General features: G+C 72.9%; 51 protein-coding genes and 3 pseudogenes (1 of these 54 running past the window's edge). 37 read left to right on the top strand and 17 right to left on the bottom strand.

Translation table 11 applies throughout. From position 1 onward, the window contains the following. Window positions 1-446 carry the 3' portion of a dephospho-CoA kinase gene (gene coaE / locus ACF09K_RS22625; RefSeq protein WP_392246109.1) on the top strand. Its footprint begins 223 nt before the window's first position, so the window shows 446 of its 669 coding nt (coding positions 224-669); the start codon falls outside the window, past its left edge; the stop codon is at window positions 444-446. A 50-nt stretch (window positions 447-496) separates the two neighbouring features. Further along, window positions 497-877, top strand: a complete 381-nt coding sequence (locus ACF09K_RS22620) for a tetratricopeptide repeat protein (RefSeq protein ID WP_392246107.1) — start codon at window positions 497-499, stop codon at window positions 875-877. Between the two features lie 85 nt (window positions 878-962). On the opposite strand, the gene ACF09K_RS22615 is transcribed toward ACF09K_RS22620, so the two are convergent. After that, on the bottom strand, window positions 963-1229 hold the full coding sequence (locus ACF09K_RS22615; RefSeq protein WP_392246106.1) for a DUF6343 family protein: 267 nt from the start codon (window positions 1227-1229) through the stop codon (window positions 963-965). Between the two features lie 174 nt (window positions 1230-1403). Here ACF09K_RS22615 and ACF09K_RS22610 point away from each other — a divergent pair, with 174 nt between their 5' ends. The 7 genes from ACF09K_RS22610 to ACF09K_RS22580 all read left to right on the top strand — a co-directional run bounded on the left by ACF09K_RS22610 (window position 1404) and on the right by ACF09K_RS22580 (window position 7732). Next, window positions 1404-2081 (top strand): class I SAM-dependent methyltransferase, encoded by a 678-nt coding sequence (locus ACF09K_RS22610; RefSeq protein ID WP_392246104.1) that lies wholly within the window; start codon window positions 1404-1406, stop codon window positions 2079-2081. A gap of 89 nt (window positions 2082-2170) precedes the next feature. Continuing rightward, entirely contained in the window at window positions 2171-2629 is a 459-nt protein-coding gene (locus tag ACF09K_RS22605; protein ID WP_392246102.1) for a DoxX family protein, read from the top strand. Window positions 2630-2684: 55 nt separating this feature from the next. Next, complete coding sequence (locus tag ACF09K_RS22600; RefSeq protein ID WP_392246100.1) at window positions 2685-3395, top strand: uracil-DNA glycosylase; 711 nt, start codon at window positions 2685-2687, stop codon at window positions 3393-3395. 727 nt (window positions 3396-4122) lie between these two features. Further along, window positions 4123-4509, top strand: a complete 387-nt coding sequence (locus ACF09K_RS22595; protein WP_392246098.1) for a hypothetical protein — start codon at window positions 4123-4125, stop codon at window positions 4507-4509. Then, window positions 4509-5276, top strand: coding sequence for a nucleotidyltransferase family protein (locus ACF09K_RS22590; protein WP_392246096.1), 768 nt, complete (start codon window positions 4509-4511; stop codon window positions 5274-5276). The genes ACF09K_RS22595 and ACF09K_RS22590 overlap by 1 nt, the downstream gene beginning before the upstream one ends. Before the next feature lie 228 nt (window positions 5277-5504). Then, on the top strand, window positions 5505-7436 hold the full coding sequence (locus ACF09K_RS22585; RefSeq protein ID WP_392246094.1) for an FUSC family protein: 1932 nt from the start codon (window positions 5505-5507) through the stop codon (window positions 7434-7436). Between the two features lie 119 nt (window positions 7437-7555). After that, a complete protein-coding gene (locus tag ACF09K_RS22580; RefSeq protein ID WP_392246092.1) occupies window positions 7556-7732 on the top strand; it encodes a hypothetical protein in 177 nt (58 codons plus the stop codon). A gap of 137 nt (window positions 7733-7869) precedes the next feature. Here the strand turns inward: ACF09K_RS22580 and ACF09K_RS22575 are convergent, their stop codons facing one another. After that, the gene (locus tag ACF09K_RS22575; protein ID WP_392246090.1) at window positions 7870-8313 is read right to left on the bottom strand and encodes a hypothetical protein; all 444 of its coding nucleotides are present in this window, start codon (window positions 8311-8313) and stop codon (window positions 7870-7872) included. A gap of 527 nt (window positions 8314-8840) precedes the next feature. Next, window positions 8841-9584: pseudogene (locus ACF09K_RS22570) on the bottom strand (ATP-binding protein); the annotation flags it as partial. Between the two features lie 226 nt (window positions 9585-9810). On the opposite strand from ACF09K_RS22570, the gene ACF09K_RS22565 reads away from it, so the two are divergent. From ACF09K_RS22565 to ACF09K_RS22555, 3 genes are all read left to right on the top strand, one after another. Further along, window positions 9811-10671 (top strand): helix-turn-helix transcriptional regulator, encoded by an 861-nt coding sequence (locus tag ACF09K_RS22565; protein WP_392246088.1) that lies wholly within the window; start codon window positions 9811-9813, stop codon window positions 10669-10671. Then, a complete protein-coding gene (locus ACF09K_RS22560) occupies window positions 10672-10947 on the top strand; it encodes a DUF397 domain-containing protein (protein WP_363087323.1) in 276 nt (91 codons plus the stop codon). 102 nt (window positions 10948-11049) lie between these two features. Then, window positions 11050-11862, top strand: a complete 813-nt coding sequence (locus tag ACF09K_RS22555; protein ID WP_392246087.1) for an SAM-dependent methyltransferase — start codon at window positions 11050-11052, stop codon at window positions 11860-11862. 223 nt (window positions 11863-12085) lie between these two features. Here the strand turns inward: ACF09K_RS22555 and ACF09K_RS22550 are convergent, their stop codons facing one another. Further along, the gene (locus ACF09K_RS22550; RefSeq protein WP_392246085.1) at window positions 12086-13507 is read right to left on the bottom strand and encodes a PLP-dependent aminotransferase family protein; all 1422 of its coding nucleotides are present in this window, start codon (window positions 13505-13507) and stop codon (window positions 12086-12088) included. 47 nt (window positions 13508-13554) lie between these two features. On the opposite strand from ACF09K_RS22550, the gene ACF09K_RS22545 reads away from it, so the two are divergent. Continuing rightward, entirely contained in the window at window positions 13555-13800 is a 246-nt protein-coding gene (locus tag ACF09K_RS22545; protein WP_392246083.1) for a hypothetical protein, read from the top strand. A gap of 67 nt (window positions 13801-13867) precedes the next feature. Here the strand turns inward: ACF09K_RS22545 and ACF09K_RS22540 are convergent, their stop codons facing one another. After that, window positions 13868-15355 (bottom strand): glutamate synthase subunit beta, encoded by a 1488-nt coding sequence (locus ACF09K_RS22540; protein WP_392246082.1) that lies wholly within the window; start codon window positions 15353-15355, stop codon window positions 13868-13870. 525 nt (window positions 15356-15880) lie between these two features. Then, on the bottom strand, window positions 15881-16582 hold the full coding sequence (locus tag ACF09K_RS22535) for a DUF2293 domain-containing protein (protein ID WP_392246080.1): 702 nt from the start codon (window positions 16580-16582) through the stop codon (window positions 15881-15883). A 214-nt stretch (window positions 16583-16796) separates the two neighbouring features. On the opposite strand from ACF09K_RS22535, the gene ACF09K_RS22530 reads away from it, so the two are divergent. Both ACF09K_RS22530 and ACF09K_RS22525 read left to right on the top strand, forming a co-directional pair. After that, window positions 16797-17438 carry a uridine kinase gene (locus ACF09K_RS22530; RefSeq protein WP_392246078.1) on the top strand — a complete coding sequence of 214 codons (642 nt, stop codon included), beginning with the start codon at window positions 16797-16799 and terminating at the stop codon, window positions 17436-17438. Between the two features lie 233 nt (window positions 17439-17671). Then, complete coding sequence (locus ACF09K_RS22525; RefSeq protein ID WP_392246076.1) at window positions 17672-18106, top strand: CBS domain-containing protein; 435 nt, start codon at window positions 17672-17674, stop codon at window positions 18104-18106. Between the two features lie 23 nt (window positions 18107-18129). Here ACF09K_RS22525 and ACF09K_RS22520 read toward each other — a convergent pair whose 3' ends face one another. The 3 genes from ACF09K_RS22520 to ACF09K_RS22510 form a co-directional block, all read right to left on the bottom strand. Next, window positions 18130-19257, bottom strand: a complete 1128-nt coding sequence (locus ACF09K_RS22520) for a magnesium and cobalt transport protein CorA (protein ID WP_392246074.1) — start codon at window positions 19255-19257, stop codon at window positions 18130-18132. A gap of 492 nt (window positions 19258-19749) precedes the next feature. Then, entirely contained in the window at window positions 19750-20676 is a 927-nt protein-coding gene (locus tag ACF09K_RS22515; protein WP_392246072.1) for a carbohydrate kinase family protein, read from the bottom strand. A gap of 107 nt (window positions 20677-20783) precedes the next feature. Continuing rightward, complete coding sequence (locus ACF09K_RS22510; protein ID WP_392246434.1) at window positions 20784-21689, bottom strand: pseudouridine-5'-phosphate glycosidase; 906 nt, start codon at window positions 21687-21689, stop codon at window positions 20784-20786. Between the two features lie 102 nt (window positions 21690-21791). Here ACF09K_RS22510 and ACF09K_RS22505 point away from each other — a divergent pair, with 102 nt between their 5' ends. Further along, complete coding sequence (locus ACF09K_RS22505; RefSeq protein ID WP_392246070.1) at window positions 21792-22220, top strand: VOC family protein; 429 nt, start codon at window positions 21792-21794, stop codon at window positions 22218-22220. 57 nt (window positions 22221-22277) lie between these two features. Here ACF09K_RS22505 and ACF09K_RS22500 read toward each other — a convergent pair whose 3' ends face one another. Both ACF09K_RS22500 and ACF09K_RS22495 read right to left on the bottom strand, forming a co-directional pair. Next, window positions 22278-22832: a methylated-DNA--[protein]-cysteine S-methyltransferase gene (locus ACF09K_RS22500; RefSeq protein WP_392246068.1), complete on the bottom strand. Its 555-nt coding sequence runs from the start codon at window positions 22830-22832 to the stop codon at window positions 22278-22280. A gap of 63 nt (window positions 22833-22895) precedes the next feature. Then, on the bottom strand, window positions 22896-23765 hold the full coding sequence (locus tag ACF09K_RS22495) for a glycerophosphodiester phosphodiesterase (RefSeq protein ID WP_392246067.1): 870 nt from the start codon (window positions 23763-23765) through the stop codon (window positions 22896-22898). 275 nt (window positions 23766-24040) lie between these two features. Between ACF09K_RS22495 and ACF09K_RS22490 the strand changes: the two genes are divergently transcribed. From ACF09K_RS22490 to ACF09K_RS22465, 6 genes are all read left to right on the top strand, one after another. Further along, complete coding sequence (locus ACF09K_RS22490; RefSeq protein WP_392246065.1) at window positions 24041-24901, top strand: MHYT domain-containing protein; 861 nt, start codon at window positions 24041-24043, stop codon at window positions 24899-24901. Between the two features lie 40 nt (window positions 24902-24941). Beyond that, window positions 24942-27089, top strand: coding sequence for an excinuclease ABC subunit UvrB (gene uvrB / locus ACF09K_RS22485; RefSeq protein ID WP_392246064.1), 2148 nt, complete (start codon window positions 24942-24944; stop codon window positions 27087-27089). A 167-nt stretch (window positions 27090-27256) separates the two neighbouring features. Beyond that, window positions 27257-27835 carry a TerD family protein gene (locus ACF09K_RS22480; protein WP_392246063.1) on the top strand — a complete coding sequence of 193 codons (579 nt, stop codon included), beginning with the start codon at window positions 27257-27259 and terminating at the stop codon, window positions 27833-27835. 54 nt (window positions 27836-27889) lie between these two features. Next, the gene (locus ACF09K_RS22475; RefSeq protein ID WP_392246061.1) at window positions 27890-29914 is read left to right on the top strand and encodes a TerD family protein; all 2025 of its coding nucleotides are present in this window, start codon (window positions 27890-27892) and stop codon (window positions 29912-29914) included. Window positions 29915-30202: 288 nt separating this feature from the next. Beyond that, window positions 30203-31201: a TerC family protein gene (locus tag ACF09K_RS22470; protein ID WP_392246060.1), complete on the top strand. Its 999-nt coding sequence runs from the start codon at window positions 30203-30205 to the stop codon at window positions 31199-31201. Window positions 31202-31338: 137 nt separating this feature from the next. Then, window positions 31339-32439 (top strand): calcium:proton antiporter, encoded by a 1101-nt coding sequence (locus tag ACF09K_RS22465; protein ID WP_392246058.1) that lies wholly within the window; start codon window positions 31339-31341, stop codon window positions 32437-32439. Here ACF09K_RS22465 and ACF09K_RS22460 read toward each other — a convergent pair. After that, window positions 32429-32707: pseudogene (locus tag ACF09K_RS22460) on the bottom strand (MFS transporter); the annotation flags it as partial. The gene ACF09K_RS22465 and the pseudogene ACF09K_RS22460 sit on opposite strands and share 11 nt — an antisense overlap. 139 nt (window positions 32708-32846) lie before the next feature. Next, complete coding sequence (locus tag ACF09K_RS22455; RefSeq protein WP_392246056.1) at window positions 32847-33893, bottom strand: S66 peptidase family protein; 1047 nt, start codon at window positions 33891-33893, stop codon at window positions 32847-32849. A gap of 101 nt (window positions 33894-33994) precedes the next feature. Between ACF09K_RS22455 and aroQ the strand changes: the two genes are divergently transcribed. Both aroQ and ACF09K_RS22445 read left to right on the top strand, forming a co-directional pair. Next, on the top strand, window positions 33995-34468 hold the full coding sequence (gene aroQ / locus ACF09K_RS22450) for a type II 3-dehydroquinate dehydratase (RefSeq protein ID WP_392246054.1): 474 nt from the start codon (window positions 33995-33997) through the stop codon (window positions 34466-34468). A 204-nt stretch (window positions 34469-34672) separates the two neighbouring features. After that, on the top strand, window positions 34673-34984 hold the full coding sequence (locus ACF09K_RS22445) for a hypothetical protein (protein ID WP_392246052.1): 312 nt from the start codon (window positions 34673-34675) through the stop codon (window positions 34982-34984). A 269-nt stretch (window positions 34985-35253) separates the two neighbouring features. Here ACF09K_RS22445 and ACF09K_RS22440 read toward each other — a convergent pair whose 3' ends face one another. Both ACF09K_RS22440 and ACF09K_RS22435 read right to left on the bottom strand, forming a co-directional pair. Beyond that, on the bottom strand, window positions 35254-35907 hold the full coding sequence (locus ACF09K_RS22440) for an MBL fold metallo-hydrolase (RefSeq protein WP_392246051.1): 654 nt from the start codon (window positions 35905-35907) through the stop codon (window positions 35254-35256). 9 nt (window positions 35908-35916) lie between these two features. Further along, window positions 35917-36615 (bottom strand): maleylpyruvate isomerase family mycothiol-dependent enzyme, encoded by a 699-nt coding sequence (locus ACF09K_RS22435; protein WP_392246049.1) that lies wholly within the window; start codon window positions 36613-36615, stop codon window positions 35917-35919. A 223-nt stretch (window positions 36616-36838) separates the two neighbouring features. On the opposite strand from ACF09K_RS22435, the gene uvrA reads away from it, so the two are divergent. Continuing rightward, window positions 36839-39856 carry an excinuclease ABC subunit UvrA gene (gene uvrA / locus ACF09K_RS22430; RefSeq protein ID WP_392246047.1) on the top strand — a complete coding sequence of 1006 codons (3018 nt, stop codon included), beginning with the start codon at window positions 36839-36841 and terminating at the stop codon, window positions 39854-39856. A 67-nt stretch (window positions 39857-39923) separates the two neighbouring features. On the opposite strand, the gene ACF09K_RS22425 is transcribed toward uvrA, so the two are convergent. Next, window positions 39924-40835 (bottom strand): carbohydrate kinase, encoded by a 912-nt coding sequence (locus tag ACF09K_RS22425; protein WP_392246045.1) that lies wholly within the window; start codon window positions 40833-40835, stop codon window positions 39924-39926. Between the two features lie 407 nt (window positions 40836-41242). On the opposite strand from ACF09K_RS22425, the gene ACF09K_RS22420 reads away from it, so the two are divergent. Further along, window positions 41243-41668, top strand: coding sequence for a Rieske (2Fe-2S) protein (locus ACF09K_RS22420; protein WP_392246043.1), 426 nt, complete (start codon window positions 41243-41245; stop codon window positions 41666-41668). Window positions 41669-41728: 60 nt separating this feature from the next. On the opposite strand, the gene ACF09K_RS22415 is transcribed toward ACF09K_RS22420, so the two are convergent. After that, window positions 41729-42757, bottom strand: a complete 1029-nt coding sequence (locus ACF09K_RS22415; RefSeq protein WP_392246042.1) for a hypothetical protein — start codon at window positions 42755-42757, stop codon at window positions 41729-41731. A 297-nt stretch (window positions 42758-43054) separates the two neighbouring features. Here ACF09K_RS22415 and uvrC point away from each other — a divergent pair, with 297 nt between their 5' ends. The 11 genes and pseudogenes from uvrC to ACF09K_RS22360 all read left to right on the top strand — a co-directional run. Further along, window positions 43055-45199, top strand: coding sequence for an excinuclease ABC subunit UvrC (gene uvrC, locus ACF09K_RS22410; RefSeq protein ID WP_392246040.1), 2145 nt, complete (start codon window positions 43055-43057; stop codon window positions 45197-45199). Then, window positions 45196-46344, top strand: coding sequence for an RNase adapter RapZ (gene rapZ, locus ACF09K_RS22405; protein WP_392246038.1), 1149 nt, complete (start codon window positions 45196-45198; stop codon window positions 46342-46344). The genes uvrC and rapZ overlap by 4 nt, the downstream gene beginning before the upstream one ends. Then, a complete protein-coding gene (gene yvcK / locus ACF09K_RS22400) occupies window positions 46341-47408 on the top strand; it encodes a uridine diphosphate-N-acetylglucosamine-binding protein YvcK (RefSeq protein WP_392246036.1) in 1068 nt (355 codons plus the stop codon). Before rapZ ends, yvcK begins: the two co-directional genes overlap by 4 nt. After that, window positions 47399-48388, top strand: coding sequence for a DNA-binding protein WhiA (gene whiA / locus ACF09K_RS22395; RefSeq protein WP_392246035.1), 990 nt, complete (start codon window positions 47399-47401; stop codon window positions 48386-48388). Before yvcK ends, whiA begins: the two co-directional genes overlap by 10 nt. A 603-nt stretch (window positions 48389-48991) precedes the next feature. Next, window positions 48992-51958 (top strand): M14 family zinc carboxypeptidase, encoded by a 2967-nt coding sequence (locus ACF09K_RS22390; protein ID WP_392246033.1) that lies wholly within the window; start codon window positions 48992-48994, stop codon window positions 51956-51958. Between the two features lie 229 nt (window positions 51959-52187). After that, entirely contained in the window at window positions 52188-53198 is a 1011-nt protein-coding gene (gene gap / locus ACF09K_RS22385) for a type I glyceraldehyde-3-phosphate dehydrogenase (protein WP_392246032.1), read from the top strand. 132 nt (window positions 53199-53330) lie between these two features. After that, window positions 53331-54542, top strand: coding sequence for a phosphoglycerate kinase (locus tag ACF09K_RS22380; protein ID WP_392246030.1), 1212 nt, complete (start codon window positions 53331-53333; stop codon window positions 54540-54542). 6 nt (window positions 54543-54548) lie between these two features. Next, window positions 54549-55325 carry a triose-phosphate isomerase gene (gene tpiA, locus ACF09K_RS22375; protein WP_392246028.1) on the top strand — a complete coding sequence of 259 codons (777 nt, stop codon included), beginning with the start codon at window positions 54549-54551 and terminating at the stop codon, window positions 55323-55325. 111 nt (window positions 55326-55436) lie between these two features. Continuing rightward, entirely contained in the window at window positions 55437-55667 is a 231-nt protein-coding gene (gene secG / locus ACF09K_RS22370; protein WP_356569274.1) for a preprotein translocase subunit SecG, read from the top strand. A gap of 209 nt (window positions 55668-55876) precedes the next feature. Continuing rightward, a complete protein-coding gene (locus ACF09K_RS22365) occupies window positions 55877-56212 on the top strand; it encodes an RNA polymerase-binding protein RbpA (protein ID WP_356569151.1) in 336 nt (111 codons plus the stop codon). A gap of 329 nt (window positions 56213-56541) precedes the next feature. Further along, a pseudogene (locus tag ACF09K_RS22360) lies at window positions 56542-56849 on the top strand (glucose-6-phosphate isomerase); the annotation flags it as partial.

Below are 56849 nucleotides of genomic sequence, written 5' to 3'. Positions count from 1 at the left end.
CCGACCCCGACAAGCTCGCCGCGCTCAACGCGATCGTGCACCCGCTGGTCGGCGCCCGGTCCCGCGAGCTGGAGACCGCCGCGCCCGAGGACGCCGTCGTCGTCCACGACGTCCCCCTCCTCACCGAGAACGGGCTCGCCCCCCTCTACGACGTGGTCGTGGTCGTCGACGCCGACCCCGCCACCCAGCTCGACCGGCTCGTGCGGCTGCGCGGAATGACCGAGGCCGACGCCCGCGCGCGGATGGCGGCGCAGGCGACCCGCGAGCAGCGCCGGGGCATCGCCGACATCGTCGTGGACAACGACGTCCCCCTGCCCGACCTGGAGCGACGCGTGAAGGACGTGTGGGCCGACCTGGTCCGCCGGGCGCGGACGACGGCGCGGGACGACGAAGGGTCCGGCGGGCGGTCCGGTGAGCGGCCCGAGGAAGGGCGCCCCGCGGAATAGCGGCCCGCGCGGCGCGCGTTGAGCGCCATGAGTGAGGGAAGGAATTTTCCGTGCCCGAAACCAGCGGTTCGACCGGACGTACTCCGGAGACGCACGTCATCGACTTCCGCGCCGCCGAGCAGCTGCTCGCCGCACGGGATCCGCGGGGCGCGGTGAAACTGCTCGACGGTGTCATCGCCGCGTACCCCGAGAACACCGCCGCCCGGCTGCTGCGCGCGCGGGCCTTCTTCGCCGCCGCGCAGCTGCGACCCGCCGAGCTGGAGTTCACGATCGTCCTGGAGCGCGAGCCGGACAACGCGTTCGCCCACTTCGCGCTCGCCCGCACCTACGAGCGGCAGGGCCGCGCCGACCAGGCGAAGAGGCACTTCCGCCTGGCTGCCGCCCTGGACCCGAACCCGCAGTACCTGAAGGCTGCACGGTTCGATTCCTAGGCCTTCCGTCCGGATCTGACGGATCGGGCGGATCGGCTGGATCGGGCCGGGCGGGATCGGAAGCGGATCCCGGGCGGTCGCCGCCTCAGGGACGACGCCGCTCCGGCGGCAAGTACGGCGGGACGTCCCGGCCCGGCTGGAAGTGGGCCCCCTCGCGCAGATGCCTGGCGATCACCGACATGTCGACGGTGATCACGAGCCACAGCACCCCGCAGACGGCCGCCCACCCGGGGCGCCCCACGAGCGCGAACGCGACCGTCCCGAAGGCCGCCCAGAGCAGCCCCCACACACTCAGCCACAGCCGCATCCTCAGCGCACTGCGCGCTGTCACCGGCTCACTGCCCGTACGCATCGGGTCATCACTCCTTCCTGCAACGTACTCCCGGGGCCGGACGTTCTCCAGGGGAGCGTGTCCACCGCCGGCCGCACCCTCGTCGAAAAGACTGCCTTCACTCGAACGAATGAACTCGGGAGGCGGCGGAACGGCCTTGCGGGCGTGGGCCGTTGGGAGGGCATGAGGCGTGAGATGCGAGAAGGACACGAGGGGACGGGCCCCGGTGCCATCACCCCGGACGGCTGCGCGGTCGAGCTCTACAGCCGCCTCCCGGTGGGCGAGGAACCCGACATCGTCACCGCCGCCGTACCCGCGGGCGCGCACGTCCTGGAGCTGGGCTGCGGCGTCGGCCGCATGACCCACCCGCTCCTGGATCGCGGCTTCACGGTCACGGCGGTGGACGAGTCCGCCGAGATGCTCGACCGCGTCCGGGGCGCCCGCACCGTCCGCAGCCCCATCGAGGATCTGGACCTGCGCGAGACCTTCGACGTGGTGATGCTCGCGTCGTTCCTCGTCCACGCCGGGGACGAGGAGGTCCGGCGCGGCATACTGCGCACCTGCGCCCGGCACGTGGCGCGGGACGGATGCGTGCTGATCCAGCGGGAGGGCGAGGGCTACCACACCGACCTTCCCAGGGAGCGGGTCCATCCGGGCGGCTTCACCACACGGATCCTGTCGTCGGAACCCGTCGGGGACGGCGTCAACTCGGTGCGCGCGGAGTACGTTTTCCCGGACGCGACATGGACCCAGACGTTCCGTGCCCGGCCCCTGACCCGGGAGGAGTTCGAGGAGGCACTGGCGGAGGCGGGACTGGAAGTGGACCGGTATCTGACGGAGGACCGGGTCTGGGTGCGGGCGGTGAAGCGATGAGGCCGGGCGCGGAGCGATGAGTTCACGGCGGGGGAGGGGTCTTCCCCTCCGACAGCACCACGGACCACTTCCCCCAGGAGAAGACCCCCATGTCCGAGACCACGGCACCGCTCCCCTCCACCGCTTCCGTCCCCGCCGCCCCGCTCGAGCCGATGACCCCCGGACGCAGGCGCGCCCGCATCGCGCTGCGCGGACTGGAGGTGCTGCTCGCTCTCTTCTACGGGATCGCCAGCGCACTGCCGAAACTGATCGCCCACCCGTCGGCGGCCGAGGGCTTCGACAAGCTGGGCTGGGGCAGCACCGGCATGTACGCCATCGGCGTCCTCGAACTGGCCGGCGCGATCGCCCTGCTGGTCCCGGTGCTCCGGTCGGTGGCCGCGGTCTGCCTGGGAGCGCTCATGGTGGGCGCGTTCATCGTGACGATCGTGGCCATGGACGGGCAGAACGCGGCGACACCCCTCGTCCTGCTCGTCCCACTGGCCCTGATCGCCCGGGCCCGGCGCGACTCCGCGCGGGACCTGCTGCGGCTGGTGCGGCGCACGCGGTGACCGCGACCGGCCCGTCCGGTCCCGTGCTCCGGCGACCCCGCCCTACCGTGGACCCATGGACCCGCACGAACCACTGGACCCCGGCCCCCTTCCCGCCCTGGACCGGCGGATCGCGGGATGCCGGGCCTGCCCCAGGCTCGTCGAGTGGCGGGAGGAGGTGGCTCGCACGAAGCGGGCGGCCTTCGCCGACTGGACCTACTGGGGACGGCCGGTGCCGGGGTTCGGTCCGGCCGACGCGCGACTGCTGATCGTGGGACTGGCTCCGGCCGCGCACGGAGGGAACCGCACGGGCCGGATGTTCACGGGCGACCGTTCCGGGGACGTGCTGTACCAGGCGCTGTACGACGTGGGGCTCGCTTCGCAGCCGACCTCCGTGTCCGCCGACGACGGACTCGCCCTCCACGGCGTGCGGATCACCTCCCCGGTGCACTGCGCGCCGCCCGCCAACAAGCCGACCCCGCGGGAGCGGGACACCTGCCGGCCGTGGCTGGTCCAGGAACTGCGGCTGCTGCGGCCGACGGTGCGGGCGGCCGTCGTGCTGGGGGCGTTCGGCTGGCAGGCCGCGCTGCCCGCGTTCGCCGAGGCGGGGTGGGCCGTGCCCCGGCCCCGGCCGGCCTTCGCGCACGGGGCGCGGGTACCGCTCGACGGCCTGGACCTCTTCGGCTGCTTCCACGTCAGCCAGCGCAACACCTTCACCGGGCGTCTCACCCCGGAGATGCTGCGGGAGGTACTGCGCACGGCGGCGACGGCGGCGGGACTGAACTGACGGCCCGGCGCCACCGGCCTGCTCCTGCCGGTCCGGCCGGTCGGCCGCTGTCGGTCCAGCCGGGTCTGCCCGCCTCTGCCCGCCTCTGCCCCTCCGACTCGGCCCGGCCCGTTCCGACCCGGCCCGGCAGGCCCGGCGTTGTCGGCCCCGGTCTGCCCGCCGCTGTCGGCAGGACGGGATCCGGTGGGTCGGACTCTGCCGGTCTGTCCCTGGCGGTCTGTCCCTGCCGCTCCGCCACTGGCGGTCCGGCCCCCGGCCGGTCGCACCCCGCCGGTCTGCTCAGGGCGGCTCTGTCGGCTTCGCCGGACCGTTCTCGTCCCTGCCGTCCCTGCCGTCCCTGCCGTCCCTGCCGTCCCTGCCGTCCCTGCCGTCCCTGCCGGTCCCTGCCGGACGCGCTGGGGCGCGGTCGGTTGGCGGTGTCCCGAGGGCTTCGGTGATGTCCCGATGCCCTCGGGACGCGGGACAGCCTGCCGTACGGCGGTCGGCTGTCCCGCTCGCGGTGGCCGGCCACACCCGGGCGGAGGGCGCCGACGTGCTCGTTCCGGGCCGCGCCCCGGGTGACGGCCGCCACCGCCGATGATCACCCTTGCCGTCGATAACCGCTGGACGGGCGTGGGCCGCGGACGCCAGCCTTGCTTCCATGCGCACCAGGCACCTGGGCCGTTTCACGGCGGCCGACTTCTAGCGGGCCGCGCCGGAAGTCCCGGCGGGTCCGCGGAGGTCCGCCATGTCCCGCACCGTCCACCACATCCGTCTCCGACACCGCAACCACCACCCTGCCACCGGATCGCCCGGCTGGACCGGACTGCGCTCCGGGCACCGCCTCGTCCAACTCCGCGTCACCTTCGCGGAGTCGGCCCGCGCGCGGCGCGAGGGACGCCGCCCGCGTCCCGTCCCCGTCCCTCGCGCCTTCACCGCCCACACCTATCCGCGCTCCCTGAACGCGGGGGTCGACGGTCCGTACGAGTCGCGGGCCCGAGCCGCACTGGCCGTCTTCCGCACGACCGCCCGCAACCGCCTGCGAGCCGCCCCGCCCGGCGCCCTCCTCGATGTCGCCGAGGACCTGGACCACCCGCCGACCCGCCACCGCCACCGGAACATCTGGGACTTCTGATGGACGCCGCCTTCCTCCGCGCCACCACCGACCGCCTGGCCGCCCTCCCCGGGGTCCGCGCCGTCGCCCTCGGCGGCTCCCGGGCCCAGGGCACCCACCGCCCCGACAGCGACTGGGACCTGGCCGTCTACTACCGGGGCGCCTTCGACCCGGCCGACCTGCGCGCCGTCGGCTGGGAGGGCGAGGTGTCGGAGATCGGCGGCTGGGGCGGCGGCGTCTTCAACGGCGGCGCCTGGCTCACCGTCGACGGACGGCGCGTCGACGTCCACTACCGCGACCTGGACGTCGTCGCCCACGAACTGGCGGAGGCGCAACAGGGGCGGTTCCGTGTGGAACCCCTGCTGTTCCACCTGGCGGGCATCCCGAGCTACCTGGTCGTCGCCGAGCTGGCGATCAACCGGGTGCTGCACGGGGAGCTGCCGCGCCCGGCCGCGTACCCCGAAAGACTCCGCCGGACGGCGCGCGACCGCTGGTACGGCACCGCGAGCGCCACCCTCGCCTACGCGGCCGCCCACCACGCGGCGCGGGACCGGCGCACGGAGGCCGCGGGTGCCCTGGCCGTCGCCGCCGCGCAGGCCGGCCACGCGGTGCTCGCCGCGCGCGGGGAGTGGGTGACGAACGAGAAGCGGCTGCTGGAGCGCGCCGGGCTCAGGGACGTCGACGCGCTTGTCGCGCGGATCGCCCGGGGCGGCGTCCCGGAGGCGCTCGAACGGGCCCGCGCGCTGTTCGAGGAGACGGTGGCGGCGGCCGGGTCCACGCGCGGATGAGGGGAACGGCCGGCGAGGAGCCGGCCCCCGGCGGACGCCCGAGCGGTCGCGCTCACGAGGAACCCGGGATCCGGCCCGGGCGTCACCTTTCCGAAACGCCGCCGTTCCACCTTCTCCTCGATCGACGCGTACCGTGGAGACGCACCCCGAGCACCAGCACCAGCCCCAGTACCAGCCCCGGCCACCGTCGCCCGAAGGCACATCCCGCCCTCGCCCGAACGGAGCCCCGTGTCCCCGCGTTCCGCCGTCGCCGTGCGCACACCCACCGCCCTGCCGCCCTGGCTCGCGCACGTCCTGCGCGCCCAGCGCGGGCCCGTCCCGTGGAGCGCGGTCGTACGCGGCGCGCTCGCCGCCGGGCCGTTGCTGCTCGTCGCCGTCCTCGCCGGGCACACCTCCCTCGGAGTCGTCGCCGCCATCGCCGCCATGCTCGCCGGGATCAACGACCGTCCCGGCGGCCGGCGCGCCGCCGTCCGGCGGCTCGGGGCGCCCGCGCTCGCCGGAGCGGCCGGACTCCTCGTCGGGACCTACGCCGGCGACCACGCCGGCCCGGTCGCGCTGACGCTCCTCCTCACCGCTCTGGGCCTCCTGGCCGGCGGCGCGAGCGCCATCGGGCCCGTCGCCTCCGCGGGCGGCACCCAACTGCTCGTCGCCGCGGCGGTCGGCGCCGGGATGCCGCTGCCCGACAGCGGCGGGGCGCGGGCCCTCGCCTTCCTCGCCGGCGCGGGATGGCTGATCGCGTTGCGGCTCGCCCTGCCCACGCCGGGCGCGTTGGCCGGGGACTTCCGCTTCGACGGCGAGCGGGCGGCCGTGGCCGGCGTGTACGAAGCCGTCGCCGCCCTCCTCGACGCCGCCGGCACCGAGCACGCCACCGCCCGCCGTGCCGCCCTCACCGCCGCTCTCGACCACGCCCAGGACGCCCTCGCCGGGCCCCGGCTGCGCCGCTGCGCCAGTTCCGCGGCCGAACGCCGGCTGCACGCCCAGTACGCCGCCGCCCTGCCGCTCGCCGAGGCCGCCACCGCCCTCGCCTGGGCCGGCGCCCCCCTCGCCGACCGGGCCGCCGAGGGACCCCGGCGCCTCGCCGCGGCCGTACGGGGGAGCGCGGCCACCGGGCCGTTGCCCGCGCCCGCCCGGTCCGCGCCCGCGCTGCGGGCCCTCGACGACGCCCTGCTCCGCGCCGCGGACGCCTTCGACCGGGGCGCCGGGTCGGATCTGCACACGCGCCGGCGCGGCGCCCGGGACCTGCTGCGGACCGCGTTCGGGGCCGGCGGGCGGGAGTACGGGCTGCGGGTCGCCCTCTGCTTCGGCGCCAGCGCGGCCATCGCCCAGGCGCTGTACCACTCGCGCTGGTACGGGCAGCACACGCACTGGTACTGGCTGCCCGCCACCGCGGTCTTCCTCGTCAAGCCCGACCTCGGGCCGCTGGTCTCCCGCGTGCTGTGCCGAGCCGCCGGGACGGTCCTGGGGGCGCTGCTCTTCGCCGGGTTCGCCGCGGTGCTGCCGCGTCCGGAGGGGCTGGTCGCCCTGGTCGCCGTGTGCGGGGCGCTGATCCCCGTCGCCACGCGCCACTTCGCCGCCCAGACCGCCGTCGTCACCGTCCTCGTCCTGTCGCTCGTCATGGTCGGCGGGGAGCCCCAGGCCTCCGTCGGACGCATCGGTGAGACGCTGCTGGCCTGCGCGCTCGTGCTCGTCGTCGGACACCTGCCGATGCCGGGGGAGCGCGGCGGGCACGTGCGCGCCCGGCTCGCGTCCGCCGCGGGGGCCGCGCACGCCTACCTCGTTCATGTACTGGACGGCCCGGACGGTCCGGACGGCTCCGGCGACCGGGCCACCCGCTGGACCCTGCGCCGCGAGGCCTACCGGGCGCTCGCCGAGGCCCGCGCCGCCATCGCCCGTTCGGCCGCCGAACTGCCCGCGCTCGCCCGGCACACCGAGGGCACCGACGAGGTGGCCGCCCTCCTCGAACGGCTCGTCGACACGACCACCGCCGCCGCCGTCCACCTCGACGACACCGGACGGCTCGACCGCCGCCACGGCGACCGGCTCACCGGACTCCTCGCGGAACTGGCCGCCCACCGGGAGAGGGTCGGACTCCCGGCCCACGTCACGACATGTGCGAGTTCCGACGCGCAGGGTAGCCGACGCGTTCAGAAGGTGACCTGACCCTCACACTCCGCGTTGAACGTGTGTCAACTGCGTCTCAGTAGCGTCACCGACCGAGGCGTTCCCTCTCCGAAGAGCGTTAACTCCTACAGGTACAACGCTTATCGGAGGTGTGCGAGATGGTGAACGGGCGAACGGTGCTCGAACGCTTTCCCGCGGGCGGGCCGCGTGGATCGTGGCCCGCGGAGGAGTTCGCGCAGGCGCGGCGCATGGAGGGACTGGCCGCAGAGGTGGTCATGGACCTCGCGACCGACACGTTCCTGGTGGTCGTCCGGGGCGGCGAGGCCACCGACTGACGCCGCGGCCGGCCCGCTTCCGCGGCGGGCACCGGGCCCGTCGGCCGGCGCACCGATCTCCTCGAAGACCTCCGGCCCGGTCCGTGCGTCGAGCAGGGCTGTGCTCAGGGCGGTGTGTCCGTGCGCCCGGACGTGCGTCACGCGCTGATCGGCCGCGACCAGGTGGGCGGTGTGTCCGTGAGGCGGCACAGCGTCAGATAGAGGGGGATGGGCGGGGTGTACGGCAGCGTGCCGTCCGGCCGGTGGATGAGGCCGGGGGCCTGCCGGGAGTCCGGCACGAGCGCGCCCGTGGCGTACCGCGCGGGGGCGGGCCAGTCCAGGGCGTAGTCGGAGTCCGACGGGACCAGCCACCACCAGTGCGCCTCGTCGGCGTACACGCAGCCCACACGCGGGAGGCGGGGCATCACCAGCGGGCCCAGCCGCGCCGGGACGGCCACGGCGTCGCAGCCCAGCGGGGCCGTCATCCCCTCCGGAACCGCGAGCCGGAGCGGAGCCCGCGGGACGACACCGCCGGGGCCGCGCCCCAGACGGACGAGCGTGTCCAGGCTGAGCACCCCGATCCGGCCGGGGGCCGCGTTCACGCCGTGTCCCGGCCGCGCGGAGGGAAGCCCGCAGGATCCGCGCCGGGGTGCGGGCGCCGGACGGGAGCCCCGCTCGTCCGGTCGAGCGCGTGGTCGGTCGCGTGGTCGGTGCGGTCGGCCGGCCGGGGCGGCTCGCCGGCCCCGGGGCCGCGGTGCCACTGCGGCGCGACGCGGGGCGGAGTGCTGTCGGACGGGTGCGGGAGCCGGCCGAGAGGGCCGCCCGACCGGAGGTCGGCCCGGCCCTCGACCGCGGGGGCGTGAGGGGGCCGGTGCGTGTGGCCGGGGACGCGGGCTTCCGTGCGGCCTTCCGCGGGGTGTGTCCTGTGCGCCTGCTCGATGGGTTCGGAGTCGCCGTGCGCCTCGTGTCCGTGCCGGACGTCACCGTGCCGGACCTCACCGTGCGCCGGGTGCCCGTGCCGGACGTCTCCGCGCCGGAGGTCGCCGTGCCGGGTGTCTGGGCGGCGCGCGTCTTCGAGCAGGGCGTCTTCGAGCAGCGCGTCGGCGTGCCGTGCGTCTGCGTGATCGTCGTGCTCGGCGGGGGCCTCGCCCTCGTCGTCCGAGCCGCCGGCCGGGTCCGGCTTCGGGCGGGCGCCCCAGCCGAGGTCGGCGCGCGGCGCGGGCACCGGGCCGGTGTCGGAGGGGCCGACGGCGTCACGGACGGCGTGCTCGACGTGCTCGGCGCGCTCGGGGGAAGCGGGTCCTCCCGCGTCCTCGGAGGCGGCCCGCCGGGCCAGGTCCGCCCAGACCAGCAGTCCGGGACCGTGTTCCCTGGCGCCCCAGGAGTGACAGAGGGCGTCGACGAGGAACAGGCCCCGTCCGTGTTCCTCCTCGGGACGCTGCGGCGAGGGATGCGGCTCACCCGGCGCGCAGCCCTCGTCGCGCACGGCTATGCGCACCAGGTCGTCACCGTCGTACAGCTCGCAGACGACCACGCCGCTCGCGGTGTGCACGATGGCGTTGGTGACCAGCTCGGATATGACCAGGGCAGCCGTGTCGCAGGTGTCCTCGCACACCGACCAGCCGGTCAGCCGGGCCCGCACCAGGCGTCTGGCCCGTGCCGGGGAACCCGGATGCGCGGCCAGTTCGAATCGGAACCGGCGCTGGGCAGCGGCCTGGTCGAGGCCCGCTCCCTCCCCCACTCTCGAATGCGCTCGACCGGGGGAACCCGCATCGGCACCGAGACCCTGGGGGTGGCCTGCGGCGGCGTCTGTTCCTAAGGGCGCGGACGGAATCACGCTTGCCACTATCGCCCCGCCGTGAACACTTGGCAAGTGTCACTCTGAAAAATGCAGAGTGCTGTGTGACGCGGTGAAGGGCCGTGGCACACTGCTCGCAACAGCATGTCGAGCGGCGCCAGTTGGGATCACGGAGATCCGTATTTTCGTACGTGTCTTCCTCTGAGGTCTTCGCGTGGCGCCGCAGGGCTGTTGGGAAGTTCTCGTGACCGCCCGGCCGGGCCAAGTGGGCCCTCGGCCGGGCTCTTCGTGGAGGTGGAGCGTGAGCGAACCGCGGTCCGCGCCGACGGTGGGGCAGGTCGTCCTCGGCCGGCGCCTGCTGGACCTGCGGGAACGCGCAGGCCTCAAACGCGAGGAGGCCGCCCGCATCCTCCGGGTCGCGCCCGCCACGGTCCGCCGCATGGAGATGGCCGAGGTCTCCCTCAAGATCCCCTACCTCCAGTTGCTGCTGAAGGCGTACGGCGTCACCGACGCGGAGGCCGAGGGCTTCGTCCAGCTCGCCGAGGAGGCCAACCGGCCCGGCTGGTGGCAGCGCTTCCACGACGTGCTGCCCGGCTGGTTCTCGATGCACGTCAGCCTCGAGGGCGCGGCCGCCCTGATCCGCCAGTACGAACCGCACTTCGTCCCCGGTCTGCTGCAGACCGAGGACTACGCGCGCGGAGTGCTGAGGTCCGGAGCCATCGGCCAGACCCGGCCGGAGGACATCGAGCGCCACGTCGACCTGCGCATGCAGCGCCAGGGGCTCCTCACGCGTGAGGACGCGCCCCGGCTGTGGGTCGTCATGGACGAGACCGTGCTGCGCCGCCCGGTGGGCGGCCCGGAGGTGATGCGCGCGCAGATCGACAAACTGCTCGACGCCACGAAGCTGCCCAACGTGACGCTGCAGGTCGCCCCGTTCTCCTCGGGGCCGCACCCCGGCACGTACGGGCCCTTCGTGCTGTTCCGATTCGCCATGCCCGAACTTCCGGACATGGTCTACAGCGAGTACCTGACAGGCGCCGTCTACCTGGACGCGCGCACCGAGGTGGCGACCCACCTCGAGGTCATGGACCGCATGGCGGCGCAGTCCGCTACGGCACATCGCACGAAGGAGATCCTCCGGGATCTCCGCAAGGAGCTGTGAATGGAACGCATCAAGTCCCCCACCAGGCCGCGTGGCCGCGCTCAGCGGATCTACAACGGCATGCCCGCGAGGGAACTGGGCAGCGAGGGCTGGCACAAGCCGTGGAGCGGCGGCAACGGAGGCAACTGCCTGGAGGCCATGAAGCTCGCCGACGGCCGGATCGCCGTCCGCCAGTCCACCGACCCCGACGGTCCTGCGCTGATCTACACCTCCGACGAGATGACGGCCTTCATCCAGGGAGCGAAGGCGGGAGAGGCGGACTTCCTGCTGTCCTGAACCAGCCCGCCCGTTCCTTCTCCCCTGTGCACACTTTGCTCAACTTCCTTATCTTGGTACTGACTTGATCATTATTCGTGTCGCATGCTCATGGAGTTCCTCATGACCGGGCAGGACCCCGCCGGCGCCGTCGAGATCGACACCGGCAAACCGCACCCCGCGCGGATGTACGACTGGTACCTCGGCGGCAAGGACAACTACCCCGTGGACGAGGAGATGGGCCGCCAGATGCTGGCCCTCGACCCCCGCGTCCCGGTGATGGCCCGGGTCAACCGGGCGTTCATGCACCGCGCCACGCGCTGGCTCGCGGGTCACGGCGTCCGGCAGTTCCTGGACATCGGCACGGGCATCCCGACCGAGCCGAACCTCCACCAGGTCGCCCAGCAGGTCGCGCCCGACGCCGCCGTCGTCTACTGCGACAACGACCCGATCGTCCTGGCCCACGCGGCAGCCCTGCTGCGCAGCACCCCCGAGGGCGTCACCGAGTACCTCCAGGCGGACGTCCGGAACCCGGCCACCATCATCGAGGGCGCCAGGAAGATCCTGGACTTCGAGCAGCCCGTGGCGCTGTCCCTCATCGCGCTGCTGCACTTCGTCTCCGACGAGGACGGGGCCCACGAGCTGGTCGACCGGCTGCTCGCCGAAGTCCCCTCGGGCAGCTACCTGATGATGACCCACGCCACCGCGGACTTCACCCCGGAGGAGTCGGCGGCGGCCACGGCGAAGCTGAAGGCGGCCGGCGTCACGCTGGCACTGCGCTCGCGCGACGAGTTCGCCCGCTTCTTCGACGGACTGGAACTGGTCGAACCCGGTGTCGCGGTGGTGCCCGAGTGGCACCCCGAACTCGGCGAGCCGGTGCCGGGCCAGGAGGACGGCGTCATTCCCGGCTACGGCGCGGTGGCACGCAAGCCGTAGGCGTCCGGGGTGCCGGCGCTGCCCGGGTACCGGGTTGTTGGGGCCTTGGGGCCTTGGGGCCTTGGGGCCTTGGGGCCTTGGGGCCGTGGGGCTTCAGGGCCTCGGGGCGGCGACGGGGTGTCCGTGGGGGCGGTGGCCGGCGTCCGGGGCGCGGTGTCCGGCGCCCCATCGGGGTGGGGCACGGCAGCCGGGGCGCGAGATACGGGCCCCGGGGAGCGGAAGCTCAGGGCAGCACGCCGAGCAGTGCGTCCAGCGCCGCCCCGTAGGCGTGTTCGGAGGGCGTGGCGTATCCCACGACCAGTCCGTCGTGGGCCGCCATGTCCGTCTCCGGGTGCCGGAAGCCGGCCAGGCCGTCCAGCGCGACGCCCCGCCGGACGGCCGCCTCGACCGTGGCCCGCTCGGTGCCCGGCGGCAGCCGCAGCACCGCGTGCAGTCCGGCCGCGACCCCGGTGACGCCGACCCGCGGCGCGTGCGCGGCGAGCGCCGCGACCAGCCGGTCCCGGCGGCCCCGGTACCGCTGTCGCATACGCCGCACATGGCGGTCGTAGGCGCCGGAGACGACGAGGTCGGCCAGGCCCAGCTGGTCCGGCACGCTCGCCCAGGCCTCCCGGTCGCCCTTGGCCGCGAGGACGTCGCCGACGTACCGCTCCGGCAGCACCATCCAGCCCAGCCGCAGGGCCGGTGACAGGCTCTTGCTGACCGAGCCGAGGTGGATCACGCGCTCGGGGTCCAGGCCCTGGAGCGCGCCGACGGGCTTGCGGTCGTAGCGGAACTCGCCGTCGTAGTCGTCCTCCAGCACCACGGTGCCCCGCGCGCGTGCCCAGTCGATCACGGCGGCCCGGCGGCTCGCGTGCAGCGGACCGCCGGTCGGGAACTGGTGGGCGGGCGTGAGGAGCACACCCCGCTCGCGTCCCAGCAGGTCGACGCGCGCCCCGTCCCCGTCGAGCGGGAGCGGCACCGTCCGCACGCCCGCCGCGGCCAGCAGCTCCCGGTGGAACCGCAGCCCGTACGCCTCCACCGCCAGCGGGCCGCGCAGCACCCCGCCACCGTTCCCGCCCTGGCCGAACAGCAGCCGCAGGGCGTGCGCGAAGCCGGAGCAGATCACGATGCGGTCGGGCTCGGTGCGCACGCCGCGCGCGCGTGCCAGGTACTCGGTGAGCGCCTCGCGCAACTCGCGGCGCCCGGCCGGGTCGCCGGGCCCGAACACCTCGTTGGGCGCCCGTTGGAGCGCCCGTCGGTAGGAAGCCAGCCAGGCCGCACGCGGGAACGCCGACGCGTCCGGGGTGCCCTGGCGCAGGTCGTGCCGCGGACCACGCGCGCGTGGAGGTGCCGCACCGGGCCTCCGCTCGGCGTGGCGCAAGGGCTCCGCGCGGTCGGCGACCCGCGTACCGGATCCCTGCCGAGCCGTCAGCCAGCCCTCCGCCACCAGTTCGGCGTAGGCGTCGGCCACCGTGTTGCGTGCGACCCCGAGGTCGGCGGCGAGGGAACGGTAGGGCGGCAGCCGGGTGCCCGGAGGGAGCCGTCCGCCGCGCACGGCCTCGCGCAGCGCCCGGATCAGCGCGGCCCGCCGTCCGCCCGGACCGGACAGCTCCAGATGCAGGTCGGCACCGATCCGCTCAGCGGAACTGACCCACGATTCCTCCATGGGAACGCACCCTACAGAGGGTCTTTCCGGGGCATGGACCGATCTGCATGACGACGAACGCGACGCACACGGCCGACGCCGCGCACACCGCCGTCGCGACGGACACGGCCCACGTGGCGAGCACGGCCCACGTGGCGAGCACGGGGAACGCGGTGAGTGGGACGCACGCGGTGAGTGGGACGGACACGACCGGCACGAGCCGTCTGGACTTCGTGAGGTCCGCCCGCAAGGCGTTCCGCGCGCTCGTCGGCACCGGCCGCGCACCCCGCCGGCCTGCTGGTCCCCGCGCGTGACTCCCGCCCGCCCACCGGGCCTTCGCGCGCATCCCCCGCACGCTCAGCGGTCGTTCGCGCGTGCCCCCTACACGCTCATCGGCCGGTCGTACGGGCCGATCGGTGCCGGCAGCCGTGATCTTCCCGTCAGATGGCGGTCGACGGCCGCGGCGACCGCCCGCCCCTCCGCGATCGCCCACACGATCAGCGACTGCCCGCGCGCGGCGTCCCCGGCGGCGAACACACCGGGCACGTTCGTCGCGAAACCCGCGTCCCGCGCGACCGTGCCGCGCGGCTCCAGCGCCAGCCCCAGCTGCTCGGTGAGCCCGTCGTCCCGGTCGGGACCGGAGAAGCCGAGGGCGAGCAGGACGAGGTCGGCGGGGAGCGTCCGCGCGGTGCCCTCCACCGGCCGCCGCTCGGCGTCGACCTCGACGAGGTGCAGCGCCCGGACGTGCCCGCTCCCGTCGCCGGTGAAGCGGAGCGTGGACGCCGCGAACAGGCGCGCGTCCGCGTCCGCCGCCGGCGCGACGCCGAGGTCGCGCGCCTCCTCGTGCGCGGCGGACAGCCGGTAGATCTTCGGGTACGTCGGCCAGGGATCGGTGTCCTCGTCGCGTTCCGCGCCCGGCCGGGCGTAGATGTCCAGCTGCGTCACGGACGCGGCCCCCTCCCGGATCGCCGTGCCCAGGCAGTCGGCGCCCGTGTCGCCGCCGCCGACGATGACGACGTGCTTGCCGACGGCGGACATCGGGGACCGTTCCAGGTCGCCCTCGCACACCCGGTTGGCCAGCGGCAGGTACTCCATCGCCTGCTGGATGCCGGTCAACTCCCTTCCGGGTGCGTGCAGTTCCCGCCACTCGGTCGCTCCGGTGGCGATCACCACGGCGTCGTGACGCGTCCGCAGGTCGTCGGCCATGACATCCCGCCCGACCGTGGTCGACGTACGGAACTTCGTGCCCTCCGCCCGCATCTGCTCGATCCGGCGGTCCAGCTGCCGCTTCTCCATCTTGAACTCGGGGATGCCGTACCGCATCAGTCCGCCGATCCGGTCGTCCTTCTCGTAGACGGCGACCGTGTGCCCGGTCCGCGTCAGCTGCTGGGCGGCGGCCAGCCCGGTCGGCCCGGAGCCGATCACCGCCACCGTCAGCCCGGACAGCCGGTCCGGCGGCCGGGGCGGGGTGAGCCCGTCCGCCCAGGCCCGGTCCGCGATGGCGGCCTCGACGTTCTTGATGGTGACGGCGGGCTGGTTGATGGCGAGCACACAACCCGCCTCGCACGGAGCGGGACACAACCGCCCGGTGAACTCCGGGAAGTTGTTCGTCGCGTGCAGCCGGTCGCTCGCCGCCCGCCAGTCCTCGCGGGAGACCAGGTCGTTCCATTCGGGGATCAGATTGCCGAGCGGGCAGGCGTCGTGGCAGAACGGGACGCCGCAGTCCATGCAGCGGTCGGCCTGTGCGCTGATGAGGGGGAGCAGTGCCCCGGGGACGTACACCTCGTCCCAGTCGCGGACCCGTTCCCCGACCGGCCGGCGCGGCCAGTCCTGGCGGGGGGTGGTCAGGAATCCCTTGGGATCGGCCATGGCCGTCTTCCTTGCGTGCGCTTGCGACGGGGCCGTGCCGCACCGTCGGGCGGCACGTGCGGCACTCCTGCAGCCACGATACGTCCGCTCCACGCCCCGCGCAGGACGCCAGACGACGCCTGCCACGGGCGGGCCCGGCCGCCCGGCCGACGCCTGCCACGGGCGAGCCGGCCGTCGGCTCGGCACCGGCACGCGGACGGACGCGGCGGCGCCCGAGGCGACCGCGCGGACGTGATGCCAGGCCGCCCCCCACACGTACGCCGACCTGACCGCCGTCATGTCGATCACTCCCCCAGCTGCGGCGCCCCGTGCCTGCGGCAGTGCGGCCGGGCCTCTCCCCACGAAGGCCGAGAACCCGGAGAAGACCCTCGCCACCAGCCCGGTTCCACGAGCCCGTCTGTCCGCCTGCCCGTCTGCCCGTCTGTCCGCCTGCCCGCCTGTCCGTCTGTCCGCCTGCCGGCGTGTTCGGCTGCGGCGTGTGGACACGGGAGTGTTCGGCCGCGGACCTGTTCGGTGCCGCCCGCCTCAGCGGCCTGCGGCACCGGCCCCCTCCCACCCCCACTGCCGCAGGACCGCCACCGCGCCCGCCGTGATCCGCTGCCGCGCCTCCCGCCGCGGCACCCCGCTCATCAGCAGTTCGTCGTACGGGGTGTCCAGGTGCCGTACGGACGCCGCGACCGCCGACACGACCGCGCCCTCGGACAACCGCCGCCCGGCGGCACTGCGTCCCACCCGCCCGCTGCCCCGCTCCGACGCGTGCGCGGCGATCGCGCGGGCCCGGTCCCGCGGGCAGCGGGGGAACAGCCGCAGGACCTCCTCCGCGAACGCCTCCGCGAACTGCTCGTCCTGCGCCGCCCGCCGACGGGCGTCCCGCACCCGGCGCCGTCCACGCGCCTCGGCGTCCGCCAGGCAGCGCGCCTCCGCCCGCACCAGCCCCGCCTCCTCGACGAGGACGCCCTGCCGCTCGTAGCGGCCCCTACGGCGGTTGAACCGCACGACGACCACGGAGAGCGGGCTCTCCTCCCGCGCCCTGCGCGTGAGCGCCGTGTCGCCGCGCGGCAGGAAGACGAGATGCCCCAGGTCCGCGCAACCGAGGCAGCGCGGCGCGCCGTCCTCGACGACGAGCAGCGGCAGCGGTCCTCGCCGGCATCCGGCACAGTGCCGCCGACGCGAAGGCTGGACCGCGACAAGCCCGCTACCGGGCAGTGGAGTCGGGGGAACCCGCATACCTGCTGCATTCCCCCTCCCGGGCCCACCCCATCCCGCACGCCACGCCGAGCCGGAACGCGCCCCGACCCTCCCGCGCGGCGTGAGCACGAGCACCCGGGTACGGCGGGGCGTCACCGCCGCGGACGCGTCCGGACCACCTCCACCAGGCCCCTCCTCCCCGTGGCCGGCCCGTGGAGCGACATGGTCGTCCCGAACCGGTATCTGTCGCATCATGGGCCGTGTGCGACTCGAAGCGATCACGTGGGAACGCCTCGGCGACCTCCTCGCCGACCGCCTGCTCGACCTGAAGCCGGAGGACGGCAGCCCCTGGCCGCGCATCGCCTTCGACGGCGCCCCGGCGGCCCGCCCCGGAGACCTCGCCGAACGCGTCGCCGAAGCGCTGCGGATACGCGGACGCCCCTCCCGCGTGATCGGCACCCAGGGCTTCCTGCGACCGGCCTCCGTCCGCCTGGAGTACGGCCACCACGACGCCGACGCCTACCACGACGGCTGGTTCGACACCGGCGCCCTGTGGCGCGAGGTGTTCGGCCCCCTCGAACCCGGCGGTGACGGACGGATCCTGCCCGACCTGTGGGATCCGGTCACCGACCGCGCCACCCGCAGCCCCTACGTCCCCCTCCCGCGGGACGGATTCCTGTTGCTGCACGGCCCCCTCCTGCTGCGCCACTGGTTCCCCTTCGACCTGACCGTCCACGTCCTCCTCTCCCCGCCCGCGCTGCGCCGCCGTACCGCCGAGGCCGACCGGTGGACGCTGCCCGCCTTCGACCGCTACGACCGGGAGACCGACCCGGCGGCCACGGCGGACGTCCTGGTCCGCGCGGACGACCCGCGACGCCCGGCCTGGAGCGGCTGATCCGCGGACGCCCGGCCTGGGGCGGCTGATCCGCGGACGCCCGGCCTGGGGCGGCTGATCCGCGGACGCCCGGCCTGGGGCGGCCGATCCGCGGACGCCCGCCCGCCGCCTCCCGCCGGACATGCGGACGGTGAACGGCCCGGAGAGAATGGGACGCCGGGACACGAGAGCGCAGGACGCCGGGACAGCGGCACACCGCGTCGCGCCGGCCGTCCCGCACCGGGAGGCACACCATGACCACCGCCGGACAGATCATGCACCGGGGCGCCCAGTGGATCCCCGCCCACGAGACCCTCGAACGCGCCGCCCAGCTGATGCGCGACCTCAACGTCGGAGCCCTCCCCGTCAGCGACGAGAACGAGCGGCTCTGCGGCATCCTCACCGACCGCGACATCGTCGTCGGCTGCGTCGCCATGGGGCACGACCCCGCCGAGGTCACCGCCGGTGAGATGGCCAAGGGGACCCCGCGCTGGGTCGATGCCGGCGCCGATGTCAGCGAGGTGCTCCAGGAGATGCAGGGGCACCAGATCAAGCGGCTGCCGGTGATCGAGAACAAGCGCCTGGTGGGCATGATCAGTGAGGCCGATCTCGCCCGGCACCTGACCGACGACCAGATGGCGTCCTGGGCCGAGAGCGTCTACGCCAGGACCGGCACCGCCCCCTCCTGATCAGGCCGCCGCGAACCGCTCCCTCAGAGCCAGCCGTTGCGGCGGAAGCCGCGGTACAACGCCAGGCAGACGGCGGTTATCAGCCCGAGGGCCATGCCGTAGCCGTACTTCCAGTGCAGCTCCGGCATGTGGTCGAAGTTCATGCCGTAGACCCCGCAGATCATGGTCGGTACGGCGACGATCGCGGCCCACGCGGTGATCTTCCGCATGTCCTCGTTCTGCGCGACGGTGACCTGGGCGAGGTGCGCCTGGAGGATCGAGTTGAGCAGTTCGTCGAAGGCCGCGATCTGTTCCGTGGCCCGCAGCAGATGGTCGGAGACGTCCCGGAAGTAGGCCTGTATCTCGGGGTCGACCACCCGCATCGGCCGGCCCGCCAGATCCTGGAGCGGCCGGCTCAGCGGCACCACCGCCCGCTTCAGCTCCAGCAGTTCCCGCTTGAGCTGGTAGATGCGCCCGGGGTCGGTCCGCGCCCCGTTCTCCGCGAAGACGTCCGTCTCGACCTGGTCGATGTCCATCTGCGCGGCGTCGATGACGTTGAGGTACTCGTCGACCACGTGGTCCGCGACCGCGTGCAGCACCGCTGACGGTCCCTTGGCGAGCTGGCCGGGATCGCACTCCAGCCCCTCGCGCAACGGGCCCAGCGAGCCGTGCCGGCCGTGGCGCACGGTGATGACGAAGTCCCGGCCGACGAACACCATGATCTCGCCGGTGTCGACCACCTCGCTCGTCGCCGTGAGCTGCTCGTGCTCGACGTAGCAGACCGTCTTGAACACCGCGAACAGCGTCTCGCCGTACCGCTCCACCTTCGGGCGCTGATGGGCTTCGACCGCGTCCTCGACCGCCAGCGGATGGAGGTCGAAGAGGTCGGCGATGCCCGCGAACTCCGCGTTCGTCGGCTCGTGGAGACCGAGCCAGACGAATCCGTGCCCGCTCCTGCGCATCCGCTCCACGGTGTCGACCAGGTCGCCGCCGGCCGGGACGCGCGCGCCCTCGCGGTAGGTCACGCAGTTCACCACAGAGGAACCCAGCGGCGACCGCGCGGGATGGCTCAGATCGACCCGAGGCCGCCGGCGGGCCAGGCGCGCCACCCTGCGCAGGCCGCCCACCCCGCCCAGGCCAGTGACCTTCCGCAGATTCCCGGCCATGGTCATCCCGACCTCCTTCTCGGATCCCCCTGCGTGATCTCACGCCGTGGCGCGCCAGTCTGCCAGGCCCGCGCAGAACCCGGGCAAGCCTGTGGAAAGGGGATGTTCCGCTTGGTTCCCGCCTGTGGACGACCCGGAAAGGGTTCCGCCCCGGAGACGGCTTCCCCTCCTCTTCCGCACCATGTCGGGGCGCCTGCGCTCCCGTGTCCCGGTCCCGCCGCCCGCCCCGGTCGGCCGGACCGGGACGACGGGGACGATCGCGGCATGACGCGAGCCGACCGCCGCCACCTCCCCGACAACCGGCGGACCGAGGCGGGGGAGCGCTTCGACGCCCTCGCCACCCTCTTCGACCCGACGGCGTTCCGGCACCTCGATGACCTGGGCGTGAGCCCCGGCCGGCGCTGCCGGGAGGCCGGCGCGGGCGGCACCCCGGTGGTGTCCCGGCCGGCGAGGAGGGCCGGCCCCACGGGCAGGATCCTCACCACCGACGTCGACGTCTCACGACGGGCCCCGCCCGGCCGACCGCCCCGGTCTGCCACCCACCCGCTCCACCGCCAGCGCGCCCGCACCGCACCCCTCGACCGCGGCCTCCGCGGGCTCCGCACCCCCGAGCAGGGCGGCGAGGAAAGCGCCGGTGAAGGCGTCGCCGGCGCCCGTCGTGTCGCGCGGGGTCGCCGGGACGGCGCGGACCCGGGCGACGACGGCACCGCCCCGGGCCACCACGGCTCCGTCCGCCCCCTGCTTGGCCACCACCAGCGGCACACGCCGACTGAGTTCGGCGGCCGCGTCCGCCCCGTCGGCCGCTCCGGTCAGCAGACGGGCCTCGTCCCGGCTGGGCAACAGCACGTCCACGCCCCGCACCAGGGCCAGGAACCGGTCGGCGCCCAGTTCCGCCAGGAATCCCGCCGACGCCGGATCCAGGCTCACCGGCACCCCGCGCGCGCGTGCCGACACCAGTGCCGTCCGCACCAGTGCCCGCCCCGACGCGGAGAACAGCAGGTAGCCCGACAGGTGCAGCCGGGCGACCCCGTCGAGCAGCGTGCCCGACCAGTCGTCCGGTCCGAGCCGCAGGGAGGCGCCGCTGTCGGTGAGGAACGTCCGCTCGGCCGCGGCCCCGGTGTCGACCAGGCAGACCACCGTCCCCGTCGGTGCCTCGGGATCGACGACGAGCAGGGGCCGTACCCCGCACGCGACCAGCTCACGTTCGTGCCAGGCCGCCGCCTCCGCACCCACCCGGCCGAGCAGCCGTACGTCCGCACAGCCCCCGTGCGCCGCCCAGCACGCCACGTTGGCGCCCGCGCCGCCCGGCAGCGTCCGGACCACCGCGGCCGTGTCCGTCCCCGGCGCCAGCGGTCCCCGGTGGCGCGCGACGACGTCCGTGACGACGTCCCCGACCACCAGCAGCGCCCCGCCCCCTCGCCGCACGCCCGCGGGAGCGGCGCCCGGCTCCGGGCCCCCGGAGCCGGGATCCGCCCCGCCAGAACGCGGGTTCGGGCCCCCGGAGCCGGGATCCGCCCCGTCCGGACCGCCGGTCACGCCCCGGCCCACGCCACGGCGATCCGCCCCGCCAGCCGCACGTTGCCGCGCACCGCGGCCAGGTTGGCGCTCAGAGAGGCGCCGTCGGTGCGGCGGACCAGGTGGTCGAGCAGGAACGGCGTGACGGCCTGGCCCGTGACCCCCTCCGCCGCACACGCCCTGAGCGCCTCCGCGAGCACGCGCGCGTGCAGCGCGGGATCCAGCTGTTCCTCCTCCGGAACCGGGTTCGCGACGATCAGCGCCGACTCCGGCAGCCCGAGGGCGACCTGAGCCCGCATCACGTCCGCCACCTGAGCGGGACTCTCCAGCGTCCAGTCCACCGGAGACCCCGAGTCGGACAGGTAGAAGCCGGGGAAGCGGTCGGTGCCGTACCCGGCGACGGCGACCCCCAGCGTCTCCAGCCGCTGGAGCGTCGCCGGCACGTCCAGGATCGACTTCACCCCCGCGCACACCACCGTGATCCGGGTGCGCGCCAGCAAACCCAGATCGGCCGACTCGTCCTGGGTGGCCGTCCATCCCCGGTGCACCCCGCCGAGTCCGCCCGTCGCGAACACCCGCACCCCGGCCAACGCCGCGAGCAGCGCCGTCGCCGACACCGTGGTCGCCCCGCTCGCCCCCGAGGCGACCGCGAGCGGCAGGTCGCGGTGGCCCAGCTTGCGGATGCCGTCCTCGTCGGCGACCCGCTCCAACTGCTCCTCGTCGAGGCCGACACGGGGCCGCCCGTCCAGCACGGCGATCGTCGCCGGTACGGCGCCCTCCGCACGCACCGCCGCCTCCAGCTCCCGCGCCACCTGAAGGTTGCGCGGCCGGGGCAGCCCGTGAGCGATGATCGTGGACTCCAGCGCCACCACGGGGCGACGCGCCTCGACCGCCTCCCGCACCTCTTCCGACACCACCAGCACCACGTGCCCGCCTCCTGTCCGTCGGTCCTCCCTCATCCCTGGCGGGCGATACGCCCGGCCAAACCCTTGCGGCCCGTGGGGGACGACACCAGCCTGGAAGGCATGACCGACAACCCGCCCCGCCTCGACCACGTCGTCCTGTGGGTGCGCGACCCGCTCGCCGCGGCCGACTTCTACGAGAACGTCGTCGGCCTGGCCCCCGTCCGGCTCGCCGCGTTCGCCGCGGGGGAGGAGCCCTTCCCCTCCGTCCGTGTCGACGACGGGAGCCTCCTCGACCTGATGCCGCTGACCATGGTGAAGGGCATGACGATGCTTCCCGGGGCGGCCGACAGCGCCGGACACCCCGTGAACCACATCTGCCTCGCCCTGTCCCGCACCGCCTTCGACGCCCTCCGCACCCGCCTGGCCGAGCACGCCGTCCCCGTCTCGGACGTCTCGCACGGCTCGTTCGGCGCCCGGGGCGCGGCCACGCGCAGCCTCTACTTCCGCGACCCGGACGGCAACGTCGTCGAGATCCGGCACTACGACTGACGCGGACGCCACCGGGCACGCGCCGCCCGCCCGGACGCCGCCGCCTGCCCGAGCCGCTCAGAACAGCGGCTCGGGCAGAACCCCCTCCAGGGCGAGCAACGTGCGCTTGGCCTCCAGACCGCCGCCGAAACCGCCGATCCCGCCGTCGCTCTCCACCACCCGGTGGCAGGGCACCACGACCGGCAGCGGATTGGCGCCCATCGCCATCCCCACCGCCTGCGCCCCGCCGGGCCGGCCCACCCGTTCGGCCAGGTCGCCGTAGCCGACGACCGCGCCGTACGGGACGCCGGAGGCCAGCTCGCGCAGGACCTGTCGGTTGAAGCCGGAGATCAGCGACCAGTCCAGGGGGAGCGCGAAGTCCCGGCGCTCCCCGGCGAAGTAGGCGCCGACCTGGCGTATCGCCTCGGACAGCAACGGCGATCCGGGCGACTCGACCGGTTCCGCGCCCAGCCGGTGCGCGAGGCGGCGGAGCGCCTTCTCGCGCACCGGCCCGTCGGCGTGGAACACGACGTTGACCAGGCCCTCGCGGGTCGCGGCCAGCAGCAGCGGACCGATGCCGGTGTCGACGACGGTCCACACGACCTGCTGCTCGTACTGCCCGTGGCTGTCCATGCACCCACCGTACGACCTCCCACCGACAACGCCCCCGGCCCGACGCCCGACCGGTCCCGGAGGTCAGCTCCCGTACAGTGCCCGCGCGACCACGTCCGGCCTGTCGGTGATGATGCCGTCGACGCCGTACCCGGCGACCGTCCGGGCCGCCGCGGCGTCGTCGACGGTCCACACGAAGATCCTCAACGGGCTGCCGTGCGGTCCCCCGACCGCGTGCACGGCGGCGACGTACTCCGCCGAGAGGGACACGTACGAGGGATTGATCAGGTCGGTGAAGACCGCGCAGCCGGGCAGGTCCCGCACCGCCGGCCTGCCCAGCAGACCGGTCGTCACCGACGGCGCGAGGTCGTGGACGGCCCGCAGACTGCCGGTGTCGAAGCTCTGCACGACCAGCCGGCCGAGATGCTCCCGGTCCAGCCACCCCTCGTCGGCGAGCACCTTGAGGGTGTCCTGTTCGATCCCCGGGTACAGCGCGGGGTTCTTCAGCTCCAGCAGCAGTTTCTGGCCGTGACGCTCGACACGGCGGACGTACTCCCGGAGCGTCGGTACGCGCGCGCCCGCGTAGGCGGGGCCGAACCAGCCGCCCGCGTCGAGCCGTGCGACCTCGGCCGCGGTGAAGTCCCGCACCTTCCACGGGGCCCGCCCGGGAAAGACCTCCTCGACGTCGGTGGTCCGCTCGAGACTGTCGTCGTGGATCACCACCAGTTCGCCGTCCCTGGTGCGCTGGACGTCGTTCTCCACCCAGCGGACGCCCAGGTCGGCGGCCGCGTCGACGGCCGCCAGGGTGTTCTCGGGAGCCTGGGCGGAAGCGCCCCTGTGGGCGATCACCGCGGGCCGTCCGACGATCCCCGCCCGGGCGTCGTGGACAGGGAGCAGGAGGGCGACGAAACCCACCAGGGCGGTGGTCGCCGCGGCGACTGCGCGCGCGTGCATGCGTACTCCTCGCGTCGGCCGATCACGTACGGCACCACTGTGACAGCGAAGAGTCAACGGCGGACGCGCGCGGGAGGACCCGGAGGACGAAGGCTGACGGCCGGGACGCACACCGGTGCCGCACATTGCGGCAAGGCCGTGTTTCTTTGCCGGAAAATCGTTCGACCATTCCGGTGGCAGTCATACTGCTCTGCGTCAACCCTGATCGCTCGCGCGATCCCGGGTACACGGCGCGCTCCAGGCATTCCAGCAACAGGGCGGAAGGGCAACCGCGCATGCACGGCACGGCCGACGGATTCAGCTACGGACTCGTGACACCGCTGGTGGCCTACCTCATGGCCTGCCTCGGCGGTGCCCTCGGCCTGCGCTGCACGACCAGAGCCATGCTCGTCGCCCACTCCTGGCGCCCCGGATGGCTCGCCCTCGGCGCGACCGCGATCGGCTCCGGCATATGGACCATGCACTTCATCGCCATGACGGGCTTCACGGTCGCCGGCGCCCCGATCCGCTACGACAGGCCGATGACCTACGCCAGCCTCGGCGTCGCCGTCGTCATGGTGGGCGTCGGGATCTTCATCGTCGGCTACCGGGGCGCGTCCGGCACCGCCCTGTTCACCGGAGGCACCCTCACGGGCCTCGGGATCGCCTCGATGCACTACCTGGGCATGGCCGGCATGCGGTTCGACGGCAAGTTCGAGTACGACACCTTCACCGTGGGCGTCTCCGTGGCCGTCGCGATGATCGCCGCCACCGCCGCGCTGTGGGCCGCCGGGCAGGTCAGGGGCCTTTTGTGGAGCGTCGGCGCGAGCCTCGTCATGGGCCTCGCCGTGACCGGCATGCACTACACGGGCATGGCCGCCCTCAGCGTCCACCTGCACGCCACGGGATCGCCGTCCGCGGGCGACCCGCCCGCCGGTCTCCTCGCGCCGATGCTGATCGGCCCCCTCGCCTTCCTCTGCCTCGCCGGCATGGTGGTGCTGTTCGACCCCCGCATGATGACGGGCAGGCCCGGCCGGGCCCCCGCCGGGCACGGGCACAGGCCCGGCGTCCCGGCCCACCCGCACCCCGCCCCCCGGGCCCGGCTCCGCACCCGTCGGCAGGTCCCCCACGAGCGCCGGACCCCGCAGAACCGCTGATCGGACCGCATTGTCGGTGGTGGGCCGTACGGTGGATGACATGCGGCCCGTTTCCAGCATCGAACGCACGGTGGCGCCTTTCGAGGTCGTCAGCTCCTACCAGCCCAGCGGTGACCAGCCGGCGGCCATCGCCGAGCTGGCCAAGCGCATCGAGGCCGGTGAGAAGGACGTCGTCCTCCTGGGCGCGACCGGCACCGGCAAGTCCGCGACCACCGCGTGGATGATCGAGAAGCTCCAGCGCCCCACGCTCGTGATGGCGCCGAACAAGACGCTGGCCGCACAGCTGGCCAACGAGTTCCGCGAGCTGCTGCCGAACAACGCGGTGGAGTACTTCGTCTCGTACTACGACTACTACCAGCCCGAGGCGTACGTCCCGCAGTCGGACACCTACATCGAGAAGGACTCCTCGATCAACGAGGAGGTCGAGCGGCTGCGCCACTCCGCGACCAACTCGCTGCTCACCCGCCGGGACGTCGTCGTGGTCGCCTCGGTCTCCTGCATCTACGGCCTCGGCACCCCCCAGGAGTACGTGGACCGCATGGTCCCGCTGAAGGTCGGCGCCGAGATCGACCGCGACCAGCTGCTGCGCCGCTTCGTCGACATCCAGTACACGCGCAACGACATGGCCTTCACCCGCGGCACCTTCCGGGTCCGCGGCGACACCATCGAGATCTTCCCGGTCTACGAGGAACTGGCCGTCCGCATCGAGATGTTCGGCGACGAGATCGAGGCCCTGTCGACCCTCCACCCGCTCACCGGCGAGATCATCAGCGACGACGAGCAGCTGTACGTCTTCCCCGCCACCCACTACGTGGCCGGCCCGGAGCGCCTGGAGCGCGCCGTCAACGACATCGAGAAGGAACTGGGCGAGCGCCTCGCCGAACTCGAGAAGCAGGGCAAGCTCCTCGAGGCCCAGCGCCTGCGCATGCGCACCACGTACGACATCGAGATGCTCCGCCAGATCGGCAGCTGCTCGGGCGTGGAGAACTACTCGATGCACTTCGACGGGCGCCGGCCGGGCTCCCCGCCGAACACCCTGCTCGACTACTTCCCCGACGACTTCCTCCTCGTCATCGACGAGTCCCACGTCACCGTCCCGCAGATCGGCGCCATGTACGAGGGCGACGCCTCCCGCAAGCGCACCCTCGTCGACCACGGCTTCCGGCTCCCCTCCGCCCTCGACAACCGCCCGCTGAAGTGGGAGGAGTTCCAGGAGCGCATCGGGCAGACCGTCTACCTGTCGGCGACGCCCGGCAAGTACGAACTCTCGCGCGGGGACGGCGTCGTCGAGCAGATCATCCGTCCCACCGGCCTCATCGACCCCGAGATCGTCGTCAAGCCCACCGAGGGCCAGATCGACGACCTGGTGCACGAGATCCGCACGCGCGTCGAGAAGGACGAGCGGGTCCTGGTCACCACCCTCACCAAGAAGATGGCCGAGGACCTCACCGACTACTTCCTCGAGCTGGGCATCCAGGTCCGCTACCTGCACAGCGACGTCGACACCCTGCGCCGCATCGAGCTGCTGCGCGAACTGCGGTCCGGCGAGTTCGACGTGCTGGTGGGCATCAACCTCCTGCGTGAGGGCCTCGACCTGCCCGAGGTGTCCCTGGTGGCGATCCTCGACGCCGACAAGGAGGGCTTCCTGCGCTCCGGCACCTCACTGATCCAGACCGTCGGCCGCGCCGCGCGCAACGTCTCCGGCCAGGTCCACATGTACGCGGACAAGGTCACCCCGGGCATGGAGCGGGCCATCGAGGAGACCAACCGCCGCCGGGAGAAGCAGATCGCCTACAACACGGCGCACGGGATCGACCCGCAGCCGCTGCGCAAGAAGATCAACGACATCGTCGCGCAGATCGCGCGCGAGGAGGTCGACACCGAGCAGCTGCTGGGCTCCGGCTACCGCGCGAAGAAGGACGGCGGCGGCACCAAGGCGCCGGTGCCCTCCCTCGGCGGCAAGGCGGCCAAGGGCGCGAAGTCCGCCGGGCCCGCGAAGGGCAAGGCCAAGAAGACGGTCCCCACGGACCGCCCCGCCGCCGAACTCGCCGACCAGATCGAGGAGATGACGGCGCGCATGCGGGCGGCCGCCGCGGACCTCCAGTTCGAGGTCGCGGCCCGACTGCGCGACGAGGTCTCCGAGATGAAGAAGGAACTGCGGCAGATGAAGGAGGCGGGCATCGCCTGACGTGCCGCGCGGGGCCCGGCCGCCGTACGCGCCGTGTCGCAAGGCCGTGTTGCAAGAACGACACAAAGTGCGGTCCTGGGTACGGCACTGTCGGTGCCCTTGCGTAGGGTTTTCGTCAACCGCGGGGATCGCGGCAACAGGGGACAGTCCGAGAGGGGAATCAGCGCGTGACCGTCAACATGACCAAGGGTCAGGCCATCAGTCTGCAGAAGACCGACGGAGGCAGCCTGACCGCGGTGCGCATGGGTCTCGGCTGGCAGGCTGCCCCCCGGCGCGGCCTGTTCGGCTCCCGCACCCGGGAGATCGACCTCGACGCCTCCGCGGTCCTCTTCGCGGACAGGCAGCCGGTCGACGTCGTCTTCTTCCGCCACCTGGTGAGCGACGACGGCTCGGTCCGGCACACCGGTGACAACCTCGTCGGCGGCGTCGGCCAGGGCGGCGACGACGAGGCGATCCTCGTCGACCTGTCCCGCGTCCCGGTCCACATCGACCAGATCGTCTTCACGGTGAACTCCTTCACCGGCCAGACCTTCCAGGAGGTGCAGAACGCGTTCTGCCGCCTGGTCGACGAGACCAACGGCCAGGAGCTGGCGCGCTACACGCTCGCGGGCGGCGGCGCCTACACCGCCCAGATCATGGCCAAGGTGCACCGGGTGGGCGCGGGCTGGAACATGACCGCCCTCGGCACCCCGGCCAACGGCCGCACCTTCCAGGACCTGATGCCGGCCATCCTGCCCGCGCTGTAACCGGGCCGGACGGCGCACGACGACACGACACGCGACGCAGGGGGACCACAGGCGATGACGGCCGAGCTGGTGCGGGGCCAGAACCACCCGCTTCTGGAAGTCCGCCTCGAGATCCGGGTCTCGGCGGGCGCCCCCGTCGTGGCGGCGGCCACCCTCTGCGACGAGAGCGGCAGGATCCACGGCGTGGAGTGGGTCGCCCACCCGGGCGCGCCCGCCCTCCCCGGTCTCGAGGTCTCCCGGCAGGCGGCCGCCGACCACCGCCTTGCGGTGGACCTGGACGCCGTCGCGGAGAGCGTGCACCGCGTCAGCGTCCTGCTCGCCCTGCCCACCGGGGTGGGGGGCCCGGCCGTCTTCGGCTCCCTCGCCGCCCCCGTCGTCGCCGTCACCGGCCTCGACGGTTCCGAGGTGGCCTGCTTCACCCTCACCGGCCTCGGCCCCGAGTCGGCCGTCGTCGCCCTGGAGCTGTACCGGCGCCAGGGCGCCTGGAAGGTCCGGGCGGTCGGCCAGGGGTACGCGGGCGGCCTCGCCGCCCTCCTCGCCGACCAGGGCCTGGCGCAGGCCCGGCAGCTCGCGTCCGACATCGACGAGGCCGTGGCCCGGGGGTCGGTCCGCTCGGTGCCGGCCCCACCGCCGCGCACGGCCGACGCCGACCGCTCCCGGCAGGCGGCCGCCTCCGCCCTCGGCCCCGACCAGGGGGGATCCCCGTACGGCGGGCAGAGCCCCCAGGGCGCCGCCGGACCGTACGCGGGTTCCCAGCCGGCGCAAGGCGCGGCGGATGCCGTGGCGGGACATCCGGCGGGGCCCGCGGACCCCGCGGCCGCCACCCGGCCGGGCACCCCCGTGGCGTCCGGCACCGGCGGCCCCGTCGACTACAGCCACCCGCGGCGCCGCACCACCGCCCCGCCGCCTCCGCCCGTCGCGCCCCCGGCCGAGCCCGGCAGGCCCGCGCGGCCGGTCGCCGGCGACGCCACCGGCTGGTCCATGGAGGAGCGGCTGTACAACCAGGTCTGGGGCATGTTCGAGGACCTGGCCCGCACCACGGCCGCGTACCGCAGCGCCGTCGACTTCGCCGACACGCGCAGGGAGAGGGAACTCGACGAGGTCCTCTCCGACCCGCGCAGCCGGATCGGCGGCCGGGGCGACGCCGCCCGCGAGACCGCTCGCGCCAAGCACGCACAGCTCGTCGACCAGGCCCGGCAGGCGCTGGATCGCGATCTCGCCCAGCTCGTGGCCGAGTCCGAGGTCGTCGAGCCGGCGCTGCCGCCGGCCTTCGCGCGCTGGGACAACCCCGTCTGGCACGCCTATCGCGTTCCGATGGAAATGCCCATGGCGCTGCGCCTGGGCGACCTCCACCTTCCCGAGAGCGACCGGCTGCGCATCCCCATGCTCATCCGCCTTCCGCTGGAGCGCGGTCTGTGGATGGACAGCGGGCGGACGGGCTCGCCCGACGGCTCGTTCCTCGACTCCCACGAGCTGCGCCGTCTCGCGCTGGACTCGGCCGTGGCGCACACGGTCCGGCTGCTGGCGGTCCATCCGGCCGGCGAGTTCACGGTGCACGTCGTCGACCCGGGTGGTTCGGGCGCGCCGGCGCTCGCCCCGCTGGTGCGGAGCGGAGTGCTGGCGGCGCCGCCGGCCGTGGGCGCGGCCGGGGTGACGGACGTGCTCACCCGGCTCACGCAGCACGTCGACCTGGTGCAGATGGCGGTGCGCGGCGGTGCGGCCGACTCGCTCCCGCCCGGTTTCGACACCGCCCAGCAGCTCCTGGTCGTCAACGACTTCCCGCACGGCTTCGACGACCGTGCCGTGACCCAGCTCCGTTACCTCGCGGACGAGGGCCCGTCCGTCGGCGTCCACCTGATGATGGTCGCCGACCGCGAGGACGCCGCCGGTTACGGTCCGTTGCTGGATCCGCTGTGGCGCGGGCTGATGCGGCTGACCCCGGTGCCCGACGACCACCTCGCCGATCCCTGGGTCGGTCACGCCTGGACGTACGAGCCGGCCCTCGTGCCGCCCGGCAGCCAGGTTCTCCAGCAGGTCCTGACGCAGGTCGCCGCGGCCCGCCGGACGTGGCGGGACTGATCGCTCCCACCACTTCACCAAGCGACCGCAAAGTGGCCTTGACCAGCGAATTTGATCTTTATTTTGCCCATCCCTTTACCTTTCCTTGGTGATTGGGTACTGTTTTTCGTACGGAGGGGAGTACTCCCTGCCAACTGCGGCGTACCCGTCAATACGGATCAGAGCTGATCCCGGGGCGCCGGCCCGTGTGGCCCCGTGCGCACGCCCTGCGCCGGGACCCGGGGTGGAAGAGACCTCCGGCAGCGCGACGACGCTGATCACCTGCCGTTACGTACTGCCGGAGGCGCAGTGGATGTTTCCCTGACCCTGTGGGTCCTGACCATCGTGGGCCTGAGTGCCCTCATCGCGATCGACTTCTTCATCGGCCGTAAGCCGCATGACGTGTCGATCAAGGAAGCCGGTATCTGGACCGTCGTCTGGGTCGCCCTGGCCGCACTGTTCGGGCTCGGCCTGCTCGTCTTCGGCGGGGGACAGCCCGCCGGAGAGTTCTTCGCGGGCTTCATCACCGAGAAGTCGCTCAGTGTCGACAACCTCTTCGTCTTCGTCCTGATCATGGCGAAGTTCGCCGTCCCCTCGCAGTACCAGCAGCGGGTCCTGCTCGTCGGCGTGCTCATCGCCCTGGTCCTGCGGGCGATCTTCATCGCCGCGGGTGCCGCGATCCTCGCCAGCTTCTCCTGGGTGTTCTACCTCTTCGGCGCCTTCCTGATCTGGACGGCCTGGAAGCTCATCCAGGAGGCCCGGGCCGACCAGGAGGACGAGGAGTTCGAGGAGAACAAGCTGCTCAAGGCCGCCGAGCGCAGGTTCGGTGTCGCCGACCGGTACCACGGCACCAAGCTGTGGATCGAGCAGAACGGCAAGCGGGTCATGACCCCGATGCTGGTCGTGATGCTCGCGATCGGCACGACCGACGTGCTGTTCGCCCTCGACTCGATCCCCGCGATCTTCGGCCTGACGCAGGACCCGTACATCGTGTTCACGGCCAACGCGTTCGCGCTGATGGGTCTGAGGCAGCTGTACTTCCTCATCGGCGGCCTGCTGCGCAAGCTCGTCCACCTCAGCTACGGCCTGTCGATCATCCTCGGCTTCATCGGCGTCAAGCTGGTACTGCACGCGCTGCACGAGTCCGGGGTCCACGTCCCCGAGATCAGCATCCCGGTCTCGCTCGGCGTCATCTGCTCCGTCCTCATCGTCACCACGATCACCAGCCTGCGGGCCTCCAGGAAGCAGGCGGCGGCCGAGGAAGCGCAGACCGGGGGCGGCGCCCCGAAGGACAGCATCGACGTCTGACCACGGACGACGAGGGAACCCTCACCGGGAGCGGTGTGCGGCGATTCGCCGGGCACCGCTCCCGGTGCTCCTCCCGACCGTTCCCGGCATCTCCCGGACGGAATGCGGGGCCCGTACCGCTCTGCGACGATCGCTGCATGACCGCTCGGCTCAGGTCGCTCACGACCCGCTGGACCTCCCTCGTGCCGGCGCTCGCCGTCGTCCTGCTGGTCCTGACCTGGGGTCGTGACCTCGCCCCCGTGGTCGTCGCCCTGATCACGGTCGTCCTCGCCGGAGCGGTCCTGGCGGCCGTGCACCATGCCGAGGTCGTCGCGCACCGCGTCGGTGAACCGTTCGGCTCCCTGGTACTCGCGGTCGCCGTGACGATCATCGAGGTCGCGCTCATCGTCACGCTGATGGCGGACGGCGGCGACAAGAGCTCCACCCTCGCGAGGGACACGGTCTTCGCGGCCGTGATGATCACCTGCAACGGCATCGTCGGCCTGTGCCTCCTCGTCGCCTCCCTACGGCACGGCACGGCGATCTTCAACCCCGAGGGCACCGGCGCGGCCCTGGCGACCGTCGCCACCCTGGCCACCCTCAGCCTGGTCCTGCCGACCTTCACCACCAGCAAGCCGGGTCCGGAGTTCTCCAGCGTCCAGCTCACCTTCGCCGCCCTGTCCTCGCTGACCCTGTACGGCCTGTTCGTGACGACCCAGACCGTCCGGCACCGTGACTACTTCCTCCCGGTCACCCGGCAGGGCGGCGTGATCACCGGGGACGACCACGCCGCCGCGCCCTCGTCGCGGACCGCGCTGATCAGCCTGAGCCTGCTCGGCCTGGCCCTCGTCGGCGTGGTCGGCCTGGCCAAAGGCGTCTCGCCCACGATCGAGGACGGCGTGGAGGCCGCCGGGTTCCCTCACGCCGTCGTCGGTGTGATCATCGCGCTGCTCGTCCTGCTCCCCGAGACCATCGCCGCACTGCGCTCCGCCCGCCGCGACCGGGTGCAGACCAGCCTCAACCTCGCGCTCGGCTCCGCGATGGCCAGCATCGGCCTGACGATCCCGGCGGTCGCCCTGGCCTCGATCTGGCTCTCCGGTCCGCTCGTCCTCGGCCTCGGACCCACCCACATGGTGCTGCTCGCACTGACCGTCGTCGTCAGCTCCCTGACGGTCGTTCCGGGAAGGGCCACACCGCTGCAGGGCGGCGTGCACCTGGTGCTGTTCGCGGCGTACCTGGAGCTGGCCGTCAATCCCTAGGGGCGCTCGTCCGGACCGGCGTCGGTCCGGTCTCCGGCAGCAGGGCGAAGCAGCCGAGGCCGGACAGGGCGATGCCCGTCAGGTACGCGCCCGCGCCCCAGGGGGCGCGCCCCGAGTGCTGCGCGAGCGCCGTGGCCACGGGGGGCGTGAGCGCGCCCCGGGAACTCCGCGGGAACTCCGCCGAGGCTCCGCCGAGACCGCAGCCGTCCGCCGCGCCCGTACGGCGGATCCGCGGCTCGTACGGCTCCGGCAGGCAGACGGTGACGAGCCACGGCAGGAAAGGCGCCTTCGCGGTACTGGCGGCGCTTGCGGTGTTCACGGTGCTTACGTCGTGCACGCCGCGTCGACCACCCCTCGTGACCGAAGGGGTACGGGGCGCACGAGGTCGCAACCGTGTCGCGCGGGGCTCAGTAGGTGACGGTGATGCGCCGTTCGGGGCCGTCGACGCGGATCGCCCCTCCGTAGGGGAGGACGAGCTGCGGGTCCGTGTGGCCGAAGTCCACGTCGAAGACGGCGAGGGCGTCGGGCGCGTACGTCTCCAGCGCGCTCAGTACCGCTTCGCGCTGCTCCGCGGCGTAACGGGCCGCCGCCTCGGGGCCGTTGGGGCGTTCGAAGGACCAAGTCTTTGCGCGGCCCATCAGGAGCGCGGAGAACCGCCGGAGGAGGCCGCGCTCACCCATGCCGCGCAGGATCCGGAAGACCTCCGTGGCGCTGGGGAGTTCCTCGGAGGTCTCCAGGAACAGCACGCCGCCGTCGTAGACCGACAGGTCGTGGGAGATCTCGCGGTCGGCCGTCAGGAGCCAGGAGAGGATCTCCAGATTGCCGCCCCAGCCGCGGCCCTCGACGACGCGGTCGGCGTTGCGCCAGATCCAGCCGGTGCCCGGCCGGGTCTCCGGCAGTGAAGCGAAGGTCGCCGGGTCGGCCCAGTCGCGGTCGACGTCGTTCCAGCGCTCGGCCGGCCGCAGTTCGTAGGCGCCCGAGGTGAACAGGGCCGCCCGCAGGGAGTCCGCGGTCAGCGGATCCATGGCCACCGGCCGCCCGAGCTGTACCATCACGCTCGCGCCGTGGTAGCCGACGATCCCGGTGTTGTACAGGAAGGCCAGGAGGTTGGTGTTGTCGCTCGTGCCGAAGAACGGCTTCGGGCCGGCCCGGATCAACTCGCGGTCCAGCAGCGGCAGGACGGTGATCTGGTCGTCACCGCCGATCGACGCGATGACCGCCTTGATGCCGGGATCGGCGAAAGCGGCGTGGATGTCGTCGGCCCGCTCCCGCGCCGTCGCGCCCGTCGTGCGGGTCGTCGGGTACTCGACCGGTTCGAGGCCGAACTCCTCGCGCAGCCGTTCCAGGCCCAGTTCGAAGGGGACCGGGAAGAGTCCGGGCAGGCCGGCGGCCGGGGAGAGGACGGCCACGCGGTCACCGGGGGAGGGCTTCGGCGGGTACGACGGTGTGGTCATGCCGGTGAGACTAGGGCTTCCCGCCCCGCTGTTTCACCGTGATAAACCGGGTCCGAGCAGCGGCCCGACGGGCCGCCCCCGCCGAACGGACCGGAGGAACCGTGCCCCGCACCCTGGCCAGCGCCCCCATCATGATTCTCAACGGCCCCAACCTGAACCTCCTGGGGCAGCGCCAGCCCGAGATCTACGGCTCCGACACGCTCGCCGACGTCGAGGCGCTGTGCGTGAAGGCGGCGGCGGCGCACGGCGGCACGGTGGACTTCCGGCAGTCCAACCACGAGGGCGAGCTGGTGGACTGGATCCACGAGGCGCGGCGGGACCACTGCGGCGTCGTGATCAACCCCGGCGCCTACTCGCACACGTCGATCGCGATCCTCGACGCGCTCAACACCTGTGACGGACTGCCGGTTCTGGAGGTCCACATCTCCAACATCCACCGGCGGGAGTCCTTCCGGCACCACTCGTACGTCTCGCTGCGCGCCGACGGCGTCATCGCGGGCTGCGGAGTGCAGGGCTACGTGTTCGCCGTGGAGCGCGTCGCCGCCCTGGTGGGGGCGGGGCGGGTGAGCACGTGAAAACCGGCGGTGCGTCGACCCGGCCGCGCGTGAACCCCCGCTCCTGTCCGGCGCCCCTCGCGGGCGTCCGGTCTTCAGGGGGCGAGGCGCCGTACTCCTCGGTCGCGCACGCCCTCCCGCACCGACGGGGGCAAGTTGCGTGACCCATATGGGGCATTAGTGTGGAAATTAGTCTCCCGCACTCTATGTACCCAAGGGGTAGCCATGACCACCAGGCATTGGAAGCGTTCGGTCATCGCCTGCTCGGCCCTCGTCCTCGGCTTCGCACCCGTGGGCATACAGCAGGCTTCGGCGGCCGCGCCCGCCGAGACCCACGCCGGCGCGCCCGCGGCCGTCAACAGCCCACGCGACTACCGGCAGGGCTACAGGGACGGGTTCCGGGACGGCTATCAGGATGCCAGGGACGACTGTCGGCGGGGCGGGGGGTATCGCAGTTTCAGCAGCAACGACTACACCCGTGGTTACGCCGACGGCTACAGCGCCGGGTTCGCCCGGGCCGAGAACCGGTACTGCTGAGCCGCACCGGCTCGGCGAGCGATCCTGTCGTGGAGTCAGGGAGGCCGTCTTCCGGGGCACTTCGGAGCTTCCGGAGGCGGCCTCCCTGACTTGTTCCACCCTCGGGCGGCGATCTCCGGTGCGGGCACTGTCCGGTCGTCGGGCCCGGCGGTCGTCTCGACCGGCGCCGGGCCCGTCACGGGAAGCCGGCTCCGTACCCTGCGGCAGCCGCGGTGCGGGAAACGGCGTGCGGCAGGCTCCTCACCGGTCGTCCCGCACGGATCGACGGATCACCAGCCCCGGGATCGCCACTCCGCCAGCCGTGGCCTCTCGGACCCGAGCGTCGTGTCGTTCCCGTGCCCCGGATAGATCCACGTCTCGTCGGGCAGCGGGCCGAAGATCTTCTCTTCCAGGCCGTCCATCAGGCTCGTGAAATCCGCCGTGTTCGTCGTCCTTCCGGGACCGCCCGGGAAGAGGCAGTCGCCCGTGAACACGTGCGGATGCCCGTGCGGGTCGTCGTACACGAGGACGATCGAGCCCGGTGTGTGTCCGACGAGGTGACGTGCGGTGAGGCGCACCTCGCCCACCCGGACGACGTCGCCGTCGTCGAGCGGGACGTCGGTCGGCACCGGGATGCCCTCGGCGTCCTCCCGGCCGGCGTACGTACGCGCGCGCGTGGCCGCGACGACCTCGGCGAGCGCCTGCCAGTGGTCTCCGTGACGGTGCGTGGTGACGACGGAGGCGATGCCGTCGTCACCGATCGTGCCGAGCAGCGTCCCGGCTTCGGCGGCCGCGTCGATCAGCAGCTGCTCGTCCGTGGCCCGGCAGCGCAGCAGATAGGCGTTGTTGTTCATCGGGCCGACCGCGACCTTGGTGATCATCAGGTCCTTCAGCTCGTGCACGTCCGCCGAGCCGCCGACCCGCACCTCTCCGCTGTACGTCATGGCGCCAGCCTATAGCGGGGGGAGGGCCGGGAGCGGGCCGCCGCCGACCGTGAGCGCGGAGCCGTCGCGGCGTCCCGAGAGCCAGCCGAGCAGGTCCGCGGCCGGGCCCCCGACCTCAACGGGCCCGCCGGGCCCGCCGGGCGCGCCGCCGCCCGTGGTCCAGGTCCCGCCGCCGTCGCCGCTCAGGCGCGTCGGCGGTACGTCCCCGTGGCCGCGGAAGCGGTCCGCGAGGAAGTCGATCTCCCGCGTGACGAATTCCGCCGGCAGATCCTCCAGCTCGTAGCCGATCCCGAGGTCCACGTGGTGCAGCTCCACCTCCGCCCAGCGCCGGAAGGGCACCCTCGCCGCCGAGTCGGTGACGCCGTTGCGCAGCTCGACCGTGCGCGACCAGTCCGCGGGGACGGCGGCGGCCTCCTGGAAGCGGGCGGCGCTCTCCCGGACGTCCGCGAGCTGGACGTCCAGGGGGCGCGGGGCGTCCCGCTCGATGTCGGCGTCCCGCACGGTGGCGTCGACGTACATGGGGCGGCCCTGGAAGACGTTCACCAGGGCGTCGGCGTTGCGGGCGAGGTGGGCGAGGACGTGGCCGCGGCTCCAGCCGGGCAGGCGTGACGACTGCGTCACGGACGCGTCGTCCAGCTCGGCGACCGCGGTGAGCAGCCGGTCCGTCGCGTCCCGTACGGACGCCAGGTCATGAGCGTGATCAATCATGGTGCTGACCTTAGCTTCGTCACTCCTTCGGGTGAAGGAAATCGACGGCCGCCCTGAAATCGAATGTGTGTGCCATAAGATTGTGGGCGGCGTCGGGCATGCTGGATGGCAGGGGATTGTTGTCGACCCGGGAATCCGACCGGCGTTGTCAGTGGCTCCCCCTAGTCTGAGAAGGACGGGGGCCCCGCCCCTGTCACTTCTCTCAAGAAAGGTGCGGACCGGCGTGGCCGACCGTCTCATCGTCCGTGGCGCGCGCGAGCACAACCTCAAGAATGTCTCGCTCGACCTGCCACGCGACTCGCTCATCGTCTTCACGGGCCTGTCGGGGTCGGGCAAGTCCTCGCTGGCCTTCGACACGATCTTCGCCGAGGGGCAGCGGCGCTACGTCGAGTCCCTCTCCTCCTACGCCCGGCAGTTCCTCGGCCAGATGGACAAGCCGGACGTCGACTTCATCGAGGGCCTCTCCCCGGCCGTCTCGATCGACCAGAAGTCGACCTCGCGCAACCCGCGCTCCACGGTCGGCACCATCACCGAGGTCTACGACTACCTCCGCCTGCTCTTCGCGCGCATCGGCAAGCCGCACTGTCCCGAGTGCGGCCGCCCCATCTCGCGCCAGTCGCCGCAGGCCATCGTCGACAAGGTGCTGGAGCTGCCCGAGGGCAGCCGCTTCCAGGTGCTGTCGCCGCTGGTCCGCGAGCGCAAGGGCGAGTTCGTCGACCTGTTCGCCGAGCTCCAGACCAAGGGCTACAGCCGCGCGCGGGTGGACGGCGAGACCGTCCAGCTCTCCCACCCGCCCACGCTGAAGAAGCAGGAGAAGCACACCATCGAGGTGGTCATCGACCGCCTCACGGTGAAGGAGTCCGCCAAGCGCCGCCTCACCGACTCCGTCGAGACCGCCCTCGGTCTGTCCGGCGGCATGGTCGTGCTCGACTTCGTCGACCTGCCCGAGGACGACCCCGAGCGCGAGCGCATGTACTCCGAGCACCTGTACTGCGCGTACGACGACCTGTCCTTCGAGGAACTGGAGCCCCGCTCCTTCTCCTTCAACTCGCCCTTCGGCGCCTGCCCCGACTGCTCCGGCATCGGCACGCGCATGGAGGTCGACCCCGAGCTGATCGTCCCCGACGAGGACAAGTCCCTCGACGAGGGCGCCATCCACCCCTGGTCCCACGGGCACACCAAGGAATACTTCGGCCGTCTGGTCGGCGCCCTCGCGGACGCCCTGGGATTCCGGACCGACCTCCCCTTCGCCGGTCTGCCCCAGCGCGCCAGGAAGGCCCTCCTGCACGGCCACAAGACGCAGATCGAGGTCCGCTACCGCAACCGGTACGGCCGCGAGCGCGTGTACACGACGCCGTTCGAGGGCGCCGTCCCGTTCGTGAAGCGCCGGCACAGCGAGGCCGAGAGCGACGCCAGCCGCGAGCGCTTCGAGGGCTACATGCGCGAGGTGCCCTGCCCGACCTGCGAGGGCACCCGCCTCAAGCCGATCGTCCTCGCGGTCACGGTCATGGGGAAGTCCATCGCCGAGGTCTCCGCCATGTCGATCAGCGACTGCGCGGACTTCCTGGGCGAGCTGAAGCTCGACGCGCGCGACAAGAAGATCGCCGAGCGCGTCCTGAAGGAGGTCAACGAGCGCCTGCGGTTCCTGGTCGACGTCGGCCTGGACTACCTCTCGCTCAACCGTGCCGCCGGCACGCTCTCCGGCGGCGAGGCCCAGCGCATCCGCCTGGCCACCCAGATCGGCTCCGGCCTCGTCGGCGTGCTGTACGTCCTCGACGAGCCGTCCATCGGCCTGCACCAGCGCGACAACCACCGGCTGATCGAGACCCTCGTCCGGCTGCGCGACATGGGCAACACGCTCATCGTCGTCGAGCACGACGAGGACACCATCAAGATCGCCGACTGGATCGTCGACATCGGCCCCGGCGCCGGCGAGCACGGCGGCAAGGTCGTGCACAGCGGTTCCCTGAAGGAACTGCTCGCCAACGACGAGTCGCAGACCGGGCAGTACCTGTCCGGCAAGAAGGCCATCCCGCTGCCCGACCTCCGGCGCCCGCGCGACCCGTCCCGGCAGCTCACGGTGCGTGGCGCCCGCGAGAACAACCTGCGGGACATCGACGTCTCCTTCCCGCTGGGCGTCTTCACCGCCGTCACCGGCGTGTCCGGCTCCGGCAAGTCGACCCTGGTCAACGACATCCTGTACACGCACCTGGCCCGCGAACTGAACGGCGCGAGGAACGTGCCGGGGCGCCACACGCGTGTGGACGGCGACGACCTCGTCGACAAGGTCGTCCACGTCGACCAGTCGCCCATCGGCCGCACCCCGCGGTCCAACCCGGCGACCTACACCGGCGTCTTCGACCACGTCCGCAAGCTGTTCGCCGAGACCACCGAGGCCAAGGTCCGCGGTTACCTGCCCGGTCGCTTCTCCTTCAACGTCAAGGGCGGCCGCTGCGAGAACTGCGCGGGCGACGGCACGATCAAGATCGAGATGAACTTCCTCCCGGACGTCTACGTCCCGTGCGAGGTCTGCCACGGCGCCCGCTACAACCGGGAGACCCTGGAGGTCCACTACAAGGGCAAGTCCATCGCCGACGTCCTGAACATGCCGATCGAGGAGGCGACCGAGTTCTTCGAGGCCGTCCCCGCGATCGCCCGCCACCTCAACACCCTCAAGGACGTCGGTCTCGGCTACGTCCGCCTCGGCCAGTCCGCGACCACCCTGTCCGGCGGTGAGGCCCAGCGCGTCAAGCTCGCCAGCGAGCTCCAGCGCCGCTCCACCGGCCGCACGGTCTACGTCCTCGACGAACCGACCACGGGTCTGCACTTCGAGGACATCAGCAAGCTCCTGAAGGTCCTCTCCGGCCTCGTGGAGAAGGGCAACACGGTCATCGTCATCGAGCACAACCTCGATGTGATCAAGACCGCCGACTGGGTCGTCGACATGGGACCCGAGGGCGGCGCGGGAGGCGGCGTCGTCGTCGCCGAGGGCACGCCGGAGGAGGTGGCCGGGGTCCCGGCCAGCCACACCGGCAAGTTCCTGCGCGAGGTCCTCGGCGACCGCGTCAGCGACGCGCAGCCTGTCAGGGCCCCGCGCGGAGCGGCGAAGAAGACGGTCGCGGCCAAGGCGACGCCGAGGAGGACGGCGACCGCCAGGACCGCCGTCGACGGCACGGCGGCCAAGAAGGCCGCCGGCACCGCGAAGAAGGCGACGACCGCGAAGAAGGCGACGAAGAAGTAGAAGAAGGCGACACGGAAGCCGCGGAAGCGGCGGCGCCCCGCGGGAGACCCCGCGGGGCGCCGCCGTTTCACAGCTCGCCGAGTTCGGAGGCGTACGGCGGTTCCGCGCCCGCCCGCGAGCAGGTGACCGCCGCCGCGCGGGCGGCGAAGCGCAGCAGCCGTTCCCAGCCGTCGCGGCCCAGGTCCGCGAGGGCCGCCGGGGAGAGGGCGTCCTGGACCGAGAGGGCGTGCAGCAGCGCCGCGTTCACGGTGTCGCCGGCGCCGATGGTGTCCACGACGTCGACCTTCTCGCCGGGCACCGGGTACACGGAGCCGTCCCGGGTGAAGGCGGTCAGCCCGTCGCCGCCGTGCGTGATCACGACGGCGGCGGGTCCGGCGGCCAGCCAGTCGCGCGGGGTGCCGCCCAGCCAGAGGGCGTCCTCCTCGGAGAGCTTGAGCAGGGACACCGAGGGCAGCCAGCTCCTGAAGCGCGCCCGGTAGGCGTCGGCGTCCGGGATCAGACCGGGCCGGACGTTCGGGTCCAGGGCGGTGAAGAGACCCTGGGCCGCCGCCGTCCGCATCAGCTCCTCGTACGCGCTCGCACCCGGCTCCAGCACCAGCGAGCAGGTGCCGAAGGACACCGCCCGGCTGCCGGCGGGCAGGCCGGCGGGGGCGGTGAACAGCCGGTCGGCGGTGCCCTCGACGTAGAAGGAGTAGGCGGCCGAGCCGTCCCCGTCGAGCGTGGCGACCGCCAGGGTGGTCGGCTCCGTGCCGCGCTGCACCGCCGACACGTCCACCCCCGAGTCGCGCAGCCCGCGAAGGAGCGCCTCGCCGAAGGCGTCGTAGGAGACGCGGGAACAGAACGCGGTCGCGGAGCCGAGGCGGCCCAGGGCCACGGCCGTGTTGTACGGGCCGCCGCCGAGGGCCGGCTGCAGAGCCGCGAGGGCACCAGGGCCCCCCGGTACCAGGTCGATCAGGGCCTCACCGGCGACGACGATCACGGGGCGGTTCCTCTCCGGTGGCTCATCGAGCGCACCGCTCGGGCTGTCGGTGGCCAAGGGTCGCACGAACCCCGGGGGTCCGGGGGCGGTTCCCCGCCGGACGGCAGGCGCCGGACGGCGGACGTACACGCTGACGCAGGCGTTCCCGTCCGTGCAACCCCACGCGGTCGCGCGCTCCTTCGCGACCCCCGCTCCTTCGAGCCCCCCGCTCCTCCGCGAGCGCCGTCGCGCCCCCCTGCGCTCCGCACCGACCGCTTCGGCGCAACCCGTGGCATTCCGTGGCAACCCGCCGCCGTCCGGGGCGGACCGGGCCGGTAATGTGCGCGGGGCGGCGGCCCGCCGGCCGCACGCCGTACGGCCGTCCCGCGCCGTCGGCCCCGCCTCCGCCCCGGACCCTGGAGATGCGCATGCCCGCCCGCCCGTCAGCGACCCGCCGTACCGTCCTGCGGGGAGCGGCCCTCGCGCCGGCCGCGGGCCTCGGTCTGGCCGCCTGTTCGCCGGCCGGCGGGACCACCGCGCCCGCCACACCGACCGCGCCCGTCGAACTGGGCGCGGACGGCGAGGTCGCCAAGGGGGGCGCCAAGCTCTACCGGGACCACAACGTGGTGGTCAGCCGGTCCGCGGGCGGCGAGCTGAAGGCGTACAGCTCGATCTGCACGCACGCGGGGTGCCCCGTCAACAAGCTCGAAGGGACGACCCTGATCTGTCCCTGCCACGGCAGTGAGTTCGACGCCACGACCGGCGAGGTGCTGCGGGCACCGGCGACCGTGCCGCTGAACGAACTCCCCGTCAGGACCGAGAACGGCAAGATCGTCTCGGGTCCGGCCGTCTGACCCGCCGCCCTCCTCCGCGCCGTTCTCCTGCCGCCGTCCCGCCCGCCGGGGACCGCCCGTTCACTCCCAGTCCCACCCGATGCCCACCATGCCCGGCCGCACCCGCGGCTCGACGAGGTGCACCGAGCGGTGGCGTCGGCTGAGGACGAGCTCCCGACGGCTGCCGCGCGGGGCCGCCGGGGAGTGCCGCGTGAAGCGGTGGCAGCGCACCGGTACGGCGCTCTCGTCGAACCGGACCTGGAGGGTGTACTGGCCGCCGGGGGCGCCGAAGCCGCGGACGTACTCGCGGGCGGCCCCGCCGGTGCCGTCCTGGACGCCGTAGCCGAAGAGGAAGGTGTCGCCGGCGCGCAGGCGGGTGTCGAAGAGGAACTCGGCCACCAGGACGCCGGTGCCGTGGTGCCGGCGGACGCGGCCGGTCCGGCAGTTCTCCAGGGCGCGCACGGACATCCGTTCCGGGGCGCAGCCGGGGTCCCCGCGGTGGACCGCGACGAAACGGTCGACGCCGTCACGGTGGGCGCGGACGACATGCTGCGACTCGTGCCCCAGCAGTTCGCGGCAGGCCCCGACGCGGACCCGCTCGTGGTGGCCCAGGGCGTGCAGCCCGTCGTCCAGGGGGCACTCCAGTTCGGCGAAGAGTTCCTCCAGCACGTTCGAGGCCTCCAGGAACGACCGGTACGTGCGGCCGGCCGGCCCTGTGGCGGGCACCTTGGCGCCGGGCTCCGCGAGCAGCCGGATCAGGGACTCGTCCGGCAGCCGGAGGATCTCCTCCAGGGCGCGCACGGCCCGCAGCGACTCCGGGCGCTGCGGGCGCCGGGCCCCCTGCTGCCAGTAGCTCAGGCTCGTGACCCCGACCTTGACCCCGCGCCGCGACAGGTGGTGCTGGACGCGCTGGAGGGGCAGCCCCCGGGCGGCGATCGCGGCACGCAGGGCGACGTGGAAGGGGCCGCCGCTCAGGACCCCGTCGAGTTCGGCGGCGGCACCGGGCCCGGGCCGGGCGCCGGCCACCGCGTCGGGCTCCGGGCCGGCCTCCGCGGAGGTCTCCGTGGCGGTGTGCGCGTCGGCGTCCGCGTGCTGTGGGGCGTGCGGCATGCAGGGGCCTCTCTGTGAATGCTCGCGGCGGCTTCGGGCCGTTCGCGTGAGTGTCCGGGCCGCCCCCGCCGGCCGGGCGTCCGGGCTGCCCCGGCGACGCGGGCGCGCCCTCACCTCCGCGGCGCGCGGTCCACCGCCCGGAGTTCCCCGCATTGAAGCGCGTCGGCATGGTCCCGACAACAGGTGACGCCGGAACGCGGCGCGACCGTGGCCGAGTCGGCGCCCCCGCCCCGAGCGCCCCGCGCCGTCGTCCACAGCCCCGTCCGACTGTCACCGCACGCCAGTAGGGTGTGAGACATGGCCGACCCCTCCAGCTACCGCCCCAAGCCGGGACAGATCCCCGACTCCCCCGGGGTGTACCGGTTCCGCGACGAGCACCGCCGGGTGATCTACGTCGGAAAGGCGAAAAGCCTGCGCCAGCGCCTGGCGAACTACTTCCAGGACCTGGCGGGCCTCCACCCGCGCACCCGCACGATGGTCACGACGGCCGCGTCCGTCGAGTGGACCGTGGTGTCCACGGAGGTCGAGGCGCTCCAGCTGGAGTACTCGTGGATCAAGGAGTACGACCCCCGGTTCAACGTCAAGTACCGCGACGACAAGAGCTACCCGTACCTCGCGGTGACGATGAACGAGGAGTTCCCGCGCGCGCAGGTGATGCGCGGGCACAAGAAGAAGGGCGTCAGGTACTTCGGGCCGTACGCGCACGCGTGGGCGATCCGCGACACCGTCGACCTCCTCCTGCGGGTCTTCCCGGTCCGCACCTGCTCGGCCGGCGTCTTCAAGAACGCCGCCCGCACCGGCCGCCCCTGCCTGCTCGGCTACATCGGCAAGTGCTCCGCGCCCTGCGTCGGCCGGATCTCGCCCGACGACCACTGGGAACTGGCGGACGAGTTCTGCGACTTCATGACCGGCCGCACCGGCACCTACCTGCGCCGCCTGGAGAAGCAGATGGCGCAGGCGGCCGAGGAGATGGAGTACGAGCGGGCCGCCCGCCTGCGCGACGACATAGGGGCCCTGAAGAAGGCCATGGAGAAGAACGCGGTCGTGCTCGCCGACGCGACCGACGCCGACCTGATCGCGGTCGCCGAGGACGAGCTGGAGGCGGCCGTCCAGATCTTCCACGTCCGCGGCGGACGCGTCCGCGGCCAGCGCGGCTGGGTCACCGACAAGGTCGAGGAGATCACCACCGGCGCCCTCGTCGAACACGCCCTCCAGCAGCTCTATGGCGAGGAGACCGGTGACGCGGTGCCCAAGGAGGTCCTGGTCCCCGCCCTGCCCGATCCGCTGGAACCGGTCCAGGAGTGGCTCACCGCCCGCCGCGGATCCAACGTCTCGCTGCGCGTCCCCCAGCGCGGCGACAAGCGGGCCCTGATGGAGACCGTGGAGCGCAACGCCCAGCAGGGCCTCGCCCTGCACAAGACCAAGCGCGCCTCCGACCTCACCACCCGCTCGCGCGCGCTGGAGGAGATCGCCGACGCCCTGGGCCTGGACAGCGCCCCGCTGCGGATCGAGTGCTACGACATCTCGCACCTCCAGGGCGACGACGTCGTGGCCTCCATGGTCGTCTTCGAGGACGGCCTGGCCCGCAAGAGCGAGTACCGCCGCTTCCAGATCAAGGGCTTCGAGGGCCAGGACGACGTCCGCTCGATGCACGAGGTGATCACCCGCCGCTTCCGCCGCTACCTCGCCGACAAGGAGCGGACGGGGGAGTGGGGCGACGGCGGCGCGGACACCGTCGACGGCTCCGCCGAGATCCCCGCCGGAGCCGGAGCCGGAGCCGGAGCCGGAGCTGGAGCCGGTGCCGGTACCGTCGCCGTCGACGGCCCGGTCGCCGACAGCCTCACCGAGGACGACGGCCGGCCCAGGCGGTTCGCCTACCCGCCCCAGCTCGTCGTCGTGGACGGCGGCCGGCCCCAGGTGGCGGCGGCCAAGCGGGCGCTCGACGAGCTGGGCGTCGACGACGTCGCCGTCTGCGGCCTCGCCAAGCGCCTGGAGGAGGTCTGGCTGCCGGACGACGACGACCCCGTGATCCTGCCGCGCAGCAGCGAGGGCCTCTACCTGCTCCAGCGGGTCCGTGACGAGGCGCACCGCTTCGCGATCACCTACCAGCGGACCAAGCGGGCCAAGCGGTTCCGCGCCGGCCCGCTGGACGACGTGCCGGGCCTCGGCGAAACGCGCAAGCAGGCGCTCATCAAGCACTTCGGTTCGGTGAAGAGGCTGCGTGCGGCGACGATCGACCAGATCTGCGAGGTGCCCGGCATCGGCCGCAAGACGGCCGAGACGATCGCCGTGGCCTTCGCCGGGGCGGCCGCGCCCGCACCCGCCGTGAACACGGCGACCGGAGAGATCATGGACGAGGGGGAGACCGACACGACGGCGGACTCCCCCGGGGAGCCCGTGGCCGCGGGAGCCCCGGAAGACCGACGGGGGCAGGAGACATGACCGAGCACGACGCACGACCCGCACCGGAGCGAGAACCCACGCCCGCGCCCACGGCGCAGCCCGGGCCCGAGGCGCAGCCCGCGCCCACGGCGACGGCGGGGACCACCCCTCAGCAAAACCACAGCCGGACCAGCGACGATCACCCTCAGCACCACCCCCGGCACGACGCGGGCCCCGCCGGGGCCGGACACCCCGTGGACGCCCCCGGCGCCGCGCACACCGCAGGTCACGAAGACGGAGCACAGGTGAGTACCGACGTCACGCCGCCCGGGATCCCCGAGGCCGCCATCCCCGAGCTGGTGATCATCTCCGGCATGTCCGGGGCCGGCCGCTCGACGGCCGCCAAGTGTCTGGAGGACCTCGGCTGGTTCGTCGTCGACAACCTCCCGCCCGCCCTGATCCCCACCATGGTGGAGCTGGGCGCCCGCTCCCAGGGCAACGTGGCGCGGATCGCGGTCGTCGTCGACGTGCGCGGCCGCCGGTTCTTCGACAACCTCCGCGAGTCCCTCGCCGACCTCGAGGCCAAGGGCGTCACCCGGCGGATCGTGTTCCTGGAGTCCTCCGACGACGCCCTGGTCCGCCGCTTCGAGTCGGTGCGCCGCCCGCACCCCCTCCAGGGCGACGGCCGGATCGTCGACGGCATCGACGCCGAGCGCGAACTGCTGCGCGAACTGCGCGGCGACGCCGACCTGGTGATCGACACCTCCAGCCTCAACGTGCACGAGCTGCGCGCCAAGATGGACGCCCAGTTCGCCGGCGACGAGGAGCCCGAGCTGCGGGCCACCGTGATGTCCTTCGGCTTCAAGTACGGCCTCCCGGTGGACGCCGACCTGGTCGTGGACATGCGCTTCCTGCCCAACCCGCACTGGGTCCCGGAGCTGCGCCCCTTCACCGGGCTGAACGAGGAGGTCTCCGCGTACGTCCTGAACCAGCCCGGGGCGAAGGAGTTCCTCGACCGGTACGCCGAACTCCTCCAGCTGGTCGCCGCGGGCTACCGCCGCGAGGGCAAGCGCTACGTGACCGTCGCGGTCGGCTGTACGGGCGGCAAGCACCGCTCGGTCGCGATGTCGGAGAAGCTCGCCGCGCGCCTCGCGGCCGAGGGAGTGGAGACGGTGGTCGTGCACCGGGACATGGGACGGGAATGACGGGACGCACTCCGCGGCTGGGCAGGCTGCGCAGAACGGCGCCGGAGGGGCGCACCGGCCGGCCGGTCGAGGCGCGCGGCGGCAGACCGCGTCGTCGCGGCACCCAGCCCAAGGTCGTCGCCCTCGGCGGCGGCATGGGGCTGTCCGCCTCGCTCACCGCGCTGCGACGGATCACCGGCGACCTCACGGGTGTCGTCACGGTGGCCGACGACGGCGGTTCCAGCGGGCGCCTGCGCGACGAGCTGGGCGTGCTGCCGCCCGGCGACCTGCGCAAGGCCCTGGCCGCCCTGTGCGGCGACGACGACTGGGGCCAGACCTGGGCCCGGGTCATCCAGCACCGCTTCCAGTCCCAGGGCGAGATCAACGGCCACGCCGTCGGCAACCTGCTGATCGTCGCCCTGTGGGAGCAGCTCGGCGACCACGTGCAGGCCCTGGACCTGGTCGGCAAGCTCCTCGGCGCACAGGGCCGCGTGCTGCCCATGTCCGCCGTGCCGCTGGAACTCCAGGCACTGGTCAAGGGGCACGATCCGGCCCGCCCCGAGGACGTCGACACCGTGCGCGGGCAGGCGACCGTCGCGCTCACCACCGGCGAGGTGCAGTCCGTGCACCTCGTGCCGTCCGACCCGCCGGCCGTCCCGGAGGCGGTGGCGGCCGTCCTCGACGCGGACTGGGTGGTGCTCGGCCCCGGTTCCTGGTTCTCGTCGGTCATCCCGCACCTGCTGGTGCCCGAACTGCTGGACGCGCTCACCGAGACGAAGGCCCGCCGGGTACTCTCGCTCAATCTCGCGCCGCAGCCGGGAGAAACCGAGGGCTTCTCCCCGCAGCGTCATTTGGAGGTTTTGGGACGACACGCCCCTAAACTCGCCCTGGACGTGGTGCTGGCCGACGCGGCCGCCGTGCCCGACCGCGACTCCCTCACCGATGCCGCCAAGCGGTTCGGGGCCGCGGTCGAGCTGGCGCCGGTGGCCCGGCCCGACGGCACCCCGAGGCACGACCCGGAGCTGTTGGCCGCCGCGTACGACCGTATTTTTCGGATGCATGGAAGGATCGGCCCATGGCGATGACGGCAGCGGTGAAGGACGAGATCTCCCGGCTCCCCGTCACCCGGACCTGCTGCAGGAAGGCGGAGGTCTCCGCCATCCTGCGGTTCGCCGGCGGCCTCCACCTGGTGAGCGGGCGCATTGTGATCGAGGCGGAGCTGGACACGGCGATGGCGGCCCGCCGGCTCAAGCGGGACGTCCTGGAGATCTTCGGCCACAGTTCGGAACTGATCGTGATGGCGCCCGGCGGTCTGCGCCGCGGCTCGCGTTACGTCGTGCGGGTGGTCGCGGGCGGTGACCAGCTGGCCCGCCAGACCGGTCTGGTGGACGGCCGCGGGCGTCCCATCCGCGGGCTGCCCCCGCAGGTGGTCTCCGGTGCCACCTGTGACGCGGAGGCGGCCTGGCGCGGGGCCTTCCTGGCGCACGGCTCGCTCACCGAACCCGGCCGGTCCTCCTCCCTGGAGGTGACCTGCCCGGGCCCCGAGGCCGCGCTCGCGCTGGTCGGCGCCGCCCGCCGGCTGTCGATCGCCGCGAAGGCCCGCGAGGTGCGCGGAGTCGACCGGGTCGTGGTCCGCGACGGGGACGCGATCGGCGCGCTGCTCACCCGCCTCGGCGCCCACGAGTCGGTGCTGGCCTGGGAGGAGCGACGGATGCGGCGCGAGGTGCGCGCCACGGCGAACCGTCTCGCCAACTTCGACGACGCCAACCTGCGCCGCTCCGCCCGGGCCGCCGTGGCCGCGGGTGCCCGCGTCCAGCGCGCCCTGGAGATCCTCGGCGACGAGGTGCCCGAGCACCTGGCGGCGGCCGGCCGGCTGCGCATGGAGCACAAGCAGGCCTCGCTGGAGGAGCTGGGCGCGCTCGCCGACCCGCCGCTGACCAAGGACGCGGTCGCCGGCCGGATCCGCCGGCTGCTGGCGATGGCCGACAAGCGGGCGTCGGACCTCGGCATCCCGGGCACGGACGCCAACCTCAGCGAGGAACTCGCCGACAACCTGGTGGGCTGACCGCCCGTCCGGGCACGGGCGTCCGCCCGGGCACGGCCGCCCGTCCGGGCTCGGCCGCCCGTCCGGGCACGGGCGTCCGTCCGGGCACGGGCGTCCGTCCGGGCTCGGGCGTCCGGTGCTCCGGCCGACCGGTGCCAGCCTGACCGGGCTCGGTCTCCCGACCGCCTGACCGGACTCCGGCGCACGGCGCCCCCGTCGCCCGGCGTCCCGTCCGCCCGGACTCGGCCGCACGCCGCCCCGCCCCGCCCCACCCCGTTCGGGCCGGGCCGGGCCGGGCCGGGCCCGAACGGCCGGTGAGAGGCACCGCCACACCGGTGCCGACCGCCCCTCCGGGAGACGGCCGGCACCGGCGTCGTCACCCTGCAACACCTGCGTCGTCACCTCCCGCGCCACCGGCGTCGTCCCTCCGCCCCACCGGCGTCGTCCCCCTCGCCCCACCGCTCTCCTCACGGCCCGCGACACCGGCCTTCCCCCTCCCCGGGACCCCTCGCCGACGCCAACTTCCCACCACCGGGGCCTTCTTGACGCACCCTTGACTCGATCATGAACAGTCATGAGCCTGACTCTGTCCGCCGCCGTGGCGGACCCACGCAAGGGGGGTCCATGAGACGTAGAGCGAGATCGATCCTCGCCGTCGGCGCGCTCCTGATCGGCGGGGCGAGCGTCGCGCCCGTCGCCCGGGCGCAGCCCGCGAGCTCCTCCGACGCCTCCGGCGCGTCCGACGCCGGCGAGGTCAAGGTCTTCCGCGCCGAGGTCACCAAGAAGCAGGTGCCCCTGCTGCTGGCGGCCGGACAGGACGGCCACGAACTCAGCGAGCAGGCGCCCGAGCAGGGCACCGCCACCGTCGAGGTGTACCTCACCGACGACCAGGCGCGGAAGCTGGAGAAGCAGGGCGTCCCGCTCACCGAGCACACCCTCCCCGCCGGGGCGGAGAAGCGCGTGGCGGCCGCGGCCGACGGCGTGTTCCGGCCGTACAGCGGCAGCGGCGGCCTCAAGGAGGAGATCCTCCGCACCGCCCGGGAGAACCCCGCCCTCACCAAGGTCGTCTCCATCGGGAAGACGGTCCGCGGCCAGGACATCCTCGCGCTCAAGCTCACCAAGAACGCGAAGAGGTCCGAGGACGGCTCCAAGCCCTCGGTGCTGTACATGTCCAACCAGCACGCGCGCGAGTGGATCACCCCGGAGATGACCCGGCGGCTGATGCACCACTACCTCGACGGCTACCGCACCGACCGGCGCGTGAAGAAGCTCGTCGACTCGACCGAGCTGTGGTTCGTCCTGTCGGCCAACCCCGACGGCTACGACCACACCTTCCAGGACCCCGCGAACCGCCTGTGGCGCAAGAACCTGCGGGACGTCAACGGCGACGGCGAGATCCGCACCGGCGACGGCGTCGACCTCAACCGCAACTTCGCCTACAAGTGGGGCTACGACGACGAGGGTTCGTCCCCCAACGCCACCAGCCAGACCTACCGCGGCGCGGGCCCGAACTCCGAGCCCGAGACCAAGGCGCTCGACGCCTTCGAGAAGCGCGTCGGCTTCGCCTACGGCATCAACTACCACTCCGCGGCCGAACTCCTCCTCTACGGCGTCGGCTGGCAGGTCGCCACCGGCACCCCGGACGACGTCGCCTACCGGGCGCTGGCCGGCACCCCGGAGAACTCCGCGATCCCCGGCTACCGCCCGCAGGTCTCCTCGGAGCTGTACACCACCAACGGCGAGGCCGACGGCCACGCCGCCAACGTCAACGGCACCGCGATGTTCACCCCCGAGATGTCGACCTGTCAGACGGCCTCGAACATCTCCCCGGACGACCGGTGGAACGCCGCCGACTGCCGGTCGGTGTTCCACTTCCCGGACGACGAGAAGCTGATCCAGCAGGAGTTCGAGAAGAACGTCCCCTTCGCGCTCTCCGTCGCCGAGAGCGCCGCCCGCCCCGACCGGCCGAAGTCCTCCGTGGGCCTGGACGCCGCCGACTTCACCCCGGCGGGCTTCACCACGTCGTACGCGCGCGGCGCCGACCAGGAGGTCTCCGTCGTCGTGCGCAAGGCGGTCCGCGACAAGGAACTCCGGTACCGCGTCAACGGCGGCCGCACGTACGACCAGGCGCTCAGGCCCTGGAAGGGCGGTGAGACCTACGGCGGCGAGGACAACCTGTTCTACGACGAGTACCGGGCCGAGGTCCAGGACGGCGAACCCGGCGACGAGGTCGAGGTGTGGTTCACCGGCGAGACCGCCGACGGCGCGAAGGTCTCCAGCTCGCACTTCACCTACACGATCGCCGAGCGGCCGCGGGCCGACACCCTCGTCGTCGCCGAGGAGGGCGCGACCGCCACGCAGGCGCGGACCTACGTGGACGCGCTCCGGGCCAACGGCCGCAGGGCGGTCGTCTGGGACGTCGCCACGCGGGGCGCGCCCGACGCGCTCGGCGTGCTGAGCCACTTCGGCACGGTCGTCCACTACACGGGAGCGGGTGCCCCCGGCCATCCGACCCAGCTGGAACTGCGCGCCTTCCTCAACGAGGGCGGCAAGCTCATCGAGGCCGGCGAGCTGGCCGGCGGCGACGTCGACCTCGGCGACGGCACCCCGTCCGACGACTTCAGCCAGTACTACCTGGGCGCCTACTCGCGCACGTCCACCCCCGGCGCCACCGGGTTCACCGGCGACGGAGCGCTCTCCGGGTACACCGGACCGCTCGCCGGCGCCCCCGGCAACCCGCTGGACCGGGCCGGCACCTACGGCGTCACCTCCGACGAGCTGCCCGCCGCCACGCACCCGCGGTTCGCGAGCGCGGGAGCGGGACAGTTCGCCGGGACCGTCAACCCGTACGGGCCGTACGCGGGCACGGGCATGGCGGCCGCCGTCCACACCGACGACGCCTACAAGCGCCTCACCCGCACCGTCGACCTCACCGGCGTCACCGCCGCCGACCGGCCCGCCCTGCGCACCCGGCTGCTGTGGGACACCGAGCCGGGCTACGACCACGCGCTGGTCGAGATCCACACCGTCGGGGCCGACGACTGGACGACCCTGCCCGAGGCCGGCGGCGCCACCGGCACCGCCGTACCCGCCGAGTGCGGGGCCGGCTACTACATCGGGGGGCACCCGCAGCTGCGGCACTACCTGACCCTGACGGCGGACGGGTGCACCGCGACCGGCACCACCGGCTCCTGGAACGCCCTCACCGGCGCCTCCAGCGGCTGGCAGCAGGTGGACTTCGACCTGAGCGCCTACGCGGGGAAGTCCGTGGAGGTCTCGCTCGGTTACGTCACCGACCCGGGCGGCGGCGGCCACGGCGTCCTCGCCGACGAGGCCTCGCTCGTCGTGGGCGGCACCGCCACCGGCACCGAGGGCTTCGAGACCTCCCTGGGCGCCTGGCGGGTCGCCGGACCGCCCCCGGGCAGTCCGGCCGTCCTGAAGGACTGGACGCGCACCGGCACGCTGTTCCGGACCCACGGGGCGGTCACCACCGACGACACCGTGCTGCTCGGCTTCGGCCTGGAGCACGTCGCCGCGGCGGCCGACCGCACCGCGCTCATCGGAAAGGCCCTCGACTCACTTGACGACTGACACGCACAGGTCGCCGCGGCACGACACGGAGTGACCGAATCGGCTGTTCGGCCCTCCGGGGCGGGGCGGTCCGTACCCCTACTGGTGGGTACGGACCGCCCTGCCGGGTATGGGCGAAGTCGATGTCACCCCGGCCGCCTCGGAGAGGTAGGGTCGGGGGTGGTCGGGGACATCCCAAATACAGCTCGCCGGCACCTCGTGGCCGGCGTACCAACGAGGAGATCGGTTCGTGACGATCCGCGTAGGCATCAACGGCTTTGGCCGCATCGGTCGTAACTACTTCCGCGCGCTGCTGGAGCAGGGTGCTGACATCGAGATCGTGGCTGTCAACGACCTGGGTGACACCGCGACAACCGCTCACCTGCTCAAGTACGACACCATCCTGGGCCGCCTGAAGGCCGAGGTGTCGCACACCGCCGACACGATCACCGTCGACGGCCACACCATCAAGGTCCTGTCCGAGCGCGACCCCGCCGACATCCCGTGGGGCGACCTCGGCGTCGACATCGTCATCGAGTCGACGGGCATCTTCACCAAGAAGGCCGACGCCGAGAAGCACATCGCCGGCGGCGCCAAGAAGGTCCTCATCTCGGCTCCGGCCAAGGACGAGGACATCACCATCGTGATGGGCGTCAACCAGGACAAGTACGACCCGGCGAACCACCACGTCATCTCCAACGCCTCCTGCACCACCAACTGCGTGGCGCCGATGGCCAAGGTCCTCGACGAGAACTTCGGCATCGTCAAGGGTCTGATGACGACGGTCCACGCGTACACCAACGACCAGCGCATCCTGGACTTCCCGCACAAGGACCTGCGCCGCGCCCGCGCCGCAGCCGAGAACATCATCCCGACCACGACGGGTGCCGCCAAGGCCACCGCCCTGGTCCTGCCGCAGCTCAAGGGCAAGCTCGACGGCATCGCGATGCGCGTCCCGGTCCCGACCGGCTCGGCCACCGACCTGGTCGTGACGCTCCAGCGCGAGGTCACCAAGGACGAGGTCAACGCCGCGTTCAAGAAGGCCGCCGAGGACGGCGACCTCAAGGGCTTCCTGACCTACACCGAGGACCCGATCGTCTCCTCGGACATCGTCAGCGACCCGTCCTCCTGCACCTTCGACTCCTCCCTGACCATGGTCCAGGAGGGCAACACGGTGAAGATCCTCGGCTGGTACGACAACGAGTGGGGCTACTCCAACCGCCTCGTCGACCTGACGGTCTTCGTCGGCGACCAGCTCTGATCGACGGATCAGGCACCTCGATGTGAGGGCAGGGCCCGGACGGCGCGGGGACGCGTCGCCGGGCCCTGACTCACGTGCAGACCGCCCTCTCTACGATCACGGAGAACACGAGTCCTCCCGGGAGCCCCTTACATGAAGACGATCGACGAACTCCTCTCCGAAGGCGTGGCCGGCAAGCGGGTCTTCGTCCGCGCCGACCTCAACGTGCCGCTGGACGGCGGCACGATCACCGACGACGGCCGTATCCGCGCCGTGCTCCCGACCGTCAAGGCCCTCGCGGACGCGGGCGCCAAGGTGGTCGTCGCCTCGCACCTGGGCCGCCCCAAGGGCGCCCCGGACCCGGCCTTCTCGCTCGCCCCGGCCGCCGCGCGCCTCGGCGAACTCCTCGGCGCCGACGTGGCGTTCGCGACCGACACGGTGGGCGACTCCGCCCGCTCGACCGTCGCGGGCCTCACCGACGGGCAGGTCGCCGTCATCGAGAACCTGCGCTTCAACGCGGGCGAGACGGCCAAGGACGACGCCGAGCGCGGCGCCTTCGCCGACCAGCTGGCCGAACTCGCCGACGTGTACGTGGGCGACGGCTTCGGCGCCGTCCACCGCAAGCACGCCTCGGTCTTCGACCTCCCGGCCCGGCTGCCGCACGCCGCCGGCTACCTCATCGCCACCGAGGTCGGCGTCCTGAAGAAGCTCACCGAGAACGTCGAGCGGCCCTACGTGGTCGCCCTCGGCGGATCCAAGGTCTCCGACAAGCTCGCCGTCATCGACCAGCTGCTCGGCAAGGCGGACCGTCTCCTCATCGGCGGCGGCATGGTCTTCACCTTCCTCAAGGCCAAGGGCTACGAGGTCGGCGCCTCGCTGCTCCAGGAGGACCAGATCCCGGTCGTCCGGGAGTACATCGAGCGGGCGGAGAAGAGCGGCGTGGAGCTGGTCCTCCCCGTCGACGTGGTGACCTCCACCGCCTTCCCGGACCTGAAGACCAAGGCGCCGTCCCACCCGAACACCGTCGCCGCGGACGCCATCCCCGCAGGTCAGCTCGGCCTGGACATCGGCCCGGAGACCCGCAAGCTGTACGCCTCGAAGCTCGCCGACGCCGCCACCGTCTTCTGGAACGGCCCGATGGGCGTCTTCGAGCACCCCGACTACGCCGAGGGCACCAAGGCGGTCGCCCAGGCCCTCCTCGACTCCCCGGCCTTCACGGTCGTCGGCGGCGGCGACTCCGCCGCGGCCGTCCGGCTGCTGGGCTTCGACGAGAACGCATTCGGCCACATCTCGACCGGTGGCGGCGCCTCCCTCGAATACCTCGAGGGCAAGACGCTCCCCGGCCTCGCCGCACTGGAGGACTGACCCCGCATGAGCACCCGTACGCCGCTGATGGCGGGCAACTGGAAGATGAACCTCAACCACCTCGAGGCCATCGCCCACACCCAGAAGCTCGCCTTCGCCCTGGCCGACAAGGACTACGAGGCCGTCGAGGTCGCCGTCCTGCCGCCCTTCACCGACCTGCGCTCCGTGCAGACGCTGGTCGAGCACGACAAGCTGAAGATCAAGTACGGCGCCCAGGACATCTCCGCCCACGACGGCGGCGCCTACACCGGCGAGATCTCCGGCCCGATGCTCGCCAAGCTGCGCTGCGCCTACGTCGCGGTCGGCCACTCCGAGCGCCGGCAGTACCACGGCGAGACCGACGAGCAGGTGAACGCCAAGGTCAAGGCCGCCTACAAGCACGGTCTCGTCCCGATCCTGTGCGTCGGCGAGGAACTGGAGGTCCGCGAGGCGGGCAACCACGTGCCGCACACCCTCGCCCAGGTCGAGGGCGGCCTGAAGGACGTCCCGGCCGAGCAGGCCGAGACCGTCGTGATCGCCTACGAGCCGGTGTGGGCCATCGGCACCGGCAAGGTCTGCGGCGCCGAGGACGCCCAGGAGGTCTGCGCGGCCGTCCGCGGCAAGCTCGCCGAGCTGTATTCCCAGGACGTCGCCGACAAGATCCGCATCCAGTACGGCGGCTCGGTGAAGTCGGGCAACGTCGCCGAGATCATGGCGCAGGCCGACATCGACGGCGCGCTGGTCGGCGGCGCTTCACTGGACCACGAGGAGTTCGTCAAGATCGTGCGCTTCCGCGACCAGTGACCGGTCTGTGAGTATGCGGTAGCGGCGATCCGTCGTACCCTTGCGGGGGCACAGCGTGACGCTGTGCCCCCGTCGTCATCCGAATCCGAGGAAGTTGGTCCAGCCGTGGTTTTGGGGTTCTCGATCGCCCTGATCGTCTTCAGCCTGCTGCTGATGCTGCTGGTGCTGATGCACAAGGGGAAGGGCGGCGGCCTCTCCGACATGTTCGGTGGCGGCATGCAGTCCTCCGTCGGCGGCTCCTCGGTCGCCGAGCGCAACCTCGACCGCATCACCGTGGTGATCGGTCTGCTCTGGTTCGCCAGCATCATCGTCCTCGGCATCCTGATGAAGACGAACAGCTGACCAGCTGCTCACCGACACACATTCCGTACGTAAGGCCCCATGTCGGGTACGCGCAGCTGAGCGCGGCCTATCATGGGGCTTGCGTCTACGTGTGGGGGGTTGTATCTCCAATCACTGGACGCGCGTTGGGCCTTACGTAGACTGAGGCGCTCGCAGCGAAGCGAAACGCCGACTCGCTTCGCGGCACCATCACGCAGGGAGTTACAACCGTGGCAAGTGGCAACGCGATCCGGGGAAGCCGGGTCGGGGCGGGGCCGATGGGCGAGGCCGAGCGCGGCGAGTCCGCGCCGCGTGCGCGCATCTCCTTCTGGTGCTCCAACGGGCACGAGACGCAGCCCAGCTTCGCCAGCGACGCACAGGTGCCCGATACCTGGGACTGCCCGCGCTGCGGCTTCCCGGCCGGCCAGGACCGGGACAACCCCCCGGCCCCGCCGCGCACCGAGCCCTACAAGACGCACCTCGCCTACGTGCGGGAGCGGCGCAGCGACGCGGACGGCGAGGCGATCCTCGCCGAGGCGCTCGCCAAACTGCGGGGCGAGATCTAGCAGTCGCGGACCGGCCGGGCGCCCACGGCACTTGGCCGCACCTGTTCCGCGTACCTGCTCCCCGCACCTGTTCCGCGCACCGACGGCCGGGCGCCGTCCGGTGGGCGGACCATGCCGTCCCGTCACCCTCCCCTCTGCCCCCCCCCACGCCTCCCCCTTCACCTTTGTCGGCCGCCACGCCGACACCCGCGGGCCACGCGCACGTACCTCCTGTCGCACCGCGGGACGGTCCTACGACGGCTCACGTCACGCGCTGATCAATTAGGTTGGGACCGCAGCGGGACAAGACGCGCGGCACGGACAGGTGAGAGAAGAGGGCTGGGTCCGACATGAACGCAGACGGCCGTACGAGGCTCGACCAGACGCCCGAGTGGACCGCTCTGGCCAAGCACCGCGAGGAACTCGGCGAGGTGCAGCTGCGCGAGCTGTTCGCCGCCGACCCCGGGCGCGGCAGCGGGTACACACTGCGGGTCGGCGACCTGCGCATCGACTACTCCAAGCAGCTCGTCACCGACGAGACCCTGCGGCTGCTGCGCGAGCTGGCCGCCGCGACGGACGTGTTCGGTCTGCGGGACGCGATGTTGCGTGGGGAGAGGATCAACACCACGGAGGATCGGGCGGTGTTGCACACCGCGTT

The organism is Streptomyces sp. NPDC014882 (genome assembly GCF_043081325.1).
In the GTDB taxonomy this organism is placed as follows: domain Bacteria; phylum Actinomycetota; class Actinomycetes; order Streptomycetales; family Streptomycetaceae; genus Streptomyces.
The sequence above is the reverse complement of the archived record's forward strand: the minus strand, read 5'-3'. Positions and strand labels throughout refer to the sequence as shown.

Bases quoted from the DNA above. Each gene is read 5' to 3' on its own strand.
- ACF09K_RS22595 (WP_392246098.1), top strand. From the start codon at position 4,123: ATGTCCCGCACCGTCCACCACATCCGTCTCCGACACCGCAACCACCAC.
- whiA (WP_392246035.1), top strand. From the start codon at position 47,399: ATGGCGATGACGGCAGCGGTGAAGGACGAGATCTCCCGGCTCCCCGTC.
- tpiA (WP_392246028.1), top strand. From the start codon at position 54,549: ATGAGCACCCGTACGCCGCTGATGGCGGGCAACTGGAAGATGAACCTC.
- ACF09K_RS22580 (WP_392246092.1), top strand. From the start codon at position 7,556: ATGGTGAACGGGCGAACGGTGCTCGAACGCTTTCCCGCGGGCGGGCCG.
- ACF09K_RS22440 (WP_392246051.1), bottom strand. From the start codon at position 35,907: ATGACGTACAGCGGAGAGGTGCGGGTCGGCGGCTCGGCGGACGTGCAC.
- ACF09K_RS22390 (WP_392246033.1), top strand. From the start codon at position 48,992: ATGAGACGTAGAGCGAGATCGATCCTCGCCGTCGGCGCGCTCCTGATC.
- ACF09K_RS22590 (WP_392246096.1), top strand. From the start codon at position 4,509: ATGGACGCCGCCTTCCTCCGCGCCACCACCGACCGCCTGGCCGCCCTC.
- ACF09K_RS22445 (WP_392246052.1), top strand. From the start codon at position 34,673: ATGACCACCAGGCATTGGAAGCGTTCGGTCATCGCCTGCTCGGCCCTC.
- yvcK (WP_392246036.1), top strand. From the start codon at position 46,341: ATGACGGGACGCACTCCGCGGCTGGGCAGGCTGCGCAGAACGGCGCCG.
- ACF09K_RS22540 (WP_392246082.1), bottom strand. From the start codon at position 15,355: ATGGCCGATCCCAAGGGATTCCTGACCACCCCCCGCCAGGACTGGCCG.
- ACF09K_RS22525 (WP_392246076.1), top strand. From the start codon at position 17,672: ATGACCACCGCCGGACAGATCATGCACCGGGGCGCCCAGTGGATCCCC.
- ACF09K_RS22535 (WP_392246080.1), bottom strand. From the start codon at position 16,582: ATGCGGGTTCCCCCGACTCCACTGCCCGGTAGCGGGCTTGTCGCGGTC.
- ACF09K_RS22420 (WP_392246043.1), top strand. From the start codon at position 41,243: ATGCCCGCCCGCCCGTCAGCGACCCGCCGTACCGTCCTGCGGGGAGCG.
- ACF09K_RS22520 (WP_392246074.1), bottom strand. From the start codon at position 19,257: ATGACCATGGCCGGGAATCTGCGGAAGGTCACTGGCCTGGGCGGGGTG.
- ACF09K_RS22600 (WP_392246100.1), top strand. From the start codon at position 2,685: ATGGACCCGCACGAACCACTGGACCCCGGCCCCCTTCCCGCCCTGGAC.
- ACF09K_RS22435 (WP_392246049.1), bottom strand. From the start codon at position 36,615: ATGATTGATCACGCTCATGACCTGGCGTCCGTACGGGACGCGACGGAC.
- ACF09K_RS22550 (WP_392246085.1), bottom strand. From the start codon at position 13,507: ATGGAGGAATCGTGGGTCAGTTCCGCTGAGCGGATCGGTGCCGACCTG.
- ACF09K_RS22615 (WP_392246106.1), bottom strand. From the start codon at position 1,229: ATGCGTACGGGCAGTGAGCCGGTGACAGCGCGCAGTGCGCTGAGGATG.
- ACF09K_RS22555 (WP_392246087.1), top strand. From the start codon at position 11,050: ATGACCGGGCAGGACCCCGCCGGCGCCGTCGAGATCGACACCGGCAAA.
- ACF09K_RS22605 (WP_392246102.1), top strand. From the start codon at position 2,171: ATGTCCGAGACCACGGCACCGCTCCCCTCCACCGCTTCCGTCCCCGCC.
- ACF09K_RS22465 (WP_392246058.1), top strand. From the start codon at position 31,339: ATGACCGCTCGGCTCAGGTCGCTCACGACCCGCTGGACCTCCCTCGTG.
- ACF09K_RS22560 (WP_363087323.1), top strand. From the start codon at position 10,672: ATGGAACGCATCAAGTCCCCCACCAGGCCGCGTGGCCGCGCTCAGCGG.
- rapZ (WP_392246038.1), top strand. From the start codon at position 45,196: ATGACCGAGCACGACGCACGACCCGCACCGGAGCGAGAACCCACGCCC.
- ACF09K_RS22500 (WP_392246068.1), bottom strand. From the start codon at position 22,832: ATGGACAGCCACGGGCAGTACGAGCAGCAGGTCGTGTGGACCGTCGTC.
- ACF09K_RS22505 (WP_392246070.1), top strand. From the start codon at position 21,792: ATGACCGACAACCCGCCCCGCCTCGACCACGTCGTCCTGTGGGTGCGC.
- ACF09K_RS22495 (WP_392246067.1), bottom strand. From the start codon at position 23,765: ATGCACGCGCGCGCAGTCGCCGCGGCGACCACCGCCCTGGTGGGTTTC.
- ACF09K_RS22475 (WP_392246061.1), top strand. From the start codon at position 27,890: ATGACGGCCGAGCTGGTGCGGGGCCAGAACCACCCGCTTCTGGAAGTC.
- ACF09K_RS22380 (WP_392246030.1), top strand. From the start codon at position 53,331: ATGAAGACGATCGACGAACTCCTCTCCGAAGGCGTGGCCGGCAAGCGG.
- uvrB (WP_392246064.1), top strand. From the start codon at position 24,942: ATGCGGCCCGTTTCCAGCATCGAACGCACGGTGGCGCCTTTCGAGGTC.
- ACF09K_RS22530 (WP_392246078.1), top strand. From the start codon at position 16,797: ATGGGCCGTGTGCGACTCGAAGCGATCACGTGGGAACGCCTCGGCGAC.
- ACF09K_RS22545 (WP_392246083.1), top strand. From the start codon at position 13,555: ATGACGACGAACGCGACGCACACGGCCGACGCCGCGCACACCGCCGTC.
- ACF09K_RS22415 (WP_392246042.1), bottom strand. From the start codon at position 42,757: ATGCCGCACGCCCCACAGCACGCGGACGCCGACGCGCACACCGCCACG.
- ACF09K_RS22455 (WP_392246056.1), bottom strand. From the start codon at position 33,893: ATGACCACACCGTCGTACCCGCCGAAGCCCTCCCCCGGTGACCGCGTG.
- uvrC (WP_392246040.1), top strand. From the start codon at position 43,055: ATGGCCGACCCCTCCAGCTACCGCCCCAAGCCGGGACAGATCCCCGAC.
- ACF09K_RS22490 (WP_392246065.1), top strand. From the start codon at position 24,041: ATGCACGGCACGGCCGACGGATTCAGCTACGGACTCGTGACACCGCTG.
- ACF09K_RS22610 (WP_392246104.1), top strand. From the start codon at position 1,404: ATGCGAGAAGGACACGAGGGGACGGGCCCCGGTGCCATCACCCCGGAC.